The sequence below is a fragment of the Klebsiella sp. K-Nf6 genome (genome assembly GCF_002806655.1).
GTDB classification, from domain to species: Bacteria; Pseudomonadota; Gammaproteobacteria; order Enterobacterales; family Enterobacteriaceae; genus Klebsiella; species Klebsiella variicola.
Window position 1 is genome coordinate 1 of the sequence record NZ_PIBN01000025.1, and the last position, 51072, is coordinate 51072.

Here is a 51072-nt window from a genome sequence, read left to right on the forward strand (position 1 = left end):
TTTTGCACGGACGCTGCCTCGGCCCGACCCGAAGCCTGCAGGGATAAGTCGAAGGGACCGCGCAGCGGCGATTTTGCTGGCCGGAGCCCGGGGGTACAGGGGGCGGCGGCGACTGGCCGCCCCCTGTGCGCTCCCGGCGCCATGAGTGACATAACGCAGACGATTAACCGGGAGCGCAAACTACGCTGAAGCCACAGATAACATAAACAACCACACTGCAGTGCTTCCCCTCACCCTGGCCCTCTCCCGGAGGGAGAGGGAACCGTCCGGCTGGCCGCGCAAGCGCAGCGCCGCCGGGCGATGGCATCAGGCTTGGAGCCGCATCTATGCCGGGTGGCGGCTTGCGCCTGACCCGGCCTACAACCCCTACCATTCGAATCAATCGCGGTTTTTGTAGCCCGGACAAGGCGCGCCAGGCGCCGCCTCCGGGAGTTCAACGGCGATGACGTTACTTCTGCGTTTTGGCGAATTCGTCTTTGGCTTTCTGCAACTGCTGCTGGAAGGCCGGGTTGGTGTGCAGCGTAGCGACCACTGCGGAGCCGACGATGCGCGCCGCATCGACATCGCTCTGCCAGTGATAGCCGCAGATCACCCGGCTCTCGCCGAGCTCATAGCCGCGCTTCAAAATTTCGTTTTGCCGTTGCGGGTTGATCTCCGCCAGCACCAGGGCGGTGGCCCAGCCGATAGAGGTATGCCCGGACGGGTAAGAGCCGTTTTTCGACAGCTTGTCCTGCTCGGTGGTGTTGCAGGTGGAGACGCCATAGAACGCAAACGGACGAATGCGCATGTATTTCTCTTTCGCCCCGCGGGTCGCCAGATCGCCGGCGTCTTCAATCATATTGGTCAGCAGTTTGTGGAGCTGAGGCGCGTCTTTCTCGGTGATTGGGGAGCCAAAGGCGCTGGAGAAGGCGTTAGCCACGCCGCCCGCGCTGAGGTTGGCATCCTCTGCCGCCAGCTTCCCGCGCTCGGTATTGCGCAGCAGACGCCCCTGCTCATACATCGCCTGATCGTTTAAGAACGCGATACTGCCCACCGCCGGTGGCGGCGGCAACAGCGCCAGGCTGTCGATGGCCTGGGCGTTGGTCAGATAGTAGAGATCGGGCTTGGTGGTGACATCGTTCCCGGGGGGAACCAGAGCAAAGGCGCTAACGGAGAAGAAACTGGCCAGGCAAAGGGCAAGAACACGCTTTTTCATTAGAATTTCCTTACGTCATAATCAGTCCAGAGAAGACAGCGCTGTGTTGTCACATTTCTGTCATCTTTAAGTAAAAGTGAAAATGGTCGGGAAAAAATTGTCGCATCTCGCAAAAACGGCTTTTTGTCTGCTTAATGAGCAACCATACGCGATTTCAGACTGTCGTACTTACCACCCTGACGTTTGGGCGCTAACATAGCGGGATTGCAATGACAGGAGATGTCCATGAGCGAGCAAGCCATTCGTTTAACGCAATACAGCCACGGAGCCGGTTGTGGTTGTAAAATTTCCCCGAAGGTGCTGGAAACCATCCTGCATAGCGAGCAGGCGAAGTTTGTCGACCCGAACCTGCTTGTCGGCAACGAAACCAGCGATGATGCTGCCGTCTATGATCTTGGTAACGGCACGTCAATCGTCAGCACCACCGATTTCTTTATGCCGATTGTCGATAATCCGTTCGACTTTGGCCGCATCGCTGCCACCAACGCCATCAGTGATATTTTCGCCATGGGTGGGAAACCGATTATGGCGATTGCTATTCTCGGCTGGCCGATCAACACCCTGGCGCCGGAAATTGCCCGTGAAGTGGTGGAAGGCGGGCGCTTTGCCTGCCAGCAGGCCGGGATCGCACTGGCGGGTGGCCACTCCATTGACGCTCCGGAACCGATCTTCGGTCTGGCGGTCACCGGCGTGGTGCCCACCGAGCGCATCAAGAAAAACAGCACCGCGCAGGCGGGCTGCAAACTGTATCTCACTAAACCGCTGGGCATTGGCGTACTGACCACTGCGGAGAAAAAATCGCTGCTCAAGCCAGAGCATCAGGGACTGGCGACGGAGACCATGTGCCAGATGAACCTCGCCGGCGCTGCGTTTGCCGCCATCGACGGGGTGAAGGCGATGACCGACGTTACCGGCTTTGGTCTGCTTGGCCATCTCAGCGAGGTGTGCCGCGGGGCCGGCGTGCAGGCGCAGCTGCGCTATGCCGATATCCCGAAACTGCCGGGGGTGGAAGCCTATATCGCCGCCGGTGCAGTGCCGGGCGGCACCGGGCGCAACTTTGCCAGCTACGGCCATCTGATGGGTGAGATGCCGGCGGAGTGGCGTGACCTGCTGTGCGATCCGCAGACCTCTGGCGGCCTGCTGCTGGCGGTAACCCCGGAAGCGGAGGCGGAAGTACAGGCGGCCGCGGCGGAGTTCGGCATTAAGCTGGCCGCCATCGGCGAGCTGGTCACCGCCCGTGGCGGACGAGCCATGATCGAGATCCGTTGATTCGATGCGGTTGTTTATTGCAGAAAAACCGAGTCTCGGTCGGGCGATCGCCGATGTGTTGCCTAAACCGCACCGCAAAGGCGATGGCTATATTGAGTGCGGCAACGGGCAGGTGGTCACCTGGTGTATCGGCCACCTGCTGGAACAGGCGCAGCCGGACGTCTATGACAGCCGCTATGCCCGCTGGAATCTCACCGACCTGCCGATTGTGCCGGAGAAATGGCAGCTACAGCCCAAACCCTCGGTCACCAAACAGCTCAATGTGATCAAGCGCTTGCTCGGCGACGCCGAGCAAGTTATCCATGCCGGCGACCCGGACAGAGAAGGGCAGTTGCTGGTAGACGAAGTGCTCGATTACCTGCAGCTGGCGCCGGAGAAGCGTCAGCAGGTGCAGCGCTGTCTGATTAACGATCTCAATCCGCAGGCGGTGGAGCGGGCGATCAACCGCCTGCGCGCCAACAGCGAGTTCGTGCCGCTCTGCGTGTCGGCGCTGGCGCGGGCGCGCGCCGACTGGCTGTACGGCATCAATATGACCCGGGCCTACACCCTGCTGGGGCGTAACGCCGGCTATCAGGGGGTGCTCTCCGTAGGGCGGGTGCAGACCCCGGTACTTGGCCTGGTGGTACGCCGCGATGAAGAGATTGAAAACTTCGTCGCCAAAGATTTCTTCGACGTGAAGGCGCATATCGTCACGCCGCAGGAAGAGCGCTTTGTCGCCACCTGGGTGCCGAGCGAAGCCTGCGAACCTTACCAGGATGAAGAAGGGCGTCTGCTGCATCGTCCGCTGGCCGAGCACGTGGTTAAACGTATCGAAGGCCAGCCGGCGCTGGTGACCGCCTATAACGATAAGCGCGATTCCGAACCCGCACCGCTGCCGTTCTCGCTGTCGGCGCTGCAGATTGAGGCGGCCAAACGTTTCGGCTTCAGCGCGCAGAACGTGCTGGATATCTGCCAGAAGCTGTACGAAACCCATAAGCTCATTACCTACCCGCGTTCGGACAGCCGCTACCTGCCGGAAGAGCACTTCGCCGGCCGCCATGCGGTGCTGAATGCGATTGCTGTCCATGCGGCGGACCTGCTGCCGCAGCCAGTGATGGATCCGGAGATCCGCAACCGCTGCTGGGATGATAAAAAGGTCGATGCGCACCATGCGATTATCCCGACCGCCCGCAGCAGCCAGGTCAAGCTCACCGATAACGAAGCGAAGGTTTACCACCTGATCGCCCGGCAGTATCTGATGCAGTTCTGCCCGGACGCGGTGTTCCGCAAATGCCAGATTGACCTCGAGATCGCCAACGGTAAGTTTGTCGCCAAGGCGCGTTTTCTGGCAGAGGCTGGCTGGCGGACGCTGCTGGGCAGCAAAGAGCGCGATGAAGAGAACGACGGCACGCCGCTGCCGGTGGTGGCCAAAGACGATGAACTGCTGTGCGAGAAGGGCGAAGTGGTGGAGCGTCAGACGCAGCCGCCGCGCCACTTTACCGATGCCACGCTGCTGTCGGCGATGACCGGGATTGCCCGTTTCGTACAGGATAAAGATCTGAAGAAGATCCTCCGCGCCACCGACGGTCTCGGCACAGAAGCGACCCGCGCCGGGATTATCGAGCTACTGTTTAAGCGCGGTTTCCTGACCAAAAAGGGGCGTTATATCCACTCATCGGATGCTGGCCGGGCGCTGATTCACTCCCTGCCGGAGATGGCCGCGCGCCCGGATATGACCGCCCACTGGGAATCGGTCCTGACGCAGATCAGCGAAAAGCAGTGCCGCTATCAGGACTTTATGCAGCCGCTGGTGGGGACGCTGTTCCAGCTGATCGATCAGGCGCGGAGCACGCCAGTGCGTCAGTTCCGCGGCCTGGCCGCGCCAGCCGGGGCGAAAAAATCGTTCACTAAAGGTAAAGGCAAGCCGAAAGGGAAAAAAGCAGCAGACGATGCTGCGCCGCCGCCGCAGTAACCCGCCGGTGGTCGCGAGGATGTGAATCCCCGCGGCCACCGCTTCTCCGCCAGCCAGGTCAATGGTCTACACTAAACAGCCGGGCAGGGCTTGACGACTTTCCCCCCTGAATGCGCCTTCGCGCTTCCCGATATCATTGCTCATTTCTCTCACCGGCGATAAGGAGGACCCGTGAAATATATCGCTATTAGCCAACCGGGCGGCCCGGAGGTATTGCAGATCCGCGAAGGAGAAATCCCTGCTATTGGGGAGAATGAGGTGCTCATTGCGGTGAAAGCCGCCGGCGTCACCGGCTCAACCATGCGCGGCCGGACGGCGGCGGAGAAACAGGAGGTTGCCGAGGCCCATGCCTGTCTGGACAGTGGTCAGCATCTGGGGAAAGTGGTGATCACGATGACGTCGTGAGACGCATCCCGGCGGGCAGCCGCCGGGATGGAGTCAGGGGAGGTTAAATCACGCCCTGGGCCAGCATGGCATCCGCGACTTTCACGAAACCGGCGATATTCGCGCCGCGCACGTAGTTGGTCTGCTTCGCTTCGCCGCCGTACTGCACGCAAGCGTGGTGGATATCCAGCATGATGTGATGCAGACGGGCATCCACTTTTTCCGCTTTCCAGCCCATGCGCGCGGCGTTCTGCGCCATCTCCAGACCGGAAGTCGCCACGCCGCCGGCGTTGGCCGCTTTGCCCGGGGCAAACAGCACGCCAGCTTCCAGGAACAGGTCGGTTGCGGCGATGGTGGTCGGCATGTTGGCGCCTTCCGCCACGGCCTTGACGCCATTGGCAATCAGCTGGCGGGCGGCATCGACGTCCAGTTCATTCTGGGTCGCGCAAGGCAGGGCGATATCCACCGGCACTGACCACGGCTGCTGGCCTTCAAGATAGGTGAGGCCAAATTCGCGGGCGTAGTCGGCCACGCGGCCATGGGCACGCTCTTTAATGTCGATCAGGCGGGCCAGTTTTTCTTTGGTGAAGCCCGCTTCGTCAACGACGGTGCCGTTGGAGTCGGAGGCCGTGACCACCCGCGCGCCAAGCTCCATCGCTTTCTCAATGGCGTATTGCGCGACGTTGCCGGAGCCGGAAACCGCCACGCGAGCGCCTTCAAAGCCGAGGCCGTGACGTTTGAGCATCGCTTCGGTGAAGTAGATCAGACCGTAACCGGTGGCTTCCGGACGGATCAGGCTGCCGCCAAAGGAGAGGCCTTTACCGGTGAAGACGCAGGCGCTGTTGTTGGAGAGCTTGCGCATCATCCCGGCCATAAAGCCGACTTCGCGGCCGCCGACGCCGATATCGCCCGCCGGTACGTCGGTATCCGGGCCAAGGTGGCGATAGAGCTCGGTCATCAGCGCCTGGCAGAAGCGCATCACTTCGCCATCGCTCTTGCCTTTGGGATCGAAATCGCTGCCGCCTTTTCCGCCGCCCATCGGCAGGGTGGTCAGGGCGTTTTTGAAGGTCTGCTCGAAGCCAAGGAACTTGAGAATCGACAGGTTAACCGACGGGTGGAAACGCATCCCGCCTTTATACGGGCCGATGGCCGAGTTGAACTGCACGCGCCACGCGCGGTTGACCTGGACCTGATTGCGGTCATCCACCCACACTACGCGGAACTGGATCACGCGCTCCGGTTCCACCAGACGTTCCAGCAAAGCAAGCTGACGATAGCGCGGATTTTCCTCAAGGAAAGGCCACAGGGTGGTCATCACCTCCCGGACGGCTTGAGCAAATTCGGTTTGATGAGGATCGCGCTGTTGAACGCGGGTGAGAAAGCCTTCCAGAGTGCACGTCTGATCCATAGATATAAGGTCCCCTTATGGTTGTGGTTGCATGTATTTATTATGATTCGGTCCTTGAAAAAACCGATTTTCCGACTATAACACCGCTAATCCTTAGGCAAGCAAGGAAAAATTAAGCCGACAACAAAATTTATAATTGGCCGCCAGTCATAACTAAAAGCGATGACGAGGCGGCGGGCGGATCAGCGGACGGAAAGGGAGGGACGCTGGGAAATAAAGGCGTGCAGTAGAGGGATATCGGCCGGGGCGAGATCGAGGGCCAGCGCTTCTGTGGAAAGGCACCAGCGCAGCTGACTATGATAGTGGGCCTGCGGTATGCCCTGAAAGTGCGGTACCCACCAGGCGTGCAAATGGATCTGGCGGCCGGAGACTTCCCGCTGATGGCTGGCGATATAGCATGCCGGGTGGGCGATGATACCCATCTCCTCCTGTAGCTCGCGGGCCAGCGCCTGCGGCTGGCTTTCACCAGGCTCGACTTTGCCGCCAGCGAACTCCCACATCCCCGGCTGGTCGGCGTGGGGTGGACGCTGCGCCAGCAAAATCTTGCCATCCTGTTCAATAATGGCCGCGACAACATCAATCATTTTTAGCATAAGCATCAACGTTAATAGGACGAATCTGGCCTATTATCACCGCCACAGACCTTGACTGACAACCGCCAACCCTGCTGGAGACCTCCGTGCTTGATAGCCACCTGCATCCGCGCCTCAAACCCCTGCTTAACGCTGTCGCCGGCGCGCTTGACCGCCCGGGTATTTCACCGGACGGGCTGACGCTGCTCGGTTTTGCCATCGGTGTGCTGGCGCTGCCCTTTCTGGCGCTGGGGTGGTATAGCGCGGCGCTGGTCGCTATTCTCCTCAACCGCCTGCTGGATGGTCTGGACGGCGCTCTGGCGCGGCGGCGCGGGCTCACGGACGCGGGGGGCTTTCTCGATATCGCACTGGATTTTCTCTTCTACGCCCTGGTGCCGTTCGGCTTTATTCTGGCAGATCCGCTGAACAATGCCCTGGCGGGGGCCTGGCTGCTGTTTGCCTTTATCGGCACCGGCAGCAGCTTTCTCGCCTTTGCCGCGCTGGCGGCCAGGCATCAGATCGCCAATCCCGGCTACGCCCATAAATCGCTGTACTATCTTGGAGGCCTGACGGAGGGGACGGAGACCATCCTGTTGTTTGTCCTCGGCTGCCTGTTTCCGGCGCATTTCGCCTGGCTGGCGTGGCTGTTTGGCGCGCTGTGCTGGCTGACGACGGCGACGCGTATCTGCAGTGGCTACCAGACCTTAAAGCGGGTAACGACCACAGCGTAAACGGGTATCGCGCGTCGCCGACAAAGGGCGACGCGCTGAGGCGGGACGAGTTACTGACTGCTTTCCGGGCCACGTTCTCCGTGGGCGACCGGATTGTGCGGGTTGCTGCTCCATTCGTACCAGCCGCCGTCGTACACCGCGATGTGCGGCCAGCCCATGACGCGGGCATACATAAAGGTTTCCGAGGCCCGCCAGCCGGTCCCGCAATAGAACGCCACTTGCTGGCTCGGCAGAATGTTCCACTGGCGCCACAGGGTAGCGATATCGTCAGCGCTGCGCATGGTGCCGTCCGGGTTATGGAAGTCTTCCATATGCGTGGAGTCGCTCCCGGCGTGGCCCCAGCGGGCGCCAGCGATGTCACCCTTCGGCTTGATATAGCTGTAGCCGCTGGTGGTGCCGATAAACTCCGGCCACGAGCGGACGCTGACCAGCGAGGCGTCCTGACGATGCAGCAGCCCGCGGGCTTGTTCGGTATCCAGCATCAGCTGCGGCTGGCCGGGGATCGGCGCGCCGAAGTCCTGCGCCGGTTGCTGCGTCGGCGGCATGCCGCGCTCGACCGGCAGCCCGGCGTCGGACCAGGTCTGCCAGCCGCCGTCAAGCAGGCGCACGTCTTTGACCCCGGCATACAGCATGATCTGCGCCACCCGCGCTGCGGCGTAGACGTCGCGACCGTAGAGGATCACTGTGGTGTCATGCCGGATGCCGTGCTTCGCCAGCATCGCCTTCAGCTGTGCGTCGGACACTTTATTCCACAGCGGCTCGCTTTCCACCTCATTGGTATCGATATAGCCCGCGCCAGGGATATGGCTCAGCAGATAGAGTTTCGGCGCTCCCCACGCGGCTTCAAACACTTTCCAGTCGCCGGCCGGGGCGGCGGCTACGCTTTTTCCCTGCTGCAGGTCGTGCAGCCACTGCGGGTAGACCAGCTGTTCAAAGTGCGGCAGCTTTTGCAGGCGGTCGGTCTGACTCAGGGCATCGCTCAGCGTGCTGAGCCGGGTGAAGCCCGCTTGTTTCAGCCGTGCCGCCACTCTGGCGTTATCCTCCGGATTGCCGTACAGCGCGACGGGGGTATCCGGCTGGAGCTGGTGCTGCTTAGCCCAGGCGCGGAGCTGCTCGTCGCTCATGGCGCCGAGCCAGCGGGCGGAAAGATTCAGGGCCTGCGGCTCATGACCTTCGGGGCCGTTGGCGCGCTGCGGCCAGCCGTTGTAATAAGCGCTCAGCCGAGTGTCGATGGCCACGCCGTGCTGCTGTTGCAGGTGGGAGAGAGTGAGCGCTGGCATGGTTTCAGCGGCGCAGGTGGTGGAAGCAGCAAGCCCCATGAGCAGGGCGAGTGCGGTCAATTGAGAAACACGTTTCATCGAAATGCCCGACGGTAAAAAGTGGAGGGCGTATTCTCCGCTCGCCAGGCGCCGATTTCTTTGCGGTAACGCAGGTTTGCACGCTATTGCTCTTCATTGCCAGGTCTCCATCGCCAGGCAGCGTCCCGCCGGCGGACCGTCCTCGCGATCGTGGGTCACGAGGATCGCCGGAATGGCCTGGCGGGCCAGTTCCTCAAAAACCCAGCGGCGGAACGCGGCGCGCAGGGTGGCATCCAGACGGCTGAAGGGTTCATCGAGCAGCAGCGCCTCGGGGCGCGCCAGCAGGGCGCGCAGCAGGCTCACCCGCGCCCGCTGCCCGCCGGAGAGCGTGGCCGGGTCGCGTGGGGCGAAGCCATGCAGCCCGGCGCGGGTGAGCGCTTGCTCCACTGCGGCTTTTCGCGCCTCGCCGCGCACACTCTCCGGCAGCGCCAGCTGTAAATTTTGCCCGACGCTGAAATGGTCGAACAGTAACGGGTCCTGAAACAGGATGCCGATGCGTCGATGCTCCGTCGGCAGCGTATCGCAGCGACGTCCATTGAGCCATAGCTCGCCCTCGGCGCGGAAATCGCCGGCCAGGGCGCCAATCATCCAGGCAAACAGCGTCGATTTTCCGCTGCCGGAAGGGCCCATCAGCGTCAGCACCTCACCCGGGGCTACCGAAAAGGCGACCTCCCGCAGCAGCGGCTGGCGTCTCACACTCAGGGTCAGATGGTTTACGGTTAGCACTAGCGAAGTCCTCGTCGATAGCGGCCCGCCAGCCAGGCCAGCAGGGCCGTCAGCGTAAAGCATACCGCCGGCAGCAGTAATTGCCATAGCGCCTGGGCGGCGAGCGTCTGCGCCTCGCCACCGCTGCTGAGCGCCACCGCCTGGCTGGTGAGCGTCGGAATTCGGCCAGCCCCCAGCCATAGCGTCGGCAGATACTGCGCGATGCTCACGGAAAAGCCCACCGCCAGCGCGGTCAGCAGCGGGCGGGTCAGCGAGGGCAGGGTCAGCAGCCAGAAAATACGCGTGGGCCCCCAGCTGAGCGTGCGGGCGATAATCGCCATCCGCGGATCGCGCTGGCGCCAGGCCGGGCGCAAAATAAACAGCATCCATGGCACCACCCACAGCAGATGGCCCCACAGGACGGTCCACCATTCGCCGTCTAGCCAGGCGTACAGCGCCAGCCGGTACTGGCCAGCGGCCAGCGGCAGGGCCGGCAGGACCAGCGGCAGCCAGACCCAGCCATCTCCCCGCGTCGGGCCGCAGGCCAGCCACAGCAGGCAGACAGCCGCGCCGAGGGCGCAGGCCGCCAGCGCCAGGCCAAGGCTGTTGCCGAGGGCATCCATCTGCGGTGGCGCTGAGCGCGCCAGCCCCGCCAGCAATAGCGCGCCCAGCAGACCGCTCAGCGGCAGCAGCGCCGCCAGCAGGCGGCCGGGCAGGGCATGAGGATGAGGGTGACGAACACCGCGCAGATTGGGCTGGTACTGGCGCTGTATCCGCCACCCTCCCCAGGCCACCAGCGCCAGCCCGCCGAGGATCGTCATCAGTAACAGGCTGGCCAGCGCCCCTTTGGCCTGCTGCAGGTCATCGCCCTGGCTTAACCACTGCCACGCCAGCACGGCGAGAGTGGGCGGATTGCCGGGCCCCAGCACCAGGGCGACATCGACCGCCGACAGACTCCAGGCGGTGGTGGCCAGCAGCACCATGCCGAGGGCGGGCAGCAGCGCGGGCAGCACCAGCCAGCGCAGACACTGCCAGCGGCCGTAGCCGAGGCTCTTCATCGCGGTCGCCTGGTCGGCGAGGCGTTTCTCCCCCAGCAGGCCATAGATCACCCACAGCACAAAGCCACTCTCTTTCAGGGCCATCGTCAGGCCAAGTCCGATGCCATACCGGTCAACCGGCGGCGTCAGAAGCGGCAGCCACTGCCAGATCCAGCCCCCTTCGGCGAACAGCAGCAGCGCCGCCGTCGCCAGGGCAAGATGGGGCACCGCCAGCAGCAGCGGCAGACGGGAAGCCAGTCGACGCCAGCGGGCCGAGGGCCAGAGGGCCGCGACGACGGTCAGGGCGATCAGCAGCGCGCCGCCGACGGAAAGCAGCGTCGAAACGAGCGTGGCGGCCAGCGCCTGGCTCAGTTGCGGGTCGGCGAACAGCGCCCGCCAGTGGGCCGGGGAGCGCGCAGCGCCCACCAGTTCCCCGGCGGCGGGGAGCAACGGCAGATAGATCGCCGCCATCGCCCCCCAGGCCAGCAGGATCAGTGGGTACCGTAGCGACGCAGCCATTCCTGCTCCAGCGCGTCAACCCACGCCGCGTGCGGCTCGGCGAGCACCGGCGGCAGATCCTGCGGCAGGGCTGCTGCCAGCGCCTGGCGCTGGCCGTCAGGCAGACGCTGCGGGTCCAGTACGCTCGGATCGCCCCAGACGGCGGCATCGGCCTTGCGCAGCTGCGCTTCAGGCGAGAGCAGGAAATTCGCCACCACTTTGGCGCCAGCGACGGCGCGGGCGTTAGCCGGGATGGTAACGAAATGGACGTTGCCGAGGGTCCCCGCGGTAAAGCCGAAACTGTAGCTGTCAGTCGGTAATTCGCCGCTGGCGGCTTTCTGCCGGGCGTGCAGCGGGTTAAACGTGAGCGATAAGCGGAGGGTGCCATTGTTGAGCATGGCATCCATGCGGGCCGGCGACGCCGGGAAATCCTTGCCTGCCCGCCACAGAGCCGGGTGCAGCTCATCGAGATAGCGCCACAGCGGGGCCGTGACCGTCGCGAAGGTCGCCGTCTGCGGCGGCTGGCGCAGGGCGGCCGGTTGGTCGGTGAGGGCAATCAACAGTTGCTCCAGCAGGGCGGTGCCAGTGAAGTCCGGCGGCCGCGGGTAGGTCACGCTGCCGGGATGGGCTCTGGCGAAGGCCAGCAGCGCCTGCGGGCTGGTGGGCGGCTGCGGGGTTTGCCCGCGGCGGGCGATAAACGTCAGCTGGGCGCTGCCCCACGGCGACTCGGCACCGTCGGTGGCGACAGAAAAATCTTCCCGAACCGGTTTTTGCAGATCGACGTAGCGCCAGTTGGGCAGCGTTCCTGCCCAGCCGGTAAGCAGCAGGTTGGCCTGCTTAAGCGTGCGAAAGTTTTCGCCGTTGATCCACAGCAAATCTATTGATCCGCCCCGCTGACGGCCAGCCTGCGCCTCGCTCTGGATACGTTTCACTGCGTCGGCGGCGTCGGCGATGGGGACAATACGCAGGTCGATCGCGTAGTGGCGTTTGACCTCCTCGCTGACCCACGCCAGATAGCGGTTGACGGCCGGGTCCCCGCCCCAGGCGTTAAACCAGACGGTCTGCCCGCGGGCATCCGTCTGGATCTGTCGCCAGCTGTCGTCGGCATTAACCGCCAGCGGCCAGAGTAGCAGCAGGCACAGACAGAGGCTGAAATCACGCAAACGGCGCATCGTTACTCCTTATTCTGCGAGGAAAAGGTGGGCTTCTGACACAACCCCTGGGCCGGGATCGCCATCGCGGCATTGAACCGCGCTGATAAATTTTGCAGGCCAATCAGGGCGGTCAGCTCGGTGAGCGCCTGGGCGTCAAAGTGCGCGGCCAGCGCGCTGCGCAGGGCATCATCCACTGCCGGGGGCGTCTGGGTGGCGGCTTCGGCATAGGCCAGCGCCAGACGCTCTTTGTCGTTGAACAGCGTACTGCTGTGCCAGTCGGCGACCGCCAGCAGCTTGTCCTGGCTCCCGCTCCGCGCAGCGAGTGTCATGCTGGTGATATCGATACAGAATTCGCAGTGGCACAGCTGGGCGATGCGGGCGCTGACCAGCGATCGCAGAACTGGATCCAGCGGCGAGCGGCGGCGTTCAATGTAGCCCACGAACAGCGAAACCAGGTAAAACAGCCACGGGATCCGTCCCCACCAGCGAATGGGGCTCAGCACCTGGCCGTAATGCCGGCGGTGCAGCCAGGCCTGCGGACGAAGGATCAGGGGGACAGAATCCAGCGGGGGTAAGCTCATGGCGACGATCTCTTATGACGTTCACGGTAAATATTTTTGGCGATAGAGATGACCACCGCCAGGGCAAAAAGCAGCGAAAGCCCGGTGGCCAGCCAGAAGGTGCCCCCGGTGAGCAGACTCCCGGCCCAGGAATAGACGATAGTCGCCGGCAGCTGGCCCACGCCGGTGGCCAGCATAAAGGGCCAGAAGCGCAGCGAGGTTAGTCCGGCGGCATAGCTGACCGGGTCAAACGGGACAAACGGCAGCAGGCGGCAGACCAGGATCGTCTGCGGGCCAAAGCGAGTGAAATAGCCGTCGACGCTGCGCAGCACCGCGCGGCCGGTGAGTTTTTCCACCACTTCGCGCCCCAGCGCTCTGGCGATGCAGAAGCAGAGCCCGGCCCCGACCATGGCGCTGAACCACGACAGCGCACCGCCCCAGAAGGCGCCGAACAGGGCGGCGTTCGCCAGGGTAATCAGGAAAGCCGGCAGCGGAGCGACGATCGCCTGGAGGATCATCAGCGCAAATGAGACCAGCGCGGCCTGCGGCCCCCAGGAGGCGATAAACCCTCTGACATGCTGCGGATCCAGCGACGCTAACGCCGTCAGACTCTGCTGCAGAAAGGCACGCCCGCCGGGTAACCACCACCAGGCGGCCAGCCCGGCGACGGCCACCACCGCAAGGGCCAGCCGGGCGCGGCGCAGGTGACGGCGATCAGGTTGGGTCATGGCGAACCTCCTCGCAGGGCGTTGCCACACGGCGGGCGCGGGCAAACCGTTTGCCCATCTGCACCAGGGCAAACAACAGCCCGCCGGCGAGGCTCAGTTTGAGCGCGAAGGCGAGGGTCACCCCCTCGCGGGCCAGTTCGCTGGCCATGACTGAATAGATGACCAGACCTGGCAGGGTGGTCACGGCGGAGATCAGGATAAAGGGCCAGAAAGGGATCGCCGTCAGGCCGTAGGCGTAATTCTGAATGTTGTAGGGAAAGAGCGGCACCAGGCGGGTGAGGATCAGGAAATCGCAGCCGCTGCGGGCGATACCGCGCTCAATCGCCTGAAAGGCGGCGGTATGGCCCACATAGCGCTGCAGCAGGTCACGCCCAAGCCAGCGGGCGATTAAAAACGACAGCGCGGAGGCGAGGGTGGCGGCGGCAAACGAGAGCAGGGAACCTGTCAGCGGGCCGAAGAGCATCCCGCCGGCGATCACCAGCAGGCTGCCGGGGATCAGACACAGGGTGGCAATGATAAACAGCGCGACATAGACCAGATACCCCCAGGCGCCCTGATGGCGCAGGGTGTCCTGAAGCAGATGAAGGTGAGTCAGCAGATCGTGGAGACCGACGCGATGGCTGATAACGGCCAGCGTGGCCACCAGCGCGAGAAGTCCCAGCCCTTTACCAATGGCCGGATGACGGCTTCTTTTGCATGAGGGGTGCTCCTGTACAGTCTGGACGCAGTGGACATCAAAAAGTGCGCGCGACAGTATCCTGTTCCGACGACCGTCACAATGGTTTACCGTCGCTTTGTTGATTTTGCTCAGGAAATTCTGCCCCCCGCACAGCGGGAGGCGAGAGAAGGGCGTAAATTATGGCCGGAAGGTGGCCCACACCGGCGCGTGGTCGGACGGTTTTTCCATTCCGCGGATCTCATAATCGATTCCGGTCTCCACGCAGCGCTGGGCCAGAGGCTGGCTGGCCAGCAGCAGGTCGATGCGCAGCCCGCGGTTATCGTCGAAGCCTTTGGAGCGGTAATCGAACCACGAGAAGTGCTCCTGATTGTCCGGATTAGCCTGACGCCAGGTATCCACCAGGCCCCAGCCCAGCAGGCGATCCATCCACTCCCGCTCTTCCGGCAGGAAGGAACATTTGCCGGTACGCAGCCAGCGTTTGCGGTTCTCTTCACCAATACCGATATCGAGATCGGTGGGACTGATGTTCATATCGCCCATGATCAGCACCGGATTCTCTTTGTTGAGTTCGGTCTCCAGATAGTTCTGCAGATTCTGATAGAACGCCGCTTTGGCCGGGAATTTGGTTTCATGATCGCGGCTTTCACCCTGTGGGAAATAACCGTTAATCACCGTGACGTTGCCGAAAGGCGACGGGATCTCCGCCATGATGATGCGGCGCTGAGCCTCTTCGCCATCGTCCGGGAAACCGCGGCGGACGGCAATCGGCGTGTCTTTGGTCAGCAGCGCGACGCCATAATGGCCTTTTTGTCCATGATAAAAGACGTTATAGCCGAGTTTGGCGACCTCTTCGAGAGGGAACATATCGTCGTGAACTTTGGTTTCCTGCAGGCCAATCACGTCCGGCTGGTGTTTTTCGACGATGGCGGCCAGTTGGTGTGGGCGGGCGCGCAGGCCGTTGATATTAAAAGAGATGAATTTCATAGTCGCTGCCACTGTGCAAGGTGAATAGTGCAGGGATGGTAGCAGAAATTCGCCTGGCTGGCTGCCACCGGATGCGTCATTCTGCCAATCGCTGCGCATGAGCGTGCCGTGGTTGCCCCTTTTACGGGCATGCCGCGCCAAAAAAGGGCAAATAGCTACGATAAATTTCGCAGAGGATCACAATTACAGAATTATATCTTACCGTTGCATAACTTATCTTCTTTAATCACTGTTTATCCCCCTTTATCGGATACTTATTCACTAAATATGCATTTTATGTGAATAGCGTTCGGCTGTAACTCCTTGATTCTGCGTTATCTCAACCGGTTTATGCATTTTTATCGCTGGCTGGCACGAACCGTGCAATCTACATTTACAGCGTAATAACTCATATTTATTAACATTATTGCTACTTTTAATTTACCGGAAGAGGTCGATATGTCTCAGTCAATTACGCGTAACCACTTTGATGAATGGATGATGCCGGTCTACGCGCCAGCGGCGTTTATTCCGGTGCGGGGCGCCGGGTCGCGGCTGTGGGATCAGCAGGGCAAAGAGTATATCGATTTTGCCGGCGGCATCGCCGTGAACGCGCTGGGGCACGCCCATCCGCGTCTGGTGCAAGCCCTGACTGACCAGGCCAGCAAATTCTGGCATACCGGCAACGGCTACACCAATGAGCCGATCCTGCGTCTGGCCAAAATGCTTATCGATGCCACCTTCGCCGACCGGGTCTTCTTCTGTAACTCCGGCGCTGAGGCCAATGAGGCGGCGCTCAAGCTGGCGCGTAAATATGCCCACGATCGCTTTGGCAGTGAGAAAAGCGGCATCGTCGCTTTCCAGAACGCCTTCCACGGGCGGACGCTGTTCACCGTTTCGGCGGGCGGTCAGCCGGCCTACTCCCGGGATTTTGCCCCGCTGCCGCCGCAGATCCAGCATGCGGTGTTTAACGATCTCGAGTCGGCAAAGGCCTTAATCAATGACCAAACCTGCGCGGTGATCGTCGAGCCGGTGCAGGGCGAAGGGGGCGTGGTGCCGGCCAGCGGCGAGTTTTTACGCGGCCTGCGCCAGCTTTGCGACCAGCACAACGCCCTGCTGATTTTCGATGAAGTGCAGACCGGGGTCGGGCGCACCGGCGAGCTGTATGCCTATATGCACTACGGCGTGACGCCCGATGTGCTGACCACCGCCAAAGCGCTGGGCGGCGGTTTCCCTATCGGCGCGCTGCTGGCGACAGAGGCCTGCGCCAGCGTGATGACCGTCGGCACCCACGGCACCACCTACGGCGGTAACCCACTGGCCGGGGCGGTGGCCGGCGAGCTGCTGTCGATCGTCAACACCCCGGAAGTCCTCTCCGGCGTCAGACAGCGCCACCAGTGGTTTTGTGAACGTCTGCAGGCGATCAACGCCCGCTATGGCCTGTTCAAGGAGATCCGCGGCCTGGGACTGCTGCTCGGCTGCGTGCTGAATGACGCCTGGGCCGGGAAGGCGAAAACGCTCAGCAACCTGGCGGCGGAAGAGGGGGTGATGATCCTGATCGCCGGCGCTAATGTGGTGCGTTTTGCGCCGGCGCTGAACGTCAGTGAAGAAGAGGTGAACAGCGGGCTGGATCGCGTCGAGCGGGCCTGTGCGCGTTTCGTGGCAGGAGTCTCATCATGATGGTTATTCGACCGGTGGAGCCGGGCGATTTGCCCGGGCTGCTGAAGCTGGCAGCGGAGACCGGCGGCGGGCTGACCTCGCTGCCGGTGGATGAAGCGACCCTCGCGGCGCGGATCGCCCGCTCGCAGCAGACCTGGCGCGGCGAGCTACCGAAAAGCGAGCAGGGCTATGTCTTTGTGCTGGAGGAGAGCGAAAGCGGCGCGGTGGTGGGTATCTGCGCGATCGAGGTGGCGGTGGGGCTCAACGATCCCTGGTATAACTACCGGGTCGGCACCCAGGTCCATGCCTCGAAGGAGCTCAACGTCTATCAGGCGTTGCCGACGCTGTTTCTCAGCAACGATCATACCGGCAGCAGTGAGCTGTGTACCCTGTTCCTCGACCCGCAGTGGCGCAAAGAGGGCAATGGCTATCTGCTGTCGAAATCGCGCTTCTTATTTATGGCCGCCTTTCGCGAACGCTTTAATGAGAAGGTGGTCGCCGAGATGCGCGGGGTGATTGATGAGCAGGGTTACTCGCCGTTCTGGGAAAGCCTGGGCAAACGCTTTTTCGCCATGGAGTTTTCCCGCGCCGACTACCTGTGCGGCACCGGACAGAAGGCTTTCATTGCCGCCCTGATGCCCAAGCATCCGCTGTATATCGATTTCCTTTCCCCTGAGGCGCAGGCGGTGATCGGCAAGGTTCATCCGCAGACCGCCCCGGCCCGGACGGTGCTGGAGAAAGAGGGGTTCCGCTACCTGAACTACATCGATATTTTCGACGGCGGCCCGACTCTGGAGTGCGACATCGACCGGGTGCGGGCGATCCGCAAAAGCCGTCTGGTGTCCACCGAGGCAGGTGAAACCCCGCCCGGCGACTGGCCGCTGTGCCTGGTGGCGAACGAACAGTATCACCAGTTCCGCGCTCTGCTGGTGCATGCTGACCCGGATGGCGACACCCTGACCCTCAGCGCCCGCGAACTGGATATGCTGAAGTGTCATGCCGGCGACCAGGTGCGCATGGTGCGCCTGATCCCTGAGGAGAAAACCGCATGAGTCTGTGGATTAACGGCGAGTGGCGGCCCGGCCGTGGGCCAGGTTTCAGTAAACAGGATCCGGTTAACCTGAAGGTTGTCTGGCAGGGCGAAGCGGCGGATGCCGGGCAGGTTGCCGAGGCGGTGGCGGCTGCCCGCCAGGCGTTCCCGGCCTGGGCGCGGCTACCGTTTGCCACCCGTCAGGCGATCGTGGAAAAGTTTGCCGCCCTGCTGGAGGCCAGCAAGGCGGAGCTGACGGCGATGATCGGCGCCGAAACCGGAAAGCCGCGCTGGGAGGCGGCCGGGGAAGTGACGGCGATGATCAACAAGGTGGCGATCTCGGTGAAGGCCTACCACGTCCGCACCGGCGAACAGCACAGCGATCTGCCCGACGGCGCCGCCACGCTGCGTCACCGGCCGCACGGCGTGCTGGCGGTGTTTGGCCCCTATAACTTTCCCGGCCATCTGCCTAACGGGCACATCGTGCCGGCGCTGCTGGCGGGCAATACCGTGGTCTTTAAACCCAGCGAACTCACCCCGCGCAGCGGCGAAGCGGTGGTGAAACTATGGGAGCAGGCTGGCCTGCCCGCCGGGGTGCTCAACCTGGTGCAGGGCGGTCGGGAAACCGGCGAGGCGCTCAGCGGTCAGGCGGATATCGACGGGCTGCTGTTTACCGGCAGCTCAACCACCGGCTTTCATCTGCATCGCCAGCTGGCCGGGCAGCCGCAGAAGATCCTCGCGCTGGAGATGGGCGGCAATAATCCGCTGATCGTTGACGATCCGCGGGACGTGGATGCCGCGGTGCATCTGACCATCCAGTCCGCCTTTATTACCGCGGGCCAGCGCTGCACCTGCGCCCGCCGTCTGCTGGTCCGACGCGGAGAGGCGGGCGATGCCTTCCTCTCCCGGCTGGTGACGGTGTGCCAGCGGCTGATCCCGGCGGCGTGGGACGCCGAGCCGCAGCCGTTCCTCGGCGGGCTTATCTCGGCGCAGGCCGCGCAGAAAGTGCATCAGGCCTGGCTGCAGCGGGTCGCTGCTGGCGCGGTCACTCTGCTGGAGCCACGTTTATTGCAGGCCGGAACGTCGCTGCTGACGCCGGGGATTGTCGACATGAGCGACGTGGCCAATGTCGAAGATGAAGAGGTGTTTGGCCCGCTGCTTGGCGTCTGGCGCTACGACACGTTCGAGGAGGCAATTGCCTTAGCCAACGCCACCCGCTTCGGGCTCTCCTGCGGGTTAATCTCTCCGGAACGGGAGAAGTTTGATCGACTGCTGCTCGAAGCGCGGGCGGGGATAGTCAACTGGAACAAACCGCTGACCGGGGCGGCGAGTACCGCGCCGTTCGGCGGCACCGGCGCGTCCGGTAACCATCGTCCGGGGGCCTGGTACGCTGCCGATTATTGTGCCTGGCCGATGGCCAGCCTTGAATCGCCGACCCTGACGCTGCCCACCAGCCTGAACCCGGGGCTCGACTTTCTGGCCGGGGAGGCATCATGACCGCCCGCGAAGTCAACTTTGACGGTCTGCCCGGGCTGACCCATCACTACGCCGGGCTCTCCTTTGGCAACGAGGCCTCCACCCGGCACCGCCACCGGGTGTCGAACCCGCAGCTGGCGGCAAAGCAAGGGTTGAAAAAAATGAAAGCCCTCGCCGACGCCGGCTACCCGCAGGCGGTGATCCCGCCTCAGGAGCGGCCCAATGTGCCACTCCTGAGGCAGCTGGGCTTTAGCGGCAGCGATGAGCAGGTGGTAGCCCGGGCGGCGCAGCAGGATCCGGACCTGCTGTCGGCGGTGAGTTCGGCCTCGGCGATGTGGGTGGCGAACGCGGCGACGGTCTGTCCCTCCGCCGATTCGCTGGATGGCCTGGTGCACCTGACGGTGGCGAATCTGCAGGATAAATTCCACCGCGCCAGCGAAGCACCGACCACAGAGGCGCTGTTGCAGGCGATTTTCCCGGACCGCACGCGATTTGCCATCCACCCGGCGCTGCCCGCTTCGGCCTGGTTTGGCGACGAAGGGGCGGCGAACCATAATCGTCTCGGCGGCGAGTATGGCGCCCCCGGCGTCCAGCTCTTTGTCTATGGCCGCCGCCGGGGGAGCGAGGAGGCGCCGCGTTGCTATCCGGCACGGCAAACCCTTGAGGCCAGCCAGGCGGTGGCGCGCCTCAATCAGGTCAATCCCCGCCAGCTGATCTTCGCCCGCCAGCATCCGGCGGCGATCGACACGGGGGTGTTCCATAACGACGTCATCGCGGTGAGCAATCGTCAGGTCCTGTTCTGCCATGAGCAGGCCTTTGCCGACCAGACCGCGCTTCTCCAGCAGCTGGCGCAGCGGGTGCCGGGCTTTACGCCGCTGGTGGTCCCCGCCAGTCGGGTCACGGTGGCAGAGGCGGTTGCCACCTATCTGTTCAACAGCCAGCTGCTGAGTCGGGCGGATGGCAGCATGGCGCTGATCCTGCCCCACGAAGCGCAGGAGCATGCCGGCGTCTGGGAATACCTCAATGAGCTGCTGGCCGGGGACAACCCTATCGCCGCGCTACAGGTGTTCGATCTGCGCGAGAGTATGGCCAACGGCGGCGGTCCGGCGTGCCTGCGCCTGCGGGTGGTGTTGACGGCCGAGGAGTATCAGGCGGTCAATCCGCACGTCCTGATGAACGATACGCTGTTCGCCACCCTCAATGACTGGGTGGATCGCTACTATCGCGATCGTCTCACCCAGGCCGACCTCGCCGACCCGCAACTGCTGCGGGAAGGGCGTGACGCGCTGGATCGGTTGACCCAGATCTTACACCTCGGCTCGGTTTATCCATTTCAGCAATAAGGGGGGGCGGTGGAACACTTTCTGGCATTAACCCTGGCGGGGCGTTTGCCCCACCATTTTCACGGCGAGACGGCGCACTTTCGCTGGCACTGGTTGGGAGAGGGGATCCTCGAGCTGACGCCGCATGCGCGCTGCGAGCGCGGGCTGGTACTCTCCTGCGCCATTCATGGCAACGAAACGGCGCCGGTGGAGATAGTCGACCACCTGGTGCAGCGACTGGTCCGGGAGGCACTCCCGCTGCGCTGGCGGTTGCTGGTGATCGTTGGCAACCCACCGGCGCTGCGGGCGAATAAGCGCTATCTGCACAGTGATATGAACCGGATGTTTGGCGAGCGCTGGCGGCAGTTTCCGCTCAGTGAGGAGACGCAGCGGGCGCAGCGGCTGGAGCAGGCGGTGGCCCGCTTCTATCGCGACCACGATGGTCCGCGCTGGCACCTCGATCTGCATACCGCGATCCGCGGGTCGCTACATCCGCGCTTCGGCGTGCTCCCGGCCCGCGATACGCCGTGGGAGGAGGATTTTCTTCACTGGCTGGGCGGCGCCGGGCTGGAGGCGCTGGTGTTTCATCGCCAGCCAGGCGGGACCTTCACTCACTTCAGCTGCGAACGGTTCGCGGCGCTGGCCTGCACCCTTGAGCTGGGCAAAGCGCTGCCGTTGGGTGAAAACGATCTGACGCAGTTTGCCGCCGCCGAAGGAGCGCTTTCCCGGCTGCTGGTGGGGGATCTGGCCATTGCCGATGATCCGGCGCCGCTGCGCTACCGGGTGGTACAGCAGATCACTCGCCATAGCGATGATTTCCGCTTGCATATGGCGGATCAGACGCTGAACTTCACCCCCTTCGAACCCGGCACGCTGCTGGCGGAGGAGGGCGAGACGCGGTATGTGGTGGGGCCTGAGCCGGAGTATGTCCTGTTTCCCAATCCGATGGTGGCGAAGGGGCTGCGCGCTGGCCTGATGCTGGAGAAATTATCCTGAGGGCAAGCCGTCCGCCGGGCGGCCTGCTTTATTTCGCGCGTCTTTTTTCGCCATCTTATTTTTTCGTGCCCCAGTGTAAATTTGCAGATTATTCCTGGTAAAATGCTTTGTTTTTAATCTTTCCTCTTTTATACTCTCCATAATTTCTCTGCAAAACAGAAGGTTATTTATTTTTCATTGCAATTCTTCGTCAGAATTCCTTATTTTCTCCATAATTGGTGAGAAACTGTTTTTTACACTTTCATTGTTTTACTCTTGCTCTGACTAATTGACGATTAACGTCGTAAAGTTAATCTCGTCAACACGGCAACGCGCCGTAAGAATAACGTAAAGTAAGGATTGAATGATGAAGAAACTCACTGCACTGTTTGTTGCCTCTACTCTGGCTCTGGGCGCGGCTAACCTGGCACACGCCGCCGATACCACCACCGCGCCGAGCGACAGTAAGCCGATGATGATGCATCATAAAGGCGGCCCGGGTCAGCATGACATGATGTTTAAAGGCCTGAACCTGACCGATGCGCAGAAACAACAGATCCGCGACATCATGAAGAGCCAGCGTGAGAACATGAAGCGTCCGTCCCTCGACGAACGCCGCGCGATGCACGAGCTGATCGCCAGCGACACCTTCGATAAGGCGAAAGCGGAAGCGCAGATCGATAAGATGGAAGCGCAGCATAAAGCGATGGCGCTGTCTCGCCTGGAAACGCAGAACAAGATCTACAACATTCTGACTCCAGAGCAGAAAAAACAGTTCAATGCTAATTTTGAGAAGCATCTGACAGAACGCAACGCGCCGGCAGGTAAAATGCCTGCACCTGCTGAATAATTTAGCGAACTGAATCAAGACCGCCGGTCTTGCCCAATAATGCCATCAGGCGTTGGGCAGGGCCGGCGGTTTTTTTATTGGTGGTTTCTCAGCCAAGCGGGTGCAGCGGATAGTGACCGCTGAGCAAAGGCTTACAGAGGATCTTGTAACCATCCTGGTCGAATCCGGCGGGCAGACGGGTCAACTCCGCGGCCTGGTCGAGCGAGTCGACGGCCCCCAGCCACAGCCAGTTATGAATGACGTGATACTGCGTCATATCCGGGCCGCGCTCCTCCAGCGCCACTGGCCCCGCCCACGGCCAGCACACCAGCTGCAGTTTACTCATCTGCGCCAGCAGGCGCTCGCTGTGCGCCTCCACGCTCTCCTTTCCACAGCAGGCGCCGGCGCAGCGGCCCAGCGCGGAGCGAAAGCAGGCGCGGCCGCGGCTGAGCGGTTCCAGACCAAGCAGGCCATAACAGAGGCGCTGTTCGTCGGCAAGGCTCTGCAGCATCTGCAGCGCCGCCCGCCGGTTGGCGAACAGGCCATAGAGATGCTGCTGGTGCGAGAAATCAACCTCGCGGGCATAGACAATCTGCGGCCGGTCGTCTGCAAGTAGCCAGGCGCAGAGCTGCTTGTTACGCCGTAGCCGCTTGTTAAACAGCGGCTGCTGCTCTTTAATCAGCCGCGCCTCCAGCAGCAGCGCTCCCAGCTCGCCTGCGGTGCGCTGCCAGGTGATACGCCGCGACTGACGCAGCATCGCGGCCTCTTCGGGCGTGCGCAGGTGGGATAACACGCGGCTGCGGAGGTTGACGCTCTTACCGATATAGAGCGGCATTGTGTCGCTGTCGCCGTGAAACTGATAGACACCCGGCAGCTTTGGCAGTGCCTCCAGCCACGGGCGAAGATGTTCGGGATATTCATAGATCGCCGCCGCTTCAAACTCCAGACGCGGGGCAGATTGCTTTCTGGCCACAATAACTCCTGATACTGTCTATCTATCCAGTATAGCAGGCGGTTTTTGCGGCGAAAAGCGCAAAAAATAACCCCGGCGCGGGCCGGGGCGGGGAGGGACTATTTTTTCCAGAAATCGTCAAAGACGGTGATCGGTGGCCGACGCTTGTGTTCGGTTTTCAGATACCAGCCTTCGATCGTTTTAGCGATACTGGGGGCCAGCGTTTTGCCTTCCAGATAATCGTCGATGTTCTCGTAGGTGACACCCAGCGCCACTTCATCTGGCAGGGAGGGGCGATCGTCTTCCAGGTCGGCGGTCGGCAGCTTCTTATACAGATGTTCCGGGCAGCCGAGATGGGCCAGCAGCTGTTTGCCCTGACGTTTGTTCAGGCGGAAAATTGGGTTGATGTCGGTGCCGCCGTCGCCATATTTGGTGAAGAAGCCGGTAATCGCTTCCGCCGCATGGTCGGTGCCGACCACCACCCCTTTGGTCATTCCGGCGATGCTGTACTGGGCCTTCATCCGCTCACGGGCTTTTTCGTTACCGCGAACAAAGTCGCTCAGTTCGATCCCCGCTTCGCGGAGCGCCTGTTCACTGGCCAGTACCGAGGCTTTGATATTCACCGTCAGCACCCGGTCAGGCTGGATAAAGGCGATGGCGTCCTGGCAGTCCTGCTCATCCGCCTGCACGCCATAGGGCAACCGAACGGCAATAAACTGCAGGCTGCTGTCGCCCGTTTCGGCACGCAGTTCATTAATCGCCATCTGGCACAGTTTCCCCGTCAGGGTGGAGTCCTGGCCGCCGCTGATACCCAGCACCAGCGATTTAATAAACGGGTAGGTCTGCAGGTAGGACTTCAGGAAATCGACACTGCGGCGGATCTCGCCGGCGACATCAATCTGCGGCTTTGCGCCCAGCGCCTGAATAATCTCTTGTTGTAGCGTCATCGCGCCCTCCGAAAGTGAATCTGTTTGGCAAGCTGTTGGCTTAAAGCTACCTCTTTGCCGCTGAAACGACAAGGACCGGGGTTTTGACTGCCGGAAAAGAAGGCAATCAATGACATAGGATTTCATTATAGATGCCACTACGCGGGAGAAACCGCCGGTCGGCAGCGGCGCGTCAATCCTGTTTACGCAATAACACAATCAGACATGATTTCGCTGTTCGGCTTGAAAAATAACACTATTTATTCCAGGCTTATCGTTACACAGTAGAAAAGAGGAACCAAAATGAACAAAAGCTTAGCAGGAATACTGGGCGTCACCGTCGCGTTAACCTTACTGGCGGGCTGTACCGCTTACGATCGTACCAAAGACCAGTTTACCCAGCCGGTGGTGAAAGATGTGAAGAAAGGGATGTCGCGTCAGCAGGTGATGCAGATCGCTGGCAAACCTTCAACGGAAGTGACCATGGTTCATGCCCGCGGCACCTGCCAGACCTACATCCTCGGTCAACGGGATGGTAAAGTAGAGACCTACTTTGTGGCCCTCGACGACACCGGCCATGTGATTAACTCCGGCTACCAGACCTGCGCCGAGTATGATACTGACCCGCGCAACGCCAAGTAAGCTTCCTACTGTTTACTGAGCCCTACGTAAGCCCGACCACTGGTCGGGCTTTTTTGTGAGTACTGATGCTTATTTAATTGCGCGAATTATTTGGGTGAAAATGTGAGGGTAGTCAAAACCAGAGGTCAATGAGAGACAATTCTGTTCAACAGCGAATTATCCTGGCGGCTCAGCTTGCCGTATACTCAACCCATAAACAGAATTAACCGGATGTTACCAGTCTTACCGGCTCTCAGCGGTTACTGAAGGCCCTGGTCTCACACATTGAGGAAGCGTTCATGGAAAAGAAACACATTTATCTCTTCTGCTCGGCAGGCATGTCTACATCACTGCTGGTCTCCAAAATGCGGGCGCAGGCGGAAAAATACGAAGTCCCGGTCATTATTGAAGCTTATCCTGAAACCCTCGCGGGTGAAAAGGGACCGGAAGCCGACGTGGTATTATTAGGGCCACAAATTGCGTATATGTTACCGGAAATTCAGCGCCTGCTGCCGAATAAACCGGTAGAAGTCATCGATTCTCTTCTGTATGGCAAGGTGGATGGTTTAGGTGTATTGAAAGCCGCCGTCGCGGCCATTAAGAAAGCTGCAGCACAATAATTTTAACTTTTAAAACTCGATGTATTTTGACGCCTGGTGGCACCCTGTTGCCGGACGTCAAAAAATAAAGAGTTTATTTTCCCGTCAAAGAGTAATTTCATACATCATCGCCGTAATAGTTTATTGCGGCTTTTAAGGGTATTGACTATGAGTAAAGTGATCGACTCGCTTGAAAAGGTACTCCTTCCTTTTGCAGTGAAAATAGGAAAGCAGCCGCATATTAATGCGATTAAAAACGGATTTATTAAATTAATGCCGTTGACCCTCGCCGGGGCCATGTTTGTATTAATTAACAACGTTTTTCTGAGCTTCGGCGAAGGCTCTTTCTTTTATTCTATGGGCATTCGACTGGATGCCTCCACCATTGAAACCTTAAACGGCTTTAAGGCTATCGGCGGGAACGTCTATAACGGTACCCTCGGCATTATGTCGCTGATGGCGCCGTTCTTTATCGGCTCCGCGCTGGCGGAAGAGCGCAAAGTCGACCCGATGGCCGCGGGCCTGCTGGCGGTGGCGGCCTTCATGACCGTGACCCCGTATAGCGTGGGTGAAGCCTATGCGGTGGGCGCCAACTGGCTGGGCGGGCAGAACATCATCTCCGGGATGATTATCGGTCTGGTTGTCGCGGAACTGTTCACCTTCGTGATCCGTCGTAACTGGGTGATCAGACTGCCGGACAGCGTGCCAGGGTCAGTATCGCGCTCTTTCTCCGCGCTGATCCCGGGCTTTTTGATCCTCTCCATCTTCGGCATTATCTCGTGGGCCCTGTCGAGCTACGGCAGCAACTTCCACCAGATCATCATGGACTCTATCTCCACGCCGCTGGCGGCGATGGGCAGCGTAGTCGGCTGGGCATACGTAATCTTTAACTCCCTGCTGTGGTTCTTCGGCGTGCACGGTTCCCTGGCGCTGACGGCGCTGGATAACGGCATCATGACCCCGTGGGCGCTGGAAAACATCGCGCTGTATAACCAGTACGGCTCTGTTGATGCGGCTATCGAAGCAGGCAAACAGTTCCACTTCTGGGCCAAGCCGATGCTCGACTCCTACATCCTGCTGGGTGGCTCCGGGGCAACGTTGGGTCTGATTATCGCCATCTTTATCGCTTCCCGCCGTGCTGACCATCGTCAGGTTGCGAAGCTGGCGTTGCCGTCAGGCATCTTCCAGATTAACGAACCGATTCTGTTTGGTCTGCCGATCATCATGAACCCGGTGATGTTTATCCCCTTCGTGCTGGTCCAGCCGATTCTGGCAGCCATTACGCTGGCGGCTTATAGCCTGGGGATTATCCCTCCGGTGACCAACCTGGCGCCGTGGACCATGCCGACCGGTCTGGGAGCGTTCTTTAACAGTAACGGCAGCGTGGCCGCCCTGCTGGTGGCTCTGTTCAACCTTGGCGTCGCGACTCTGGTCTACCTGCCGTTTGTGGTGCTGTCGAATAAAGCGCAGACCGTCATCGAGCAGGAAGAGAGCGAAGAAGACATCGCTAACGCACTGAAATTCTGATACCGCGCGGTACGGGCAATGTCCCGTACCGCCTGATAAATGAGGGAAATATTATGTTTGATCTGGACAACATCGACGCGGTAGAAACCCCGGAAAATGACCTCGAAGAGGTGGTGATGGGGTTGATTATCAACTCCGGACAGGCCCGCAGCCTGGCCTATGCCGCCCTGAAGCAGGCGAAGCAGGGCGATTTTGCCGCGGCGAAAGCGATGATGGAGCAGTCGCGTCAGGCGCTGAGCGAGGCGCATCGTGTGCAGACCCAGCTTATCGAAAGCGACGAGGGCGAAGGCAAAATGAAGGTCAGCCTGGTGCTGGTCCATGCTCAGGACCATCTGATGACCTCGATGCTGGCCCGCGAGCTGGTCGCCGAATTGATTGAGCTGCACGAGAAGGTACAATAGGCCATCGCGACGATGAGGCAGCCCAGGATGATGACCACCGAGATCAGTACCGCCAGAGAACAACAGCTGTTCAACGGGAAGAACTTTCATGTGGTCATCTATAACAAAACGGAAAGCGTGAGCGGGCTTCACCAGCATGATTACTACGAATTTACCGTGGTATTAACCGGGCGCTATTACCAGGAGATCAATGGCAAACGGGTGCTGCTGGAGCGCGGGGATTTCGTCTTTATCCCGATGGGTTCGCACCACCAGAGCTTTTACGAATTTGGGGCGACGCGCATCCTTAACGTCGGCATCAGCAGACGCTTCTTTGAGAAACATTATCTGCCGCTGCTGCCGTTTGGCCTGGTGGCGTCACAGGTTTACGCCGTGCAGAGCGCTTTTCTCGGCTACGTTGAGTCGGTCATCGCCTCACTCAATTTTCGCGAAACGGAATTTGACGAATTTATCGAGCTGGTTTCCTTTTATGTCATTAACCGTTTACGCCACTATCGCGAAGAGCCGGTTGCCGATGTTATTCCGCAATGGTTAAAAAATACCGTTGAGGCTATGCACGATAAACTGAAGTTCGGTGAGGGCGCGCTCGAGAATATGGTTCAGCTTTCGGGGAAAACGCAGGAATATTTAACCCGGGCAACCCAGCGCTATTATGGTAAAACGCCGATGCAGATAATTAACGATATCCGTATCAACTTTGCTAAAAAGCAGCTGGAAATTACCAACTATTCGGTGACGGATATTGCGTATGAATCAGGCTACAGTAGCCCGAGCCTGTTTATTAAAACCTTTAAAAAACTGACGTCGTTTACGCCGAGCAGTTATCGCAAACATTTGACCAGTATTAATTAAACCCGCGCGGTTTTAGCCGCCCGGTTTATACCGTAAATCATTCAAGTTAACTGTCCGCATTGTTGCGGAGAGCGGCCTGCGTCCAGGCGTAGCGCCCAAGGGAGAAAAAGATGAGCCAGAAATTAAAAGTAGTCACTATTGGCGGCGGCAGCAGCTATACCCCGGAATTACTGGAAGGCTTTCTGAAACGTTACCATGAACTGCCGGTCACTGAACTGTGGCTGGTGGACGTGGAAGAGGGCCAGGAGAAGCTTGATATTATCCATGCGCTGTGCGAGCGGATGGTGGAAAAAGCCGGCGTGCCGATGAAGGTCTATAAAACGCTGGATCGTCGTGCGGCGCTGCAGGGCGCGGATTTTGTCACCACCCAGCTGCGCGTGGGCCAGCTGAAGGCACGTGAAAAAGATGAGCGTATTCCGCTGAGCCACGGCTACCTGGGCCAGGAGACCAACGGGGCGGGCGGGCTGTTTAAAGGGCTGCGCACCATCCCGGTGATTTTCGATATTGTGAAAGATGTGCAGGAGATTTGCCCGGACGCGTGGATCATCAACTTCACCAACCCGGCGGGCATGGTCACCGAGGCAGTCTATCGCCACACCAGTTTCAAACGCTTTATCGGCGTGTGCAACATTCCTATCGGCATGAAGATGTTCATCACCGACGTGCTGCAGCTGAGCCCGAGCGATGAGCTGAATATCGACTTGTTCGGTCTGAATCATCTGGTGTTCGTCCGCGACGTGCTGGTTAACGGCGTCTCGCGCTTCGATGAACTGCTGGACGGCGTGGCCTCTGGCCGGCTGACCGCGAACTCGGTGAAAAATATCTTCGACCTGCCGTTTAGCGAGGGGCTGATCCGCTCCCTGCGCCTGATCCCGTGCTCCTATCTGCTCTACTACTTTAAGCCAAAAGAGATGCTGGCGATTGAGATGGGCGAGTACTATAAGGGCGGCGCGCGCGCTCAGGTGGTGCAGAAGGTGGAGAAACAGCTGTTTGAGCTGTATAAAAATCCGGATCTCAAGGTCAAGCCGAAGGAGCTGGAGCAGCGCGGCGGCGCCTATTACTCCGATGCCGCTTGCGAAGTGATCAACGCTATCTATAACGACAAGCAGACTGAGCACTATGTGAATATCCCGCATCATGGCCATGTCGATAATATCCCGGCGGACTGGGCGGTCGAGATGAGCTGCACCTTAGGTCGCGACGGCGCGAAGCCGACGCCGCGCATCACCCATTTCGATGAGAAGGTACTGGGGCTTATCTACACCATCAAGGGGTTCGAAGTGGCGGCCAGCCAGGCGGCGATCAGCGGCGAGTTGAATGACGTGCTGCTGGCGCTGAACTTAAGCCCTCTGATCCATTCCGATCGTGACGCCGAGCAGCTGGCGCGGGAGATGATTCTGGCCCATGAGAAATGGCTGCCGAACTTTGCGGCGACTATCGAAAAACTGAAATCTTAACAGGAGCGGCCAATGGAACGCGTATTGATCGTCAATGCCGACGACTTCGGCCTCAGTAAAGGGCAGAACTACGGCATTATCGAGGCCTGCCGCAACGGCGTGGTGACATCGACCACGGCGCTGGTCAACGGCGCGGCCATTGACCACGCCGCCCAGCTAAGCCGCAGTACCCCGGAGCTGGCGGTCGGCATGCACTTTGTGCTGACGCTGGGCGAGCCGCTGTCGGCCATGCCGGGATTAACCCGCGAAGGCCGGCTGGGCAAATGGATCTGGCAGCAGGCAGAAGAAGGTCGCCTGCCGCTGGAGGAGATCGCCCACGAGCTGGCGTGTCAGTACCGTCGTTTTGTCGATCTCTTTGGTCATGAGCCGACGCATCTCGACAGCCACCACCATGTGCATATGATCGCCCAAATCTATCCCATCGTGGCGGCCTTTGCCCGCGAGAAGGGTATCGCGTTACGTATTGACCGCCAGGTGGCGGCGCAGAGTGGGCTCGATCAACAGGCGGCGCGCAGCAGCGCAGGCTTCAGCAGCGAGTTTTACGGCGAAGCCGTCTCTGAGGAACTGTTTCTGCAGACGCTGGATGCCTCAATGGCCCGCGGGGAGCGTTCCCTGGAGGTGATGTGTCATCCGGCTTTTGTCGATCAGACCATTATGGGCAGCGCCTACTGCTACCCGCGGCTGGGTGAGCTTGATGTGCTGACGTCAGCCTCGTTGAAAGCGGCGGTGGTTGATCGGGGTTATCGCCTGGGAACCTACCGCGACGTCTAAGCCCGAGGGTGGAAAGGGAAAGTGAATCAAGCCCGGCACCGTGTGCCGGGCTTTTTACTACGCCGGAATAGAGGCGATTTTTGGACTTCTCGACCATACGCGATGCGCCGTCATCAGGGCGAGCAGTGTGTCCGCCGCTGGCGTGTCGAGAGCATCGGTGACGATGACCCCCTCTTCACCCTGGGCTGGGACCTGCAAAACGGACGTCAGCTGTCGCGCATCCCCTGCCAGCAGGATCGGCTTCAGATGCTTATAGGCTTCCAGCAGGTAATAGCGCGCGTCGCCGCTCTGGCTCAGGGCGCTGAGGTCGCCGCCAGGCACCACCACAGCATCCACCGTCAGCGATGGGGAACCGGCGAAGGTGCCGGCGATCGGCACGGGAGATCCGTCGTCGGCGATGACCTCGCCCATCCGCGAGTAGAGCAGCTTGCTGTGCACGCCCTGGGCCTGCAGCGCCTGCAGAAGATGGACCAGATCCTGCGCCGAGGTGCATTCGTTGAGCAGGACGGCCACTACGCGACCTTTCACATCCCCTTCGGCGTCGGCGTAGAGGCTGAGGCTGGGGTCTTTCTCCACGCCATTGACCGGGGAGGGCAGGGTAATGTTGCGCTGATCGTCGCTCAGTTCGATACCTAAATTCGCCCCGACCGCTTCCGCCAGTTTAGTATCAATATGGGCCAGATGATCGACCACCCGCTCGCGGATCCAGGTGCGGACCACTTTGCTGAGTTCGAAGCTGAAACCATCGATAATATGCTGCTGCTCAATCGGCGTCTGGCTCAACCAGAACAGACGCGGCTGGGCGTAATATTCGCCGAACGAAGGACTGCGCTGGCGGATTTTTTCGCCGTCGACGCGCTCGGCGAGGGACTCAAAGCCGCCGCGTTTGGCCGCTGGCGGCGTCTCGCGCGGCCAGTTGTCGTTAATGGAGTTGGGCTCGTAGTTGGCCGGATTGGTGTCAATGTCCATCCGGTGCATCCCGTCGCGCTGGAAATTGTGATACGGGCAGGTTGGACGGTTGATGGGGATTTCATGGAAGTTCGGCCCACCCAGGCGGCTAATTTGCGTATCGGTGTAAGAGAAGAGGCGCCCCTGTAGCAGCGGATCGTTGCTGAAATCAATGCCCGGTACGATATGCCCGGGATGAAAGGCCGCCTGTTCGTTTTCGGCAAAGAAGTTGTCCGGATTGCGATTGAGAACCATCTTGCCAACCCGTAAGACCGGCACCAGCGCCTCGGGGATCAGCTTGGTGGGATCGAGCAGATCGAAGTCAAAATCAAACTCGTTCTCCTCGGGGATGAGCTGCAGGCCAAGCTCAAATTCCGGGTAGTCCCCGGCTTCGATGGCCTCCCACAGGTCGCGGCGATGAAAATCGGGGTCGCGACCGGTCAGCTTCTGCGCTTCATCCCACACCAGCGACGCCTTGCCGGCCACCGGTTTCCAGTGGAAGCGGACGAAAGTGGCTTTGCCTTCGGCGTTGATCAGGCGGAAGGTGTGGATCCCAAAGCCTTCCATGGTGCGGTAGCTGCGCGGGATGCCGCGATCCGACATCGCCCACATCACATTGTGCAGCGTTTCCGGTTGCAGGGAGACATAGTCCCAGAAAGTATCGTGGGCGCTTTGCCCCTGCGGGATAGCCCAGTGGGGCTCAGGCTTCACGGCGTGGACGAAGTCGGGAAATTTCAGCGCGTCCTGGATAAAAAAGACCGGGGTATTGTTGCCGACCAGGTCGAATATCCCCTCGTCGGTGTAAAACTTGGTGGCGAAACCACGAATATCGCGGACGGTATCCGCCGATCCTGCGCCACCCTGCACGGTGGAGAAGCGCACAAAAACCGGGGTGATCTTATCGGCTGCCGAGAGAAAATCGGCTTTGGTCAACGCCGCCAGGCTTTTGTAGGGCTGGAAGTAACCGTGGGCCGCTGAGCCGCGGGCATGAACGATACGCTCAGGAATACGCTCATGGTCAAAGTGGGTGATCTTCTCCCGCAGAATGAAATCTTCCAGCAGCGTTGGGCCGCGGGCGCCGGCGCGTAGCGAATTCTGATCGTCGGCAATACGTACGCCCTGGTTGGTGGTCAGCGGAAAGTCTTCTCCGCCTTTACGCTGCGGCTCAAGGGCGTCAAGTTTGCTGCTGTGGGTTTCCGGTGCTTTCAGGCTGCCGGGGGCGGTCGGTTCGGCGCCTGGGGCGGTGGGTTTCGGCGTGGGTCGCCACTCCCGGTCATCCGGCGCCAGCGAGTCGAGACCCGGTTTCGCTTCCTCGCTGTCGTGGACCGGTGCCTGCTGGTGGTGAGGGTTTGGGTGCTTATCAGACATTACTCGTCTCCTGCTTTCATTGCTAAAAGTGGTCGTTGATAAACCAAAACCCTTCTAACTATAGAACATTACGCTGCCTGCGCCCGGCGCAGGGGCATGGAGTTATCCTAAAATGCGCATCGGCGGCAGGGGGGCGACGAACGGGTCCACAATCGGCTATGATAGAGGTTTCTGTTTCCCGCTCTGTTTAGTGAATCCATTTGTTATGAAATCATTGCGCCAACAAAATCGCCCTGTCATTAGCTACGTGCCGCGCGTGGAGCCTGCGCCCCCGGAACATGCCGTGAAAATGGACCATTTTCGCGATGTCTGGATTTTGCGCGGGAAGTATGTCGCCTTTCTGCTGATGGGGGAGCATTTTCGCCGCTCACCGGCGTTCAGCGTGCCGGAGTCGGCCCAGCGCTGGGCTAACCAGGTGCGTCAGGAAGGTGAGATTGAAGCCTGAGTCTGCTGCAGAAATAAAAAAACCGCTGATAATCAGCGGTTTTTTTGTGCTTACCGTTTAGCGATGCGCCAGTTCGGCCTCTTCTTCGCTATCGAAAATCGACTTGTCGGTCTGGCGCAGCCACTGGCTGGTCAGGGTCCCGGCGGTCATTGAGCCGTTAACGTTCAGCGCGGTACGCCCCATGTCGATCAGCGGTTCGACGGAGATCAGCAGCGCTACCAGGGTCACCGGCAGGCCCATCGCCGGCAGGACGATCAGCGCGGCGAAGGTGGCCCCGCCGCCCACCCCGGCGACGCCCGCCGAGCTGACGGTGACGATGCCCACGAGGGTGGCAATCCACATCGGATCCAGTGGGTTGATGCCCACGGTCGGCGCGACCATGACCGCCAGCATGGCCGGGTAGATACCGGCGCAGCCGTTCTGGCCGATGGTGGCGCCAAAGGAGGCGGAGAAGCTGGCAATTGACTCCGGCACGCCCAGGCGTCGGGTCTGGGCTTCCACGTTCAGCGGAATCGACGCGGCGCTGGAGCGGCTGGTGAAGGCGAAGGTGATCACCGGCCAGACTTTACGGAAGTACTTCAGCGGGCTGACGCCGTTAATCGCCAGCAGCAGGCCGTGGACAACAAACATAATGCCCAGCGCAATGTACGAAGCCACCACGAAGCCACCAAGTTTGATGATGTCCTGCAGATTCGACCCGGCAACCACTTTGGTCATCAGGGCCAGTACGCCGTAAGGAGTCAGCTGCATCACCAGACGAACCAGCTTCATCACCCAGCCCTGCAGGGTATCGATGGCCGTCAGCACGCGCTGGCCTTTTTCCACATCCTCTTTCAGCAGCTTAAGCGCCGCGACGCCGAGGAACGCTGAGAAAATGACGATGCTGATGATGGAGGTTGGGTTAGCCCCGGTCAGGTCAGCAAACGGGTTCTTCGGCACAAAGGAAAGGATCAGCTGCGGTACGCTAAGATCGGCCACTTTCCCCACATAGTTGCTCTGGATGGCGTTCAGACGGGCGGTTTCTGCGCTGCCCTGGACCAGACCCTCGGCGGTGAGGCCGAACATATTGGTCACCAGCACGCCAACCAGCGCGGCGATAAGCGTGGTGAACAGCAGAGTGCCTATGCTCAGGAAGCTGATTTTTCCCAGCTGAGAGGCATTATGCAGCCGGGCCACCGCGCTCAGGATCGAGGCGAAGACCAACGGCATCACAATCATTTGCAGCAGCTGGACATAGCCATTACCGACGATATTGAACCACTGGATGGAATCCTTCAGCACCTGGCTGTCAGACCCGTAGATCAGCTGCAGCGCGAGACCGAAGACCACGCCAATGGCCAGACCAACCAGCACTTTCCTGGCCAGGCTCCACTGTTTATGGCGAGTTTGCCCCAGCGCAAACAGTAATACGGCGAACACGACTACGTTCGCTATTAATGGAAAGTTCATCCCCGTTCTCCTGATATTTTTATAACCTGGGCTGGTCGATAACCAGCTCTTATGACGGCAAGGTTAGCAGAAGGCGTTATCAAGGACTTATATTCAAATGGAATGGGTTATAACCAAATTGCGTTTTCCGGCGGTTTATCGGCCACTCTGGTGACTAATAAAGCGATTGAAGGTGATTTGCAGGGAATTGATCACCCCGGAAGACCAGCGTATCGCGCTGTTGTCCGCCAGCGTCTGCGGCATCCAGACGGCATAGACGAACAGCGCCATGCATAAAGCGCGTTCCAGTTGGTTACCCTTGCGCGGTGCGAGGATCGGCAGCCGGAAGCGCCAGCGGCAGGGCCACAGCAGCGGCACCCCGGCGGGGGTGAGCATATCGGCGAGGATGTGGCTGAGATAGCCCAGCACCAGGCCCTGGAGGGCGTCCGCCGGGACAATCCAGCTGTCAGGCACTTTCAGATAGAACAGCGTCAGCGCGCCAAAGACGGCCAGCAGGCTGTGGGTAAAGCCGCGGTGGCCAAAGGCCCGTGCCACGGGCTTTGAGATCCAGCTCAGCCGCTGGCCGAGAAACGACTTAGGGTGATCGATATCCGGCAGCAGGCAGGTCAATACCGCAGAGGGCACAATATGCCACCAGTCGCCCTGCGCCAGCACCGGCGTTAACTCTGCGTTTTTGGCAAATACTGCGCAGGCGATTGAAAAGAAGAGATGGCCTTCCGCCGTCATGATAACACACCCTAAACTGTCGATTCATACAGTATAGGGTTTTTATACAGTGTACGGAAGAGGTGACGGTGTAACTCTTTGTCACAAATTCTCAGCGTGCCAGCCATCCGCCATCGACGGCCAGCGTATAGCCGTTAATATAGTCGGCGGCGGCCGAGGCGAGAAACACCACCGGCCCCTGCAGGTCTTTGGGTTCTCCCCAGCGACCGGCGGGAATGCGCTCGAGGATCGCCTGGTTACGTTCTTCATCTTCGCGCAGCGCCTGGGTGTTATTGGTAGCCATATATCCTGGCGCAATGGCGTTGACGTTGATGCGCTGGCCGGCCCATTCGTTGGCCAGCAGGCGGGTCAAACCCAGCACGCCGCTTTTCGAGGCGGTGTAGGAGGGGACGCGGATCCCGCCCTGAAACGAGAGCATCGAGGCGATGTTAATGATTTTGCCGCCATCGCCCTGGCGAATGAACTGCCTGGCGACCGCCTGGCTGAGAAAGAAAACCGCTTTGAGATTCAGATCGATCACCGCATCCCAGTCACTTTCCGTGAAGGTCAGGGCATCATGGCGGCGGATAATCCCGGCGTTATTGACCAGAATATCGACCCGACCCATCGCCGCGACCGCCTGGTCGACCAGCACGCTCATCTCATCCTGAAGGCTGAGATCCGCCTGAATGGCGTGAAAGCGGCGACCCAGCGCCTGAACCTGTGCCGCCGTGTCATGGGGAATTTTACGGTTGATGCCGACGATATCGCACCCGGCCTGCGCCAGGCCCAGCGTCATTCCCTGTCCCAGTCCGGTATCGCAACCGGTCACGATGGCGACCTTACCCGTCAGGTCGAAGGCGTTCAGTACCATATTCACCTCTGTCAGCTGATCTTCAGGCGTACGATGACGCCACCTGTGACCAGCATAGAGGCAGGAAAACAAAATTACAATTAAAATGAAACGATGTTTTGATTTTATTGCCGGCGGCGTGACAGCGATCGCGTCACCCGCCAGCGGCCTTACCCGAGCAGGGCTTCGGCGGTCAGGGCCTGCAGTGACGGGAGCTTGACGTCCGCCAGCACGAAGCGCGGGTCGCGGCTGTTCTCCGCTTCCGGTACCACGATAGCGCGCATGCGCGCGGCTTTGCTGGCGATCATGCCGTTGACCGAATCCTCCAGCGCGACGCAGCGCTGCGGGTCGACTCCCAGGGCAGCGGCGCAGTTGAGGTATACCTGCGGGTGCGGTTTGCTCCAGGGCAGATGTTCCGCGGAGGCGAGCGCATCAAACTGGTCGCGCAGTTCGAACATGTTGAGCACTTTCTCCAGCATCACCAGCGGCGAGGCCGAGGCCAGCCCTACCTTTAAGCCCTGAGCTTTACACAGGGCCACTGCCTCGCGTACGCCCGGTAGCAGCGGGCGTGAGGCTTCCACCAGCTCGATGGCGCGACGGATAATGCGCGCGGTGGCTTCTGCGCGATCGACGCCGTGCCACGGCTGCTGCGCGTACCACAGATCCACCACCAGGTCGATTCGCAGACCAAGCAGGTCGGGCAGTTCATCGCGGCGGCGGGTATCCACTCCCAGGCTTTCCATGACCTCGACCTCCGCCTGATCCCAGAGCGGCTCAGAGTCAATCAGCAACCCGTCCATATCAAAAATCGCGGCCTCAATGCGGCGCTTCGCTGACATATGTCCTTCTCCTGTTGCGTAATCAGATAAACGAATCGGCATTCATGGTATATCATACCGCGCGTTATTGGGCGAAATTCGCCGTGGAAGATAGACTTATACCCGACACATTCGGGTAAGCGAGGAGCGCCTGCGCCACGCAACAGGCGGCGGGCGAATCACCAACGCGTCTTTAACAAGGGGAACTCATGACGTACCAACAAGCTGGACGCATAGCGGTTATCAAACGCATTTTGGGATGGATCATCTTTATTCCCGCCGTGCTGTCGACGCTGATTTCTGTGCTCAAATTTATGTATGAGCACAGTGAAAAGAAACCCGGCATTGACGCGGTAATGATGGATTTTGCGCATGTCATGATTGAGATGATGCGCTTTAACACGCCGTTCCTGAACTTTTTCTGGTACAACTCGCCGCTGCCGGATTTCCACCACAGCCTGAACATCGGCTTCTGGATCATCTTCATTCTGGTGTTTGTCGGCATGGCGCTGCAGGCCTCCGGCGCGCGGATGGCAAGGCAGGCGAAATTTCTTCGCGAGGGGATTGAGGATCAGCTGATCCTCGAGCAGGCCAAAGGCGCAGAAGGGTTATCCCGTGAGCAGCTCGCTGAGCGGATCGTGGTACCGCGCCATACCATCCTTGTGCAATATTTCCCGCTGTATGTGCTGCCGGTGATCGTGATTATTATCGGTTACTTCTTCTTCTCGCTGCTGGGCTTTCTGTAAGCCAGGTGCCCGGTTAGCCGGGCGCCATCTTATTCTGCCGGCAGAGCCCGCGGTTTACCCTGATTATCGACGGCAACGTAGATAAACAGCGCTTCCGTCGCCTTATAGCGCTGGCCAATCGGTTCAGAAGAGACTTTTTTCACCCACACTTCGATGTTAATCGTCACCGAGGTGTTGCCGCGCTTCACACAGCGGGCGTAGCAGCACACCACGTCGCCGACGGCCACCGGGCGTAAAAAGGTCATCCCATCCACGCGCACGGTCACCACGCGACCCTGAGCGATCTCTTTGGCCATGATGGCGCCCCCGATATCCATCTGCGACATCAGCCAGCCGCCAAAAATATCCCCGTTGGCATTGGTATCCGCCGGCATTGCCAGGGTGCGTAAAACCATTTCGCCCTTCGGGGCAAGATCTGTAGTTGTCATGCTCTACTCTGTTGTGGTCAAAGACGATCAGCGGGATGCTACTATGAAAACGGGGCGGTGAGAATAGGGGAAAGCGCCCGCTGAGGCGGGCGCGGCACTTCAGAAGGAGAGGGTAACGCCGGCGTAATACGCGCGGCCAGGCTCATTGTAGGTCGAGGCGCCGGCGTTTTCGCGATACAGTTGCTTATCAAACAGATTACTTATTCCAGCGTTCAGGCGAATATCCCGGTTTAGCTGATACTGGGTACCGATCCCCACGATGGAATAGGCACCTATCTCGGTGGTGGCAAGGGTCCCGGTTTCGTTGCGAATTTCCGCATACTGACGCGGCTTCTGACGGCCATAAAGCGTCCAGTTCACATTCGCAGACAGGGCATCGTTTACCTGCCAGTCGAGCATCGTGTTAACGGTATATTTCGGGATAACCGACAGCGGATTGCCTGTCTCTTTACTTTCTGATTTGAGCATCCAGGTGGCATTGGTCCGCCAGCTTAGGACATCTCTCAGCACCGGGATCAGCAGATTTCCTTCCAGCCCCTCGACCACGGCTTTGCCGCCGTTCTGCCACTGCAGAATATTATTGCCGCTGGAGGTATAGCCCAGCACCTCGGTTCCGGAGACGATTTTGTTTTTGTAATCGTTGCGGAACCAGGTGACCCCGGCAGCGTAACCATTCAGGTTGAATTCGATACCGATCTCTTTGTTAATACTGATCTCCGGATCGAGGTCAGGGTTGCCCAGCAGATAGCAGCTGCCTTCAGCGATAGTGTTCGGACAACCGTTGCCGCGGGTGGAGAGCAAATAGCCTTCACTGGATTGATAGAGGTTAGGCGCTTTAAACACGCGCGCGATACCGGCCTTCAGCGTGAACATATCGCTCAGCGCCTGAGACAGATTGAGGCTTGGGCTCCAGTTGCTGCCAAACTGATTATGATAATCGAAGCGGATGCCGGGGATCAGGTTGGTGCCAGGCACGGCTTCGATATTATCTTCCAGATAGATACCGGTGAGGGTGGCGCTGTTTTTGGTACTACGTTGCGTAGGGTCGCCCGAGGTCCCAGGGATAGTCTCGCCGTTGCTGTTAGTGGCCTGCATTGATGCCGGGTCGTCGAGCTGGTCATGGTTCCATTCCATTCCCAGCGTCAGCGTCTGGTCCGCCAGCCAGAAGAAAGGCACATTGAATTCCGAGGTAGTACGCCAGGATTCCAGACGGCTGGTGGCATAATCCTCACTGTTGATCATGCCCTCGACGCGGCCGGTGGAGCCTTCCTGCAGGCGGGTATTGTTGGTTTTCTCGTAGTAAACACCGGCTTTGGACTGGCCCCAATCCCATAGACCGTTGTAGGTCAGTCCCCAGGACTGGCGATAGAGGCGATTAGTTTCGTGGCCGTACAGGGAGTCCACCAGCCCGTTCGGGCTAAGATTGCCGTTGCTGTACTGGGTATCACCAGCATAGATATTCCCCTGACGGCTATAGGCGTAGCTGAAATCGAGGATCTGTTGCGGGGTCATTTTCCATGACAGCAAGGCGTTAATATCTTTATTGCGTACCCCTTCGCGCCCCGCAGCGTAAGAGCCGTTTTGCGCATGGTTAATATCCCAGGCGTCGGGTTCCGTTTTATTGATATTGCCATACAGGCGCATCGTCAGCGCCTCGCCGGCGAGTGGGCCGCTGAGATTGAAGTTAGCGCGATTGGTCGTGCCTTCCTTGTTGTTTTCCGGCTGGTTGGTAAAGAAAGACAGCGAACCGTGCCAGTTGTTGGTCGGGCGTTTGGTAATGATATTGACCACTCCGCCCGCCGCGCCGGAACCATAGCGCGCGGCTGCCGGACCGCGGAGAACTTCAATCCGTTCGACCATCTCTGCAGGTACCCAGTTGCTGTCGCCCCGGGTATCGCGTTCACCGCGCCAGCTATAGCGAACCGCGTTACGTGACGTGACTGGTACCCCATCTATCAGGATCAGCGTGTTCTCCGGCCCCATGCCGCGGATATCAATCTGGCGGTTGTTGCCCCGACTGCCGCTGGCGCTGTTGCCGGTCAAGTTCACCCCGGGCATTTTACGGATGATGTCTGAGAGATCGTTGACCGGTGGCTGCTTAGCAATATCATCTGCCGTGATAATCGACACCCCGGGCTGTTGCTTAAGCACCTCTTCCGCCGTACTGCGCACAATCATCGTTTCGGTATCTTGTTCTGATTCTTCAGCAAAGGCGTTAGGGGCGAGGAGACTGGATATGACCAGCGCCAGGGTCGTGGGGACAGAATATTGCGGCGATCTCATGTAAATATCCTTTTCAAAGCAATGCAAAATGAGATCGAGAATATTAATGATAACCATTATCATTACAATGTAACGAGATGAATCTCCATAAAATCCTCACAATTACCGCAACTTTTTATGCAGTTGAGAGAAATCGTGAAGAGAGTCTGCACAGTGTGGCCGGGAAGCTGTCAGCGTATGCGCTGAGGTTGTGTGGTTGCAGGGAATGTTTGCCAGCGCAGTGAGATTATAGGGGGCGAGCGCGGCGCGCGATGGCGCGCCGGCGGAGGGGTTAGTGGTGGTCGTCCTGCGGCATATGGCGGTAGATGTAGATCCCGCTCAGCAGGGTAAAGACCAGTGTGAGGGCGGTTAAGCCAAAGACCTTGAAGTTCACCCAGATATTCTGCGGCAGCCAGAAGGCGATATAGATATTGGCCAGCCCGCAAAGGATAAAGAACACCGCCCAGGCCAGGTTAAGCCGCGACCAGACCTGCTGAGGCAGGGCCAGCTCTTTGCCCAGCATGCGCTGGATCAACGGCTTTTTCATCACCCACTGGCTGAACAGCAGTGCGCCGGCGAACAGGGCATAAATCACCGTCACCTTCCATTTAATAAACTCATCATTGTGGAAGAAGAGGGTTAATCCGCCGAAGACGGCCACCAGCACAAAGGTGATCAGCGCCATTTTTTCGACTTTACGGTAGCGTACCCAGCTGTAGATCAGCACGATAGCGGTCGCGACGATCAGCGCGGTAGTGGCGGCGTAGATATCGTAAAGCTTATAGAAGGCAAAGAAGACCACCAGCGGTAAAAAATCCAGAAACTGCTTCATACATCGATCCCGTCTTTCAGGACGGACCGGGGAAGACCCCGATCCTGGTTAAGATTAGTTGCGGATAAGCATATACACGCGGAATAAATAGATCAGCAACAGGGCGGATATCAGGTTGCTGATGGTATTGATGACCACCGCGCCGATGTTTGGCGTCAGGACAGCAAAGCTGGAAGCGAACAGTAACAGCAGAGTTTTCGCCACCAGCCAGCCAATGATAGCCGGCGCCACCAGCCGCAGATTGGCCCACGCCAGGCGCATGCTGCTGCGCATGGCGCTGAGGATACCCATTTTGTCCTGCACCAGCATGATCGGCGCAAAGGCCAGTACGATGGCCAGTAGCACGCCGGGTACCAGTACCAGCATCATCCCCATCTGCACCAGGAAGGTCGTGAAGAGGATCAACAGCAGCAGCTTCGGCAGCACCGGGGCTGAGGCGCCGATGGCGCGCAGGGCGCTAACGCGATGACCGGCAGAGACCAGCTGGATCAGCAGCAGAATGCCGCCGGCGAGGATCGCATTGCCCACCAGACCCGAGAAGGTAGATGCCGCCGAGGCGCGCAGCAGGATCTGCTGTTGCTCCGGCGTCATGTTCTGCACCAGTTCGAACAGGCCGGCGCTACCGGCGAGGTTGTCGCCTTCGCTGAGTATCGACAGCTGCTCGTCACTGGGTGAAAAGGCATGGCCAAGTACTACCGTAATAAACGCGCACAACAGCGCAATCAGCAAAATGGTAATGAACTGATTACGAAAAAAATTCCCGGTGTCACGGTAGACGGACTTCGCCGTGATAGACATGCATTCTCCTTGAGTGTTGCAGGTGTTAACTAGCCGGCGATTGTACCGCAAATCGTTCCGTCGTAGCACTCTCTGCACCATTCAGGGCAGGTATATCTTTGTAAAGAGGAATCAATGGCGGTAGGCCATAGCGCGCCCGCGCCCGGTTGCAGGCGTCATTTTCCTCACCATTCTCACCGGACATGGTGAATTCACGGCACGGGGAGGGACGGTTTTCATAAATAGTGCAGTGGACGGCGTCACCGATGTCGCCTGACAGCGCCGCGCAGCGGCTCTGTCGCTGGTTGGTGCCGCTCATGCAGCGCAGGAAAGGGGTCAGCGGCTCGGTCAGCGCGGAAGGCACCAGGCCACCCGCATCGTCGGCTTCCGCCCAGTAGAAAGAGACACGAAAATACGCACAACAGGCACCGCACGTCATGCACGGGTTGATTTCACTCATAATTACACCTGAAAAAAACGCATCAACACAGATTGTCGGCAGTTAACTTATCCAGCCGCTTCAGCGGCGGCAAGAGGGGCAGAAATATTTTTTTTCGCGAAAAGTGAAAATTGATGTGAGAAGGATTCAGGGTATTGCGATCGGTATCAAAAATTAATCTGGATCAATAAATGTTAAATCTAAGGTTTTAGTGTGATCTAAAACAGATCAAACGTAACTCGTTATAGGTATATTTGGCCGCGCTGAAAAACCATAATGAGGAAGTGGATATGAAGAAGTTAGCAGCGGCGGCATTAATTCTAAGCACGCTTTCCACCGGCAGCGTCTGGGCGCATGAGGCGGGTGAATTTTTCATTCGTGCCGGGACCGCCACCGTCCGACCGACGGAGGGCTCTGACAATGTGTTAGGCAGCCTTGGCAGTTTCAACGTCAGTAACAACACCCAGCTGGGTTTAACCTTTACCTATATGGCGACCGATAACATCGGCGTGGAACTGCTGGCGGCAACGCCGTTCCGCCATAAGGTCGGTACCGGGCCAACCGGGACTATCGCCACCGTCCATCAGTTGCCACCCACCCTGATGGCGCAGTGGTACTTTGGCGATGCACAAAGCAAGGTGCGCCCGTATGTGGGGGCTGGTATTAACTACACCACCTTCTTTAATGAAGACTTTAACGATACCGGCAAGGCGGCCGGGCTTTCCGATCTGAGCCTGAAGGACTCCTGGGGCGCGGCGGGGCAGGTTGGCCTCGATTATCTGATTAACCGTGACTGGCTGCTGAATATGTCGGTGTGGTACATGGATATCGACACCGATGTGAAATTCAAAGCCGGCGGTGTGGACCAGAAAGTCAGCACCCGTCTGGATCCGTGGGTGTTTATGTTCTCTGCGGGTTATCGGTTCTGATTCTTCTGCAAAACCCCAGCAAAACTCTCCTGCAAAACTGGTCGTTAAATGACCAGTTTTGTATCGTATCCAAGTGACTCCCCCTTGGCTGTTGGTAGCCATAGTTGATAAATGAGCTATTCAAGCTGTTAAATGCGATTTGTCGGTAATTCTGTGTGAGATTTAGGCTGTTTTGGGTTAAACTTTTCGTATTGATGCGTTTACATTCGCATGTTTATTTTAGCTGTACACACAAGAGGAGAGGGATATGCGGGCTATCAATATTCTTTCGTCAGATTTGCCAGAAATAAGTAGGTTTACCAAAGAATGCATCAATCATGGTCAAGCTTTGCTCTTCAAGGCTTCCAAAGAAGATGTGAAAGATATCTATTTCATTTTAAAGGATGGCGCCGATTTTTATGCTCTAGGCGATAAAGGTCAAGTTGTTAGCATGTATCGACCACTCAAACAAGATATGGTTATCGATGAAGTAGTTTATTTTTCGGATATTGATAAACCTAATTCACTTAGTAACTTCCATCTATCAATGAAGGGGTGATTTTTATGGGGTTGATGCAGGATGCGACAAAGTGGGTTTTATTTTTGGCGAGCCCTGAAGAGCCAGAAGAGCGGCATGTTCTTGATTTGGCTTTCGGATTGCATTGCTTAGAGTCTGCAGGGGTTTCTTCTGAAAATATTGAAATATTTATTGATGGCGATAATAGACAAAACATTATCAGTTGGATGTCGATTGGAAGTGACAATCCTTATGAGATTCTTCCTACTGAGCATTTTTTTAATACACACGGCGCCAATGCGCACTCAAATCTAGTTATGTTCGTAACTGGACATGGTGGGCCAAATGGAATAGCTGGCAAGCAAGACATAACACCATACCTTTTACTTACAACACTTAAAACCATGCCTGGCCTGGAAAAGGCTATAGTTTATCTTGGTCAGTGCTTTGCTGGTGTTTTCAACTATATAGGTGCAGGTTCTGGACGTTTTAAGGCGGCAGTTGAAAGAAAAGAAGCTGACGTTATTTTTATTGGTGCAACTAATTTGCATTCCAGTTTAAGCCTGTCTACTAAAGAGAACGTTTCATCTGAAGATGATCCATCGAAAGAGTTTAACTGGATTGCAAATGTATTTCTTTATAATGTGTTTAAGTGGTTTTCCAAACCAATCGACATTGATGGTGATGGGCGAATTACAATCATTGACTCATATAAGTTCGCTGGTTCTTACTCAAATATAATGAATAAAGACTTTAGAGTAAACTCCTTTGTAGCCTCTGTAGACCTCCACTCGGTTTGGAAAGATGCCGTAAAAGCAAGAGACGCTGAAAACACCCCTCAAAATGCAATGGACTTATCAATGATTGAAAAAAGATATGTAAACATCTTATCTAACAGTCATACTCATCAAGAATGCTGGATTCTTAATGCAATTCCAGCACAGTTTATTGAAGTATGATTATTATTTAGCGCGGTAAATTTATCGAGTGGCTAACGCGATGAAAAAAAACGATAACACACTAAGTTATTATTTTTTTTTCCACTCTTTCCCGCGCGAATCATTGTAACGATCTGTCATAGTTTTACTTGAGTGACCGAGTAGTACCTAGGTATCAATTCCTTGCGTTCTGTATAGACGCTCGGACAAGGAACGTTGTTCATGAAAACTGGGTGATGTACCGTTTTGCGCCCAGTCATACTCAACTTCGTCTCTGGCCTTAGTAAATGCCACTGTTAAAGTTGCCGGCTGTACCTTCCCTCCACGCTTTGCCTTTCCTTTGGCGTGGTGATGGTGAAGTAAATACTGGCTAAGCACCTGATCCCTACACAGAGAAATCACTTCACCCAGACTGATATCAAGTTGGTGACATCGCAGGGCGAGCGGTATCGCGATTTTTGCACCTGTTTTAGTCTGTTCGACAAGTAGATGATTATCTTCAATGTCGGTAAATTTCATTTTGCAAATATCTGACAACCGTTGACCGGTTACCACGGCAAGAAGCATCCCTTTCTGAATAAAATAATGCTCTTTCTTCGCCGCAGTATAAATTAACTTCCACTCTTCAAAAGTTAATCGTTGGCGCGTAATTTTGACGTGAGGTTTTTTTGCTGCTTCTGCTGGATTAAAACCAACGGGTACGTCCCCGAGTTGCTGTGCCTCTTTAAAAACGTCAATGACAACTTTTCTGAATATTTGCCCCATTCTGTTATGACCTTTTTCTTTGTACTCATCAAGTATGTTGACAATGTCTTTAACGGTTATCTGATCAAGTGAACGTAATCCAAGATGTTCATCCAATACTTTAAATGGTGGATTTTTTTGTTTTAATGTGTTGAGTTTAATTTCTCCGCGGCTATATCTTTCTTCTTGAATCTTTTTGTACCGAGTGATAAATGTTGTTACCGACGATGATCCCCCCACCCGCTCATGTACTTCGTTTTTTATTTTGAGGATATTCCTCATTTGTTGTTCTGCGAGTCGAGTGTTTGCTTCTATTGCAATCTCGGTGGCGATCTTTTCATCTGTACCTAATCCATGAAACTTACCTGTAACAGGGTGTTTATAACGCCAATATACTTTGTTCGTCCTTGAATCAAAGTACGGAGATAGCCCGGGAATATTGACGTTATGTTTGCGTGGTCTGCCCATCTTCAAGAATTCTCCTAAGTAACGGGTGATCTTTTTTTTCATCACTGGTTTCGTTGCCATCCCGACAAAGCGGGCTGTAATTTCTACCCGTCAACTTTTCCCGACTTTTTGAGGTGGAGGGGAAATCATTCCATTCTTAGCATATTTATTTAAGGTTGATGGGCCCGGAATAGGATCCCCAAACTCATGTTCTGCCCATACAGACAGAAGAACTAATCGCGACATATTTCCTCCTAATAATGGCCCAATACAGGGCCATTTGCTGAATTTGTAAAATCAGTTTTGAGTTGGTTTCTGCAGCACTTGATTTCCTTCAATGAGGCGCTGCCAGATTGCAGAAACATACCGGGCCTGGTGAATAGCATCGGCAAGTGCGTTGTGTCTTTCGCCCTCAAACGGGATGGTTTTTTGGGGTTCGTAGTTAATGGCATGACCGAGTTCTACCATTGTTCGCACGTCCCGATCGTTCCAGTATTCCCACGGATAATCTTCAGCGATGCAATCGTAAGAAGAACGCAGAATAGAGTTATCGAATGACGCACCGTTACCCCATACCTGTGCCTTTTTGCTCCCGCCAGCAACATTATCAGAGACAAATTCTCTGAACTGGAGTAATGCATCCAGCAACGGGATAGCATCATCATTTACGATCGCAGAGCGTGCTTCGGAGGACTGCTTAAGCCACCAGATAACAGTAGATGGATCGATTACGGCGCCCCAGTTCACAGAGGATTCAAGGCATACGACTTTATAGAAACTTTCTCCAATAGAGCCGGTTGCCGGGTCAAAAACAACCGCACCAATAGCGACGATAGGGGCGTTATGTTTTTTACCCATGGTTTCCAGATCAACCATAACGTGAACATAATCAATTGGCTGATCTTCCTCCTTATTATGATTACCGGATTCAATATCTACAGCATCCGTTTGATGAACAACTTCATCTGTTTTTTCTTTTTGGTTAACCTTGCCCGTAACGTCAACAAGACCGTCAACGGAAAATACTCCGTCCCCAATTTTTGAAAATTCAGGCTGCCTGGTCTTGGTAAGGTCTTCGGTTACCCACTTCGGATCCGTACCCGCCCGAATGGTGAGCATTATTGCCATGCTAACAGCGTGAGGGCTGAATAAATGACCAATAACCAGTTAACAGATGAGCAAATTGCTCAGTTGTTGGGTGATGCATGCATGGTGATTGGCGACAGGTTCGCGACTGTTGACGAACTGAGTGCGGCGAAGGCAATCAGGGCGTTAGCTGTGGAGCTACAGGAACGCCGCAAGGCTGACAGAGAGCCGGTGGCAGAAGTTTTATCTAACCGCCTTGGCAATGACGCGTCGACAATTGACAGGGCGGTTCCTGTTGGCACCCGGCTCTATCTCCAAGTGCAGCCAGTGCCGAAAGATGATGAGCCACTGCTTCGCATCAAGTAGACTCTTCTGATTACGGAATCACTTTAGTCTCAAAACAAGGGGGTGCTTATGTCGTACATAATGCCAGAAAAGGGACAGTTGAATCATTATGGTGTCGAAGCTTTTGGAATTCCTCTTTCAAGTCGACACGGAAAGGTATTGGAACTCTCTGAAATGCTTCGTTTTGCATATTATGTTGCCTCAGCAGGCCTTGCTGATCGCATCGTAAGCGTTTTCTATGATTCAGTCTCTTGCTGCTGTAATTTTGAGTTCATACAAGGATTTGACAAGTATTCAGAAGACGCGGACACAATCAAACAATGCGCATTACGCTCTATTGGACAATTTGAATGGTTCGACATGATCGAACACGGCGACTTTAACGGTTGATCAGCACCATTCCCAGAAGAGATGTCTAATGCGAACCACTTATGGGCGCCAGAAGTTGGATGTTACATAGTTGACTAAATTGCCTTCCGATAATTCTGTATATAAATACAGTATTATCGCGCGAGGGTACTTTTGTGGACTTTCCGTCACCAGCAAAAGATTATGCAGAGCAAAGGCTTATGGTTACTGATTTGTGCCATTTCGATGCAAACTGCAGGGTCATTGAAACGAGTGCTGGCTATGCCGTAATTGACGTGTCACGTCGTGCAAGCCAAGGGGATCATGTACTTATAACTTTCTCAGGGAATCTTCAGTTCGCCGCTGTTCGTGGGCGTTCGCTTATCACCTCCGATGGGGAAGCTATAGAAGGTGAGGCTTTGGATGATGTACTGGTTGAAGGTGTGGTGACTTTCCTTATCAACCGAGTTTATCAACACGAAGATGACAAAATCCCTGTAATTTAAACCTCAACCCGCCACGGCGGGTTTTGTCTTTTATGGAGAAAAAATCAATCTAAACATGAGCATGTGTTAGCGAAATGTGGCATTAAGAACTTGAACATTTCGCCTAACAGGTATGATGTTTATTTATACAGTATTTGCATTAGGAGCTAGTTATGAAAGTGGAAATCACGATTGATCGCCAAAAAAAATTGCCGGATGGCGCTGTGCCTGCTCTGGAGAAGGAGCTACTGCGGCGATTGGATCAAAACTTTAATAACTGCAGTCTTGTGATTCGTCGGGCCAGCACTGATGGGTTGACAGTGCTTGGTGGAATGGACGGAGATAAAAAACGTATAGAGGAAATCCTTCAGGACACCTGGGAAAGTGCTGACGACTGGTTTTGTTGAGTAGAGGTCCAGTGGCTGGCCTGGTTTATTTTGAGGATTTTTCTGTGGCTAAAAAACAAGAAATGCCGAACACCGGCTATGCAATTATCAGATGCGACGATGGGGTGATCGTAGCTCGTCTGACATCCTTTCCTGTGTGTGACCGCGCTCTGATGTACCGGCGTGGCGACACTGTTTCTTTTATGCCTTTGCAGCCGGATGATATAGTGGGTACGCTCTCTCTATTTTCGCAGATGATTGAAAAAGCTAGGTCTGTAGTTGGGGGACAGGCTCAGTCGAACTCGGTTACACCCTTATCGTCAAACTGACGAATCTGCAGATATTGCGCCTTGGATGCCCCCTTGGCGCGTCGAATAATCTTAGAGTAGCTATATTAAAATTGTTTTTTTATATGTTTTATGAATTAAAGATTATTTAAATCACTCTGTTTTTCAAGGGGTTAATTTAGTTAAATTAACAGGGCTAAATGGTAGGTTAAATAAAACGCTATTATTAACAATAAGTTAGTTCCACTCCTGCATTTCAAGCTTTGAAAGCGTCTTTTTTGTGTTGCTATTTTTTTTATATTTGCTATTACTTTTGTTGACGGCGTTCGTTATAGAGCTAATACAGATGCCACTGTATCTTTTTAGATAATGCTTAGGGTGGTGAGATTGATGAGCCTTGTAAATTATCAACAAATGCAAATTATCGCTGCATTTACCTTTGGTATTATTTTTGTATCAGTTGTTTTATTTCTTGTTTTTTACACTCCCAATCTGGATAGTAATAAGATGTGGGTAGTTCATGTTGTTATGTCCTTAGCTGCTGCTGGCGTTGCTGCTGTTCTTCCGGGATTTATTGACCTACAAGGTCGACTGCCATGGCTAAACATGACTGTAGTGAGGGCAGGTGGGGCGTTGGCAATTTTTTGTTTGGTCTTTCTTTATCCTATTAACAAAGCATCCCCCCCAAGCACAATTCCATATACGCCTGAAACTAATTCATTTGATAAAGCAAGGCGCTGGATTGATTTAATAAATATTAGAGACTTTCAAAGCGCATATAAAGAGCTAACTATAGTAAATAAAGGTCAACATAGCTTAGACTCATTCATTTCGGATGTTGAACCAATTATAAAAGCTCTGGGTAATTCTATGAGCCAAAATAAAAACGCCGATAATGCATTTTCATCCCCCCCTGCTAATGACTATCCTGTAGGATCATATCGTTATTATAGATTTCTAGCAAAATTTAGCAATGAAACAGACACAGTTGTTTTGGAAGTTCTGTTAGTAGGCGAGGAAGAAACTAAAGATTGGAAAGTTTATAGTTTTTCGATTCAAAAGATAAATCCCAGTGGGAATTTGGTTCCAGTAACACCATGGTGAGTTCCAGTAATACGGGTTTTGGTGCATATTGCTTCGGCTGATAACTATTATTTATAAAGTGGATGGGGTATGTTTTATAAAGCCTTTGTTTTATATTTATTATTCATTGCATCTGTAAAAGCTGATGTCTATTTAAATGTTCCTCATTCCATGCAGGAAACTCCTGTATGGTGTTGGGCGGCAGCAGCCCAACAGATTATTGCCTATAAAAAGGGAAGCGGAAATACACCTTCCCAGTGTCAGATTGTAGAGGTTGCTACAGGCTTGGGTCCGGGTGAATGTTGTCATGGAAATAATCCCCTATGTTATCACGGGGCGGGGTTCAACATTGTTGCTAATGTTATTTCTTATTTTGGGGGGGCGTATTCTAACTATGTGTTGCCTGCTAACCCATATGTTATTGAATCAACGTTAGCAACCGGAAGGCCTATTCTTGCACAATTGGCAATGAGTGGAGGAGGAACTCATGTGGTTGTTATCCGTGGGATAAGAATGTTACCTGCTCCAGCGCTTTTCGTAAACGATCCATTAATGACTGCTCCAATGTTTATTCCATTTATTAATCTTGCAAGTATTTGGATGGATGGCATTGTAATAAACTAAACTATTTTATCTTTGTGGCATTATACCCTATTTGCAATACGACTTTGAGTTTTTAATATATTTATGGCGTCACTGCGGAATGTAAACATTAAAATATGAAATACATTGCTAGCTAGATTTTTTATTGAAATTATGGAGTTATAGGCCTGAACAACCTATGCCTGCTGCGTCGCGGAGAGAAACCATGACGCAAACCCCCGAAGTATCAAAATCCC

53 protein-coding genes and 2 pseudogenes are annotated in these 51072 nt (G+C 57.0%); 30 read left to right on the forward strand and 25 right to left on the reverse strand.

Annotation, left to right across the window (positions count from 1 at the left end; all coding sequences use genetic code 11):
• Positions 1–448: 448 nt before the first annotated feature.
• Complete coding sequence (gene phoC, locus CWM61_RS26715; RefSeq protein WP_074386160.1) at positions 449–1195, reverse strand: acid phosphatase PhoC; 747 nt, start codon at positions 1193–1195, stop codon at positions 449–451.
• 225 nt (positions 1196–1420) lie between these two features.
• On the opposite strand from phoC, the gene selD reads away from it, so the two are divergent.
• The 3 genes and pseudogenes from selD to CWM61_RS29720 form a co-directional block, all read left to right on the forward strand.
• On the forward strand, positions 1421–2464 hold the full coding sequence (gene selD, locus CWM61_RS26720) for a selenide, water dikinase SelD (RefSeq protein ID WP_100632186.1): 1044 nt from the start codon (positions 1421–1423) through the stop codon (positions 2462–2464).
• Positions 2465–2468: 4 nt separating this feature from the next.
• A complete protein-coding gene (locus tag CWM61_RS29715; protein ID WP_074386158.1) occupies positions 2469–4415 on the forward strand; it encodes a DNA topoisomerase III in 1947 nt (648 codons plus the stop codon).
• Between the two features lie 171 nt (positions 4416–4586).
• A pseudogene (locus CWM61_RS29720) lies at positions 4587–4703 on the forward strand (NAD(P)H-quinone oxidoreductase); the annotation flags it as partial.
• A gap of 160 nt (positions 4704–4863) precedes the next feature.
• Here the strand turns inward: CWM61_RS29720 and gdhA are convergent.
• Both gdhA and CWM61_RS26740 read right to left on the reverse strand, forming a co-directional pair.
• Positions 4864–6207: an NADP-specific glutamate dehydrogenase gene (gene gdhA / locus CWM61_RS26735; protein ID WP_004176526.1), complete on the reverse strand. Its 1344-nt coding sequence runs from the start codon at positions 6205–6207 to the stop codon at positions 4864–4866.
• 182 nt (positions 6208–6389) lie between these two features.
• Positions 6390–6800 carry a pyrimidine (deoxy)nucleoside triphosphate diphosphatase gene (locus tag CWM61_RS26740; protein ID WP_100632204.1) on the reverse strand — a complete coding sequence of 137 codons (411 nt, stop codon included), beginning with the start codon at positions 6798–6800 and terminating at the stop codon, positions 6390–6392.
• Between the two features lie 86 nt (positions 6801–6886).
• Between CWM61_RS26740 and CWM61_RS26745 the strand changes: the two genes are divergently transcribed.
• A complete protein-coding gene (locus tag CWM61_RS26745; RefSeq protein ID WP_040975813.1) occupies positions 6887–7510 on the forward strand; it encodes a CDP-alcohol phosphatidyltransferase family protein in 624 nt (207 codons plus the stop codon).
• Between the two features lie 50 nt (positions 7511–7560).
• On the opposite strand, the gene CWM61_RS26750 is transcribed toward CWM61_RS26745, so the two are convergent.
• From CWM61_RS26750 to xthA, 8 genes are all read right to left on the reverse strand, one after another.
• Entirely contained in the window at positions 7561–8868 is a 1308-nt protein-coding gene (locus CWM61_RS26750) for a sulfurtransferase (protein ID WP_100632188.1), read from the reverse strand.
• Between the two features lie 93 nt (positions 8869–8961).
• Entirely contained in the window at positions 8962–9594 is a 633-nt protein-coding gene (locus CWM61_RS26755; RefSeq protein ID WP_100632189.1) for an ATP-binding cassette domain-containing protein, read from the reverse strand.
• On the reverse strand, positions 9594–11129 hold the full coding sequence (locus CWM61_RS26760) for a thiamine ABC transporter permease (RefSeq protein ID WP_100632190.1): 1536 nt from the start codon (positions 11127–11129) through the stop codon (positions 9594–9596). Before CWM61_RS26760 ends, CWM61_RS26755 begins: the two co-directional genes overlap by 1 nt.
• Entirely contained in the window at positions 11102–12280 is a 1179-nt protein-coding gene (locus CWM61_RS26765) for an ABC transporter substrate-binding protein (protein WP_100632191.1), read from the reverse strand. The genes CWM61_RS26760 and CWM61_RS26765 overlap by 28 nt, the downstream gene beginning before the upstream one ends.
• A 2-nt stretch (positions 12281–12282) precedes the next feature.
• The gene (locus CWM61_RS26770; protein WP_100632192.1) at positions 12283–12843 is read right to left on the reverse strand and encodes a carboxymuconolactone decarboxylase family protein; all 561 of its coding nucleotides are present in this window, start codon (positions 12841–12843) and stop codon (positions 12283–12285) included.
• Positions 12840–13550, reverse strand: a complete 711-nt coding sequence (locus CWM61_RS26775; protein WP_100632193.1) for a TVP38/TMEM64 family protein — start codon at positions 13548–13550, stop codon at positions 12840–12842. Before CWM61_RS26775 ends, CWM61_RS26770 begins: the two co-directional genes overlap by 4 nt.
• The gene (locus CWM61_RS26780; RefSeq protein ID WP_100632194.1) at positions 13537–14193 is read right to left on the reverse strand and encodes a TVP38/TMEM64 family protein; all 657 of its coding nucleotides are present in this window, start codon (positions 14191–14193) and stop codon (positions 13537–13539) included. The genes CWM61_RS26775 and CWM61_RS26780 overlap by 14 nt, the downstream gene beginning before the upstream one ends.
• A 213-nt stretch (positions 14194–14406) precedes the next feature.
• On the reverse strand, positions 14407–15213 hold the full coding sequence (xthA, locus tag CWM61_RS26785) for an exodeoxyribonuclease III (protein WP_100632195.1): 807 nt from the start codon (positions 15211–15213) through the stop codon (positions 14407–14409).
• 438 nt (positions 15214–15651) lie between these two features.
• Between xthA and CWM61_RS26790 the strand changes: the two genes are divergently transcribed.
• The 6 genes from CWM61_RS26790 (at position 15652) to spy (ending at position 22504) form a co-directional block, all read left to right on the forward strand.
• Positions 15652–16872 (forward strand): aspartate aminotransferase family protein, encoded by a 1221-nt coding sequence (locus tag CWM61_RS26790; RefSeq protein WP_008807740.1) that lies wholly within the window; start codon positions 15652–15654, stop codon positions 16870–16872.
• Positions 16869–17903, forward strand: coding sequence for an arginine N-succinyltransferase (gene astA / locus CWM61_RS26795; RefSeq protein WP_100632196.1), 1035 nt, complete (start codon positions 16869–16871; stop codon positions 17901–17903). Before CWM61_RS26790 ends, astA begins: the two co-directional genes overlap by 4 nt.
• Positions 17900–19378, forward strand: coding sequence for a succinylglutamate-semialdehyde dehydrogenase (astD, locus tag CWM61_RS26800; protein WP_100632197.1), 1479 nt, complete (start codon positions 17900–17902; stop codon positions 19376–19378). The genes astA and astD overlap by 4 nt, the downstream gene beginning before the upstream one ends.
• Entirely contained in the window at positions 19375–20700 is a 1326-nt protein-coding gene (gene astB / locus CWM61_RS26805) for an N-succinylarginine dihydrolase (RefSeq protein ID WP_100632198.1), read from the forward strand. The genes astD and astB overlap by 4 nt, the downstream gene beginning before the upstream one ends.
• 9 nt (positions 20701–20709) lie before the next feature.
• Entirely contained in the window at positions 20710–21675 is a 966-nt protein-coding gene (gene astE / locus CWM61_RS26810; protein WP_100632199.1) for a succinylglutamate desuccinylase, read from the forward strand.
• A 343-nt stretch (positions 21676–22018) separates the two neighbouring features.
• Positions 22019–22504, forward strand: coding sequence for an ATP-independent periplasmic protein-refolding chaperone Spy (gene spy, locus CWM61_RS26815; RefSeq protein WP_072096650.1), 486 nt, complete (start codon positions 22019–22021; stop codon positions 22502–22504).
• A gap of 88 nt (positions 22505–22592) precedes the next feature.
• Here spy and cho read toward each other — a convergent pair whose 3' ends face one another.
• Entirely contained in the window at positions 22593–23456 is an 864-nt protein-coding gene (cho, locus tag CWM61_RS26820; RefSeq protein WP_074386143.1) for an excinuclease Cho, read from the reverse strand.
• A gap of 98 nt (positions 23457–23554) precedes the next feature.
• Positions 23555–24382, reverse strand: coding sequence for an ammonia-dependent NAD(+) synthetase (nadE, locus tag CWM61_RS26825; protein WP_100632200.1), 828 nt, complete (start codon positions 24380–24382; stop codon positions 23555–23557).
• Positions 24383–24664: 282 nt separating this feature from the next.
• Here nadE and osmE point away from each other — a divergent pair, with 282 nt between their 5' ends.
• The 8 genes from osmE to chbG all read left to right on the forward strand — a co-directional run bounded on the left by osmE (position 24665) and on the right by chbG (position 30589).
• Positions 24665–25003: an osmotically-inducible lipoprotein OsmE gene (gene osmE / locus CWM61_RS26830; RefSeq protein ID WP_008807747.1), complete on the forward strand. Its 339-nt coding sequence runs from the start codon at positions 24665–24667 to the stop codon at positions 25001–25003.
• Positions 25004–25281: 278 nt separating this feature from the next.
• A complete protein-coding gene (gene chbB / locus CWM61_RS26835; RefSeq protein ID WP_002901547.1) occupies positions 25282–25602 on the forward strand; it encodes a PTS N,N'-diacetylchitobiose transporter subunit IIB in 321 nt (106 codons plus the stop codon).
• A gap of 19 nt (positions 25603–25621) precedes the next feature.
• Entirely contained in the window at positions 25622–25738 is a 117-nt protein-coding gene (locus CWM61_RS29625) for a hypothetical protein (RefSeq protein WP_165785318.1), read from the forward strand.
• 11 nt (positions 25739–25749) lie between these two features.
• A complete protein-coding gene (gene chbC, locus CWM61_RS26840; protein ID WP_008807749.1) occupies positions 25750–27108 on the forward strand; it encodes a PTS N,N'-diacetylchitobiose transporter subunit IIC in 1359 nt (452 codons plus the stop codon).
• Between the two features lie 53 nt (positions 27109–27161).
• On the forward strand, positions 27162–27509 hold the full coding sequence (chbA, locus tag CWM61_RS26845; RefSeq protein ID WP_004179419.1) for a PTS N,N'-diacetylchitobiose transporter subunit IIA: 348 nt from the start codon (positions 27162–27164) through the stop codon (positions 27507–27509).
• 27 nt (positions 27510–27536) lie between these two features.
• Entirely contained in the window at positions 27537–28361 is an 825-nt protein-coding gene (chbR, locus tag CWM61_RS26850; protein WP_061154926.1) for a transcriptional regulator ChbR, read from the forward strand.
• A 110-nt stretch (positions 28362–28471) separates the two neighbouring features.
• Positions 28472–29818 carry a 6-phospho-beta-glucosidase gene (locus CWM61_RS26855; protein WP_008807751.1) on the forward strand — a complete coding sequence of 449 codons (1347 nt, stop codon included), beginning with the start codon at positions 28472–28474 and terminating at the stop codon, positions 29816–29818.
• A gap of 12 nt (positions 29819–29830) precedes the next feature.
• A complete protein-coding gene (chbG, locus tag CWM61_RS26860) occupies positions 29831–30589 on the forward strand; it encodes a chitin disaccharide deacetylase (protein ID WP_100632201.1) in 759 nt (252 codons plus the stop codon).
• A gap of 57 nt (positions 30590–30646) precedes the next feature.
• Here chbG and katE read toward each other — a convergent pair whose 3' ends face one another.
• Positions 30647–32905 carry a catalase HPII gene (gene katE / locus CWM61_RS26865; RefSeq protein WP_074386141.1) on the reverse strand — a complete coding sequence of 753 codons (2259 nt, stop codon included), beginning with the start codon at positions 32903–32905 and terminating at the stop codon, positions 30647–30649.
• Positions 32906–33095: 190 nt separating this feature from the next.
• Between katE and cedA the strand changes: the two genes are divergently transcribed.
• Positions 33096–33350, forward strand: a complete 255-nt coding sequence (gene cedA, locus CWM61_RS26870; protein ID WP_071839162.1) for a cell division activator CedA — start codon at positions 33096–33098, stop codon at positions 33348–33350.
• Positions 33351–33407: 57 nt separating this feature from the next.
• Here the strand turns inward: cedA and CWM61_RS26875 are convergent, their stop codons facing one another.
• The 4 genes from CWM61_RS26875 to hxpB all read right to left on the reverse strand — a co-directional run bounded on the left by CWM61_RS26875 (position 33408) and on the right by hxpB (position 37196).
• A complete protein-coding gene (locus CWM61_RS26875) occupies positions 33408–34799 on the reverse strand; it encodes an L-cystine transporter (protein WP_061154921.1) in 1392 nt (463 codons plus the stop codon).
• Positions 34800–34934: 135 nt separating this feature from the next.
• Positions 34935–35525, reverse strand: coding sequence for a metal-dependent hydrolase (locus tag CWM61_RS26880; protein WP_002901611.1), 591 nt, complete (start codon positions 35523–35525; stop codon positions 34935–34937).
• A 91-nt stretch (positions 35526–35616) separates the two neighbouring features.
• The gene (kduD, locus tag CWM61_RS26885) at positions 35617–36378 is read right to left on the reverse strand and encodes a 2-dehydro-3-deoxy-D-gluconate 5-dehydrogenase KduD (RefSeq protein ID WP_032730134.1); all 762 of its coding nucleotides are present in this window, start codon (positions 36376–36378) and stop codon (positions 35617–35619) included.
• 149 nt (positions 36379–36527) lie between these two features.
• The gene (hxpB, locus tag CWM61_RS26890) at positions 36528–37196 is read right to left on the reverse strand and encodes a hexitol phosphatase HxpB (RefSeq protein WP_012968454.1); all 669 of its coding nucleotides are present in this window, start codon (positions 37194–37196) and stop codon (positions 36528–36530) included.
• 188 nt (positions 37197–37384) lie between these two features.
• Between hxpB and CWM61_RS26895 the strand changes: the two genes are divergently transcribed.
• On the forward strand, positions 37385–37921 hold the full coding sequence (locus tag CWM61_RS26895; protein WP_074386140.1) for a YniB family protein: 537 nt from the start codon (positions 37385–37387) through the stop codon (positions 37919–37921).
• Between the two features lie 29 nt (positions 37922–37950).
• Here CWM61_RS26895 and yciA read toward each other — a convergent pair whose 3' ends face one another.
• The 5 genes from yciA to CWM61_RS26920 all read right to left on the reverse strand — a co-directional run bounded on the left by yciA (position 37951) and on the right by CWM61_RS26920 (position 42680).
• Complete coding sequence (yciA, locus tag CWM61_RS26900) at positions 37951–38349, reverse strand: acyl-CoA thioester hydrolase YciA (protein WP_008807759.1); 399 nt, start codon at positions 38347–38349, stop codon at positions 37951–37953.
• A 99-nt stretch (positions 38350–38448) separates the two neighbouring features.
• Positions 38449–40632 (reverse strand): TonB-dependent siderophore receptor, encoded by a 2184-nt coding sequence (locus tag CWM61_RS26905; RefSeq protein ID WP_074386222.1) that lies wholly within the window; start codon positions 40630–40632, stop codon positions 38449–38451.
• A gap of 271 nt (positions 40633–40903) precedes the next feature.
• Positions 40904–41443: a septation protein A gene (locus tag CWM61_RS26910; RefSeq protein ID WP_008807761.1), complete on the reverse strand. Its 540-nt coding sequence runs from the start codon at positions 41441–41443 to the stop codon at positions 40904–40906.
• Positions 41444–41497: 54 nt separating this feature from the next.
• On the reverse strand, positions 41498–42241 hold the full coding sequence (locus CWM61_RS26915; RefSeq protein ID WP_100632202.1) for a YciC family protein: 744 nt from the start codon (positions 42239–42241) through the stop codon (positions 41498–41500).
• A gap of 25 nt (positions 42242–42266) precedes the next feature.
• The gene (locus tag CWM61_RS26920; RefSeq protein WP_061154919.1) at positions 42267–42680 is read right to left on the reverse strand and encodes a YkgJ family cysteine cluster protein; all 414 of its coding nucleotides are present in this window, start codon (positions 42678–42680) and stop codon (positions 42267–42269) included.
• Positions 42681–42949: 269 nt separating this feature from the next.
• Between CWM61_RS26920 and ompW the strand changes: the two genes are divergently transcribed.
• The 3 genes from ompW (at position 42950) to CWM61_RS26935 (ending at position 45043) form a co-directional block, all read left to right on the forward strand.
• Positions 42950–43588 (forward strand): outer membrane protein OmpW, encoded by a 639-nt coding sequence (ompW, locus tag CWM61_RS26925; protein ID WP_012542066.1) that lies wholly within the window; start codon positions 42950–42952, stop codon positions 43586–43588.
• A 247-nt stretch (positions 43589–43835) separates the two neighbouring features.
• Positions 43836–44126 (forward strand): hypothetical protein, encoded by a 291-nt coding sequence (locus CWM61_RS26930; protein WP_040168947.1) that lies wholly within the window; start codon positions 43836–43838, stop codon positions 44124–44126.
• A gap of 5 nt (positions 44127–44131) precedes the next feature.
• Positions 44132–45043 (forward strand): hypothetical protein, encoded by a 912-nt coding sequence (locus CWM61_RS26935; RefSeq protein WP_074386138.1) that lies wholly within the window; start codon positions 44132–44134, stop codon positions 45041–45043.
• Between the two features lie 69 nt (positions 45044–45112).
• Here CWM61_RS26935 and CWM61_RS26940 read toward each other — a convergent pair.
• Both CWM61_RS26940 and CWM61_RS26950 read right to left on the reverse strand, forming a co-directional pair.
• A pseudogene (locus CWM61_RS26940) lies at positions 45113–46234 on the reverse strand (phage integrase Arm DNA-binding domain-containing protein).
• A 276-nt stretch (positions 46235–46510) separates the two neighbouring features.
• A complete protein-coding gene (locus CWM61_RS26950) occupies positions 46511–47341 on the reverse strand; it encodes a 3'-5' exonuclease (RefSeq protein ID WP_227521403.1) in 831 nt (276 codons plus the stop codon).
• A gap of 24 nt (positions 47342–47365) precedes the next feature.
• Here CWM61_RS26950 and CWM61_RS26955 point away from each other — a divergent pair, with 24 nt between their 5' ends.
• The 7 genes from CWM61_RS26955 (at position 47366) to CWM61_RS26985 (ending at position 50857) form a co-directional block, all read left to right on the forward strand.
• Positions 47366–47665, forward strand: coding sequence for a hypothetical protein (locus tag CWM61_RS26955; protein ID WP_074386136.1), 300 nt, complete (start codon positions 47366–47368; stop codon positions 47663–47665).
• Positions 47666–47713: 48 nt separating this feature from the next.
• Complete coding sequence (locus tag CWM61_RS26960; protein ID WP_074386135.1) at positions 47714–48034, forward strand: hypothetical protein; 321 nt, start codon at positions 47714–47716, stop codon at positions 48032–48034.
• A gap of 134 nt (positions 48035–48168) precedes the next feature.
• Positions 48169–48498 carry a hypothetical protein gene (locus CWM61_RS26965; RefSeq protein WP_077268402.1) on the forward strand — a complete coding sequence of 110 codons (330 nt, stop codon included), beginning with the start codon at positions 48169–48171 and terminating at the stop codon, positions 48496–48498.
• Positions 48499–48650: 152 nt separating this feature from the next.
• Positions 48651–48884 (forward strand): DinI family protein, encoded by a 234-nt coding sequence (locus CWM61_RS26970; protein ID WP_074386133.1) that lies wholly within the window; start codon positions 48651–48653, stop codon positions 48882–48884.
• 62 nt (positions 48885–48946) lie between these two features.
• Positions 48947–49192 (forward strand): hypothetical protein, encoded by a 246-nt coding sequence (locus tag CWM61_RS26975; protein WP_074386220.1) that lies wholly within the window; start codon positions 48947–48949, stop codon positions 49190–49192.
• Positions 49193–49540: 348 nt separating this feature from the next.
• Positions 49541–50254, forward strand: coding sequence for a DUF4019 domain-containing protein (locus tag CWM61_RS26980; RefSeq protein WP_074386132.1), 714 nt, complete (start codon positions 49541–49543; stop codon positions 50252–50254).
• Between the two features lie 69 nt (positions 50255–50323).
• The gene (locus tag CWM61_RS26985; RefSeq protein ID WP_100632203.1) at positions 50324–50857 is read left to right on the forward strand and encodes a papain-like cysteine protease family protein; all 534 of its coding nucleotides are present in this window, start codon (positions 50324–50326) and stop codon (positions 50855–50857) included.
• Positions 50858–51072: the final 215 nt, after the last annotated feature.

Bases quoted from the DNA above. Each gene is read 5' to 3' on its own strand.
- spy (WP_072096650.1), top strand. From the start codon at position 22,019: ATGATGAAGAAACTCACTGCACTGTTTGTTGCCTCTACTCTGGCTCTG.
- CWM61_RS26770 (WP_100632192.1), bottom strand. From the start codon at position 12,843: ATGAGCTTACCCCCGCTGGATTCTGTCCCCCTGATCCTTCGTCCGCAG.
- CWM61_RS26775 (WP_100632193.1), bottom strand. From the start codon at position 13,550: ATGACCCAACCTGATCGCCGTCACCTGCGCCGCGCCCGGCTGGCCCTT.
- CWM61_RS26905 (WP_074386222.1), bottom strand. From the start codon at position 40,632: ATGAGATCGCCGCAATATTCTGTCCCCACGACCCTGGCGCTGGTCATA.
- CWM61_RS26930 (WP_040168947.1), top strand. From the start codon at position 43,836: ATGCGGGCTATCAATATTCTTTCGTCAGATTTGCCAGAAATAAGTAGG.
- chbR (WP_061154926.1), top strand. From the start codon at position 27,537: ATGATGACCACCGAGATCAGTACCGCCAGAGAACAACAGCTGTTCAAC.
- CWM61_RS26855 (WP_008807751.1), top strand. From the start codon at position 28,472: ATGAGCCAGAAATTAAAAGTAGTCACTATTGGCGGCGGCAGCAGCTAT.
- chbA (WP_004179419.1), top strand. From the start codon at position 27,162: ATGTTTGATCTGGACAACATCGACGCGGTAGAAACCCCGGAAAATGAC.
- CWM61_RS26960 (WP_074386135.1), top strand. From the start codon at position 47,714: ATGTCGTACATAATGCCAGAAAAGGGACAGTTGAATCATTATGGTGTC.
- CWM61_RS26920 (WP_061154919.1), bottom strand. From the start codon at position 42,680: ATGAGTGAAATCAACCCGTGCATGACGTGCGGTGCCTGTTGTGCGTAT.
- CWM61_RS26910 (WP_008807761.1), bottom strand. From the start codon at position 41,443: ATGAAGCAGTTTCTGGATTTTTTACCGCTGGTGGTCTTCTTTGCCTTC.
- CWM61_RS26950 (WP_227521403.1), bottom strand. From the start codon at position 47,341: ATGGCAATAATGCTCACCATTCGGGCGGGTACGGATCCGAAGTGGGTA.
- CWM61_RS26790 (WP_008807740.1), top strand. From the start codon at position 15,652: ATGTCTCAGTCAATTACGCGTAACCACTTTGATGAATGGATGATGCCG.
- CWM61_RS26875 (WP_061154921.1), bottom strand. From the start codon at position 34,799: ATGAACTTTCCATTAATAGCGAACGTAGTCGTGTTCGCCGTATTACTG.
- CWM61_RS26895 (WP_074386140.1), top strand. From the start codon at position 37,385: ATGACGTACCAACAAGCTGGACGCATAGCGGTTATCAAACGCATTTTG.
- nadE (WP_100632200.1), bottom strand. From the start codon at position 24,382: ATGACGCTACAACAAGAGATTATTCAGGCGCTGGGCGCAAAGCCGCAG.
- osmE (WP_008807747.1), top strand. From the start codon at position 24,665: ATGAACAAAAGCTTAGCAGGAATACTGGGCGTCACCGTCGCGTTAACC.
- CWM61_RS26915 (WP_100632202.1), bottom strand. From the start codon at position 42,241: ATGTCTATCACGGCGAAGTCCGTCTACCGTGACACCGGGAATTTTTTT.
- ompW (WP_012542066.1), top strand. From the start codon at position 42,950: ATGAAGAAGTTAGCAGCGGCGGCATTAATTCTAAGCACGCTTTCCACC.
- astB (WP_100632198.1), top strand. From the start codon at position 19,375: ATGACCGCCCGCGAAGTCAACTTTGACGGTCTGCCCGGGCTGACCCAT.
- CWM61_RS26975 (WP_074386220.1), top strand. From the start codon at position 48,947: ATGCCGAACACCGGCTATGCAATTATCAGATGCGACGATGGGGTGATC.
- CWM61_RS26970 (WP_074386133.1), top strand. From the start codon at position 48,651: ATGAAAGTGGAAATCACGATTGATCGCCAAAAAAAATTGCCGGATGGC.
- CWM61_RS26765 (WP_100632191.1), bottom strand. From the start codon at position 12,280: ATGCGCCGTTTGCGTGATTTCAGCCTCTGTCTGTGCCTGCTGCTACTC.
- phoC (WP_074386160.1), bottom strand. From the start codon at position 1,195: ATGAAAAAGCGTGTTCTTGCCCTTTGCCTGGCCAGTTTCTTCTCCGTT.
- CWM61_RS26985 (WP_100632203.1), top strand. From the start codon at position 50,324: ATGTTTTATAAAGCCTTTGTTTTATATTTATTATTCATTGCATCTGTA.
- CWM61_RS26880 (WP_002901611.1), bottom strand. From the start codon at position 35,525: ATGACGGCGGAAGGCCATCTCTTCTTTTCAATCGCCTGCGCAGTATTT.
- CWM61_RS26760 (WP_100632190.1), bottom strand. From the start codon at position 11,129: ATGGCTGCGTCGCTACGGTACCCACTGATCCTGCTGGCCTGGGGGGCG.
- xthA (WP_100632195.1), bottom strand. From the start codon at position 15,213: ATGAAATTCATCTCTTTTAATATCAACGGCCTGCGCGCCCGCCCACAC.
- CWM61_RS26750 (WP_100632188.1), bottom strand. From the start codon at position 8,868: ATGAAACGTGTTTCTCAATTGACCGCACTCGCCCTGCTCATGGGGCTT.
- CWM61_RS26740 (WP_100632204.1), bottom strand. From the start codon at position 6,800: ATGCTAAAAATGATTGATGTTGTCGCGGCCATTATTGAACAGGATGGC.
- katE (WP_074386141.1), bottom strand. From the start codon at position 32,905: ATGTCTGATAAGCACCCAAACCCTCACCACCAGCAGGCACCGGTCCAC.
- astD (WP_100632197.1), top strand. From the start codon at position 17,900: ATGAGTCTGTGGATTAACGGCGAGTGGCGGCCCGGCCGTGGGCCAGGT.
- chbC (WP_008807749.1), top strand. From the start codon at position 25,750: ATGAGTAAAGTGATCGACTCGCTTGAAAAGGTACTCCTTCCTTTTGCA.
- CWM61_RS29625 (WP_165785318.1), top strand. From the start codon at position 25,622: ATGTATTTTGACGCCTGGTGGCACCCTGTTGCCGGACGTCAAAAAATA.
- gdhA (WP_004176526.1), bottom strand. From the start codon at position 6,207: ATGGATCAGACGTGCACTCTGGAAGGCTTTCTCACCCGCGTTCAACAG.
- yciA (WP_008807759.1), bottom strand. From the start codon at position 38,349: ATGACAACTACAGATCTTGCCCCGAAGGGCGAAATGGTTTTACGCACC.
- CWM61_RS26935 (WP_074386138.1), top strand. From the start codon at position 44,132: ATGGGGTTGATGCAGGATGCGACAAAGTGGGTTTTATTTTTGGCGAGC.
- CWM61_RS26955 (WP_074386136.1), top strand. From the start codon at position 47,366: ATGACCAATAACCAGTTAACAGATGAGCAAATTGCTCAGTTGTTGGGT.
- kduD (WP_032730134.1), bottom strand. From the start codon at position 36,378: ATGGTACTGAACGCCTTCGACCTGACGGGTAAGGTCGCCATCGTGACC.
- chbB (WP_002901547.1), top strand. From the start codon at position 25,282: ATGGAAAAGAAACACATTTATCTCTTCTGCTCGGCAGGCATGTCTACA.
- chbG (WP_100632201.1), top strand. From the start codon at position 29,831: ATGGAACGCGTATTGATCGTCAATGCCGACGACTTCGGCCTCAGTAAA.
- CWM61_RS29715 (WP_074386158.1), top strand. From the start codon at position 2,469: ATGCGGTTGTTTATTGCAGAAAAACCGAGTCTCGGTCGGGCGATCGCC.
- astA (WP_100632196.1), top strand. From the start codon at position 16,869: ATGATGGTTATTCGACCGGTGGAGCCGGGCGATTTGCCCGGGCTGCTG.
- selD (WP_100632186.1), top strand. From the start codon at position 1,421: ATGAGCGAGCAAGCCATTCGTTTAACGCAATACAGCCACGGAGCCGGT.
- CWM61_RS26980 (WP_074386132.1), top strand. From the start codon at position 49,541: ATGAGCCTTGTAAATTATCAACAAATGCAAATTATCGCTGCATTTACC.
- hxpB (WP_012968454.1), bottom strand. From the start codon at position 37,196: ATGTCAGCGAAGCGCCGCATTGAGGCCGCGATTTTTGATATGGACGGG.